47 protein-coding genes and 1 pseudogene (2 of these 48 running past the window's edge) are annotated in these 57,671 nt (G+C 72.8%); 14 read left to right on the top strand and 34 right to left on the bottom strand.

The features are described from left to right. The 3 genes in view from IE245_RS10645 to IE245_RS10635 are tightly spaced (at most 41 nt apart) and all read right to left on the bottom strand, a layout consistent with a single transcriptional unit that may run on beyond the window. Positions 1-307, bottom strand: the 5' portion of a protein-coding gene (locus IE245_RS10645) for a DUF6113 family protein (protein WP_189946546.1). The gene continues 47 nt to the left of window position 1, outside the view; 307 of the gene's 354 nt are visible here — the first part of the coding sequence; the start codon lies at positions 305-307; its stop codon lies off the left edge, out of view. Continuing rightward, positions 304-1,230: an N-acetyl-1-D-myo-inositol-2-amino-2-deoxy-alpha-D-glucopyranoside deacetylase gene (gene mshB / locus IE245_RS10640; protein WP_189946545.1), complete on the bottom strand. Its 927-nt coding sequence runs from the start codon at positions 1,228-1,230 to the stop codon at positions 304-306. Before mshB ends, IE245_RS10645 begins: the two co-directional genes overlap by 4 nt. 41 nt (positions 1,231-1,271) lie before the next feature. Further along, positions 1,272-1,472, bottom strand: a complete 201-nt coding sequence (locus tag IE245_RS10635; RefSeq protein ID WP_169087190.1) for a hypothetical protein — start codon at positions 1,470-1,472, stop codon at positions 1,272-1,274. Between the two features lie 286 nt (positions 1,473-1,758). Here IE245_RS10635 and IE245_RS10630 point away from each other — a divergent pair, with 286 nt between their 5' ends. Beyond that, entirely contained in the window at positions 1,759-3,945 is a 2,187-nt protein-coding gene (locus IE245_RS10630) for a S9 family peptidase (protein ID WP_189946544.1), read from the top strand. Here IE245_RS10630 and IE245_RS10625 read toward each other — a convergent pair. The 14 genes from IE245_RS10625 to IE245_RS10560 form a co-directional block, all read right to left on the bottom strand. Further along, a complete protein-coding gene (locus tag IE245_RS10625) occupies positions 3,921-4,859 on the bottom strand; it encodes a hypothetical protein (RefSeq protein WP_189946543.1) in 939 nt (312 codons plus the stop codon). The genes IE245_RS10630 and IE245_RS10625 overlap by 25 nt on opposite strands. 183 nt (positions 4,860-5,042) lie before the next feature. After that, the gene (locus IE245_RS10620) at positions 5,043-6,230 is read right to left on the bottom strand and encodes an ABC transporter ATP-binding protein (protein WP_189946542.1); all 1,188 of its coding nucleotides are present in this window, start codon (positions 6,228-6,230) and stop codon (positions 5,043-5,045) included. Continuing rightward, on the bottom strand, positions 6,223-7,206 hold the full coding sequence (locus IE245_RS10615; RefSeq protein WP_189946541.1) for an ABC transporter ATP-binding protein: 984 nt from the start codon (positions 7,204-7,206) through the stop codon (positions 6,223-6,225). The genes IE245_RS10620 and IE245_RS10615 overlap by 8 nt, the downstream gene beginning before the upstream one ends. Positions 7,207-7,212: 6 nt before the next feature. Continuing rightward, on the bottom strand, positions 7,213-8,199 hold the full coding sequence (locus tag IE245_RS10610) for an ABC transporter permease (protein WP_189946540.1): 987 nt from the start codon (positions 8,197-8,199) through the stop codon (positions 7,213-7,215). Next, entirely contained in the window at positions 8,192-9,115 is a 924-nt protein-coding gene (locus tag IE245_RS10605) for an ABC transporter permease (protein WP_189946539.1), read from the bottom strand. The genes IE245_RS10610 and IE245_RS10605 overlap by 8 nt, the downstream gene beginning before the upstream one ends. An 84-nt stretch (positions 9,116-9,199) precedes the next feature. After that, positions 9,200-10,825 carry a peptide ABC transporter substrate-binding protein gene (locus tag IE245_RS10600; RefSeq protein ID WP_189946538.1) on the bottom strand — a complete coding sequence of 542 codons (1,626 nt, stop codon included), beginning with the start codon at positions 10,823-10,825 and terminating at the stop codon, positions 9,200-9,202. Between the two features lie 175 nt (positions 10,826-11,000). Next, the gene (locus IE245_RS10595) at positions 11,001-12,089 is read right to left on the bottom strand and encodes an ABC transporter ATP-binding protein (protein ID WP_189946537.1); all 1,089 of its coding nucleotides are present in this window, start codon (positions 12,087-12,089) and stop codon (positions 11,001-11,003) included. Then, on the bottom strand, positions 12,082-13,140 hold the full coding sequence (locus IE245_RS10590; RefSeq protein WP_189946536.1) for an ABC transporter ATP-binding protein: 1,059 nt from the start codon (positions 13,138-13,140) through the stop codon (positions 12,082-12,084). The genes IE245_RS10595 and IE245_RS10590 overlap by 8 nt, the downstream gene beginning before the upstream one ends. Before the next feature lie 14 nt (positions 13,141-13,154). Beyond that, the gene (locus IE245_RS10585; RefSeq protein ID WP_189946535.1) at positions 13,155-14,114 is read right to left on the bottom strand and encodes an ABC transporter permease; all 960 of its coding nucleotides are present in this window, start codon (positions 14,112-14,114) and stop codon (positions 13,155-13,157) included. After that, positions 14,107-15,036 carry an ABC transporter permease gene (locus tag IE245_RS10580; RefSeq protein WP_189946534.1) on the bottom strand — a complete coding sequence of 310 codons (930 nt, stop codon included), beginning with the start codon at positions 15,034-15,036 and terminating at the stop codon, positions 14,107-14,109. Before IE245_RS10580 ends, IE245_RS10585 begins: the two co-directional genes overlap by 8 nt. A 139-nt stretch (positions 15,037-15,175) precedes the next feature. After that, positions 15,176-16,792, bottom strand: a complete 1,617-nt coding sequence (locus tag IE245_RS10575) for a peptide ABC transporter substrate-binding protein (protein ID WP_189946533.1) — start codon at positions 16,790-16,792, stop codon at positions 15,176-15,178. Positions 16,793-17,244: 452 nt separating this feature from the next. Next, on the bottom strand, positions 17,245-19,146 hold the full coding sequence (gene typA / locus IE245_RS10570) for a translational GTPase TypA (RefSeq protein ID WP_189946532.1): 1,902 nt from the start codon (positions 19,144-19,146) through the stop codon (positions 17,245-17,247). A 275-nt stretch (positions 19,147-19,421) separates the two neighbouring features. Beyond that, positions 19,422-21,803, bottom strand: a complete 2,382-nt coding sequence (locus IE245_RS10565) for an ABC transporter family substrate-binding protein (protein ID WP_189946531.1) — start codon at positions 21,801-21,803, stop codon at positions 19,422-19,424. A gap of 130 nt (positions 21,804-21,933) precedes the next feature. Beyond that, positions 21,934-23,076 (bottom strand): glycoside hydrolase family 18 protein, encoded by a 1,143-nt coding sequence (locus IE245_RS10560; RefSeq protein WP_373305303.1) that lies wholly within the window; start codon positions 23,074-23,076, stop codon positions 21,934-21,936. Between the two features lie 45 nt (positions 23,077-23,121). On the opposite strand from IE245_RS10560, the gene IE245_RS10555 reads away from it, so the two are divergent. Then, entirely contained in the window at positions 23,122-25,179 is a 2,058-nt protein-coding gene (locus IE245_RS10555; RefSeq protein ID WP_189946669.1) for a TPM domain-containing protein, read from the top strand. 75 nt (positions 25,180-25,254) lie between these two features. Beyond that, positions 25,255-25,968, top strand: coding sequence for a PspA/IM30 family protein (locus IE245_RS10550; protein WP_189946530.1), 714 nt, complete (start codon positions 25,255-25,257; stop codon positions 25,966-25,968). Positions 25,969-26,012: 44 nt separating this feature from the next. Here the strand turns inward: IE245_RS10550 and IE245_RS10545 are convergent, their stop codons facing one another. The 5 genes from IE245_RS10545 to IE245_RS10525 form a co-directional block, all read right to left on the bottom strand. Next, on the bottom strand, positions 26,013-28,598 hold the full coding sequence (locus IE245_RS10545; RefSeq protein ID WP_189946529.1) for a SpoIIE family protein phosphatase: 2,586 nt from the start codon (positions 28,596-28,598) through the stop codon (positions 26,013-26,015). Between the two features lie 143 nt (positions 28,599-28,741). After that, a complete protein-coding gene (locus tag IE245_RS10540) occupies positions 28,742-29,164 on the bottom strand; it encodes an ATP-binding protein (protein ID WP_189946528.1) in 423 nt (140 codons plus the stop codon). A gap of 160 nt (positions 29,165-29,324) precedes the next feature. Next, a complete protein-coding gene (locus IE245_RS10535) occupies positions 29,325-29,771 on the bottom strand; it encodes a (deoxy)nucleoside triphosphate pyrophosphohydrolase (protein WP_189946527.1) in 447 nt (148 codons plus the stop codon). Positions 29,772-29,793: 22 nt separating this feature from the next. Beyond that, positions 29,794-29,970 (bottom strand): SPOR domain-containing protein, encoded by a 177-nt coding sequence (locus IE245_RS10530; protein WP_189946526.1) that lies wholly within the window; start codon positions 29,968-29,970, stop codon positions 29,794-29,796. A gap of 417 nt (positions 29,971-30,387) precedes the next feature. Then, positions 30,388-31,140: a GntR family transcriptional regulator gene (locus tag IE245_RS10525; RefSeq protein ID WP_189946525.1), complete on the bottom strand. Its 753-nt coding sequence runs from the start codon at positions 31,138-31,140 to the stop codon at positions 30,388-30,390. A gap of 195 nt (positions 31,141-31,335) precedes the next feature. On the opposite strand from IE245_RS10525, the gene IE245_RS10520 reads away from it, so the two are divergent. Then, positions 31,336-32,682 (top strand): glycoside hydrolase family 18 protein, encoded by a 1,347-nt coding sequence (locus tag IE245_RS10520; RefSeq protein WP_189946524.1) that lies wholly within the window; start codon positions 31,336-31,338, stop codon positions 32,680-32,682. A 223-nt stretch (positions 32,683-32,905) separates the two neighbouring features. Here the strand turns inward: IE245_RS10520 and IE245_RS10515 are convergent, their stop codons facing one another. Next, a complete protein-coding gene (locus tag IE245_RS10515; protein WP_189946523.1) occupies positions 32,906-34,123 on the bottom strand; it encodes a DUF4190 domain-containing protein in 1,218 nt (405 codons plus the stop codon). A 78-nt stretch (positions 34,124-34,201) separates the two neighbouring features. Here IE245_RS10515 and IE245_RS10510 point away from each other — a divergent pair, with 78 nt between their 5' ends. Then, the gene (locus IE245_RS10510; protein ID WP_189946522.1) at positions 34,202-35,536 is read left to right on the top strand and encodes a serpin family protein; all 1,335 of its coding nucleotides are present in this window, start codon (positions 34,202-34,204) and stop codon (positions 35,534-35,536) included. 96 nt (positions 35,537-35,632) lie between these two features. Here the strand turns inward: IE245_RS10510 and IE245_RS10505 are convergent, their stop codons facing one another. The 5 genes from IE245_RS10505 to ychF form a co-directional block, all read right to left on the bottom strand. After that, positions 35,633-37,210, bottom strand: coding sequence for a S8 family peptidase (locus IE245_RS10505; RefSeq protein WP_189946521.1), 1,578 nt, complete (start codon positions 37,208-37,210; stop codon positions 35,633-35,635). A gap of 441 nt (positions 37,211-37,651) precedes the next feature. Next, positions 37,652-38,416, bottom strand: coding sequence for a DUF4232 domain-containing protein (locus tag IE245_RS10500; protein ID WP_189946520.1), 765 nt, complete (start codon positions 38,414-38,416; stop codon positions 37,652-37,654). A 100-nt stretch (positions 38,417-38,516) separates the two neighbouring features. Further along, complete coding sequence (locus IE245_RS10495; RefSeq protein ID WP_189946519.1) at positions 38,517-41,195, bottom strand: AfsR/SARP family transcriptional regulator; 2,679 nt, start codon at positions 41,193-41,195, stop codon at positions 38,517-38,519. A gap of 130 nt (positions 41,196-41,325) precedes the next feature. After that, positions 41,326-41,724 (bottom strand): Imm7 family immunity protein, encoded by a 399-nt coding sequence (locus tag IE245_RS10490; RefSeq protein WP_189946518.1) that lies wholly within the window; start codon positions 41,722-41,724, stop codon positions 41,326-41,328. Positions 41,725-41,905: 181 nt separating this feature from the next. Then, the gene (ychF, locus tag IE245_RS10485; RefSeq protein ID WP_189946517.1) at positions 41,906-42,994 is read right to left on the bottom strand and encodes a redox-regulated ATPase YchF; all 1,089 of its coding nucleotides are present in this window, start codon (positions 42,992-42,994) and stop codon (positions 41,906-41,908) included. A 295-nt stretch (positions 42,995-43,289) separates the two neighbouring features. On the opposite strand from ychF, the pseudogene IE245_RS10480 reads away from it, so the two are divergent. Next, positions 43,290-43,886 (top strand): annotated as a pseudogene (locus IE245_RS10480) (DUF6542 domain-containing protein); the annotation flags it as partial. 316 nt (positions 43,887-44,202) lie between these two features. Here the strand turns inward: IE245_RS10480 and ppgK are convergent. Both ppgK and IE245_RS10470 read right to left on the bottom strand, forming a co-directional pair. Further along, the gene (ppgK, locus tag IE245_RS10475; RefSeq protein WP_189946516.1) at positions 44,203-44,970 is read right to left on the bottom strand and encodes a polyphosphate--glucose phosphotransferase; all 768 of its coding nucleotides are present in this window, start codon (positions 44,968-44,970) and stop codon (positions 44,203-44,205) included. A 29-nt stretch (positions 44,971-44,999) separates the two neighbouring features. Beyond that, entirely contained in the window at positions 45,000-46,001 is a 1,002-nt protein-coding gene (locus IE245_RS10470; RefSeq protein WP_189946515.1) for a 4-hydroxy-3-methylbut-2-enyl diphosphate reductase, read from the bottom strand. A 152-nt stretch (positions 46,002-46,153) separates the two neighbouring features. On the opposite strand from IE245_RS10470, the gene IE245_RS10465 reads away from it, so the two are divergent. The 4 genes from IE245_RS10465 to IE245_RS10450 all read left to right on the top strand — a co-directional run bounded on the left by IE245_RS10465 (position 46,154) and on the right by IE245_RS10450 (position 49,935). Next, a complete protein-coding gene (locus IE245_RS10465; RefSeq protein ID WP_189946514.1) occupies positions 46,154-47,539 on the top strand; it encodes an APC family permease in 1,386 nt (461 codons plus the stop codon). A gap of 124 nt (positions 47,540-47,663) precedes the next feature. After that, positions 47,664-48,869 (top strand): exodeoxyribonuclease VII large subunit, encoded by a 1,206-nt coding sequence (xseA, locus tag IE245_RS10460; RefSeq protein ID WP_189946513.1) that lies wholly within the window; start codon positions 47,664-47,666, stop codon positions 48,867-48,869. Positions 48,870-48,919: 50 nt separating this feature from the next. Continuing rightward, entirely contained in the window at positions 48,920-49,153 is a 234-nt protein-coding gene (locus tag IE245_RS10455) for an exodeoxyribonuclease VII small subunit (protein WP_189946512.1), read from the top strand. 191 nt (positions 49,154-49,344) lie between these two features. After that, positions 49,345-49,935: a malonic semialdehyde reductase gene (locus tag IE245_RS10450; protein ID WP_189946511.1), complete on the top strand. Its 591-nt coding sequence runs from the start codon at positions 49,345-49,347 to the stop codon at positions 49,933-49,935. Positions 49,936-50,005: 70 nt separating this feature from the next. Here the strand turns inward: IE245_RS10450 and IE245_RS10445 are convergent, their stop codons facing one another. Then, the gene (locus IE245_RS10445) at positions 50,006-50,530 is read right to left on the bottom strand and encodes a DUF4245 domain-containing protein (RefSeq protein ID WP_189946510.1); all 525 of its coding nucleotides are present in this window, start codon (positions 50,528-50,530) and stop codon (positions 50,006-50,008) included. A gap of 127 nt (positions 50,531-50,657) precedes the next feature. Here IE245_RS10445 and glpX point away from each other — a divergent pair, with 127 nt between their 5' ends. Beyond that, a complete protein-coding gene (glpX, locus tag IE245_RS10440; protein ID WP_189946509.1) occupies positions 50,658-51,689 on the top strand; it encodes a class II fructose-bisphosphatase in 1,032 nt (343 codons plus the stop codon). 140 nt (positions 51,690-51,829) lie between these two features. Here glpX and IE245_RS10435 read toward each other — a convergent pair whose 3' ends face one another. Both IE245_RS10435 and IE245_RS10430 read right to left on the bottom strand, forming a co-directional pair. After that, complete coding sequence (locus IE245_RS10435; protein WP_189946508.1) at positions 51,830-52,201, bottom strand: WhiB family transcriptional regulator; 372 nt, start codon at positions 52,199-52,201, stop codon at positions 51,830-51,832. Positions 52,202-52,975: 774 nt separating this feature from the next. Then, positions 52,976-53,692 (bottom strand): DUF1707 SHOCT-like domain-containing protein, encoded by a 717-nt coding sequence (locus IE245_RS10430; protein ID WP_189946667.1) that lies wholly within the window; start codon positions 53,690-53,692, stop codon positions 52,976-52,978. Between the two features lie 442 nt (positions 53,693-54,134). Here IE245_RS10430 and IE245_RS10425 point away from each other — a divergent pair, with 442 nt between their 5' ends. Next, positions 54,135-55,808, top strand: coding sequence for a fumarate hydratase (locus IE245_RS10425; protein ID WP_189946507.1), 1,674 nt, complete (start codon positions 54,135-54,137; stop codon positions 55,806-55,808). A 166-nt stretch (positions 55,809-55,974) separates the two neighbouring features. After that, on the top strand, positions 55,975-56,619 hold the full coding sequence (locus IE245_RS10420) for an HAD family acid phosphatase (RefSeq protein WP_373305302.1): 645 nt from the start codon (positions 55,975-55,977) through the stop codon (positions 56,617-56,619). Between the two features lie 11 nt (positions 56,620-56,630). On the opposite strand, the gene IE245_RS10415 is transcribed toward IE245_RS10420, so the two are convergent. After that, complete coding sequence (locus IE245_RS10415) at positions 56,631-57,134, bottom strand: dirigent protein (protein ID WP_189946506.1); 504 nt, start codon at positions 57,132-57,134, stop codon at positions 56,631-56,633. A 97-nt stretch (positions 57,135-57,231) separates the two neighbouring features. Here IE245_RS10415 and IE245_RS10410 point away from each other — a divergent pair, with 97 nt between their 5' ends. Continuing rightward, on the top strand, positions 57,232-57,671 hold the 5' portion of the coding sequence (locus IE245_RS10410) for a lipoprotein (protein WP_189946505.1). It continues 187 nt past the right edge of the window; 440 of the gene's 627 nt are visible here — the first part of the coding sequence; its start codon is at positions 57,232-57,234; its stop codon lies beyond the right edge, outside the window.

The raw sequence follows: 57,671 nt of genomic DNA, 5'->3' as shown, positions 1-57,671 counted from the left end.
CGGCGCCCATGCCGCCGAAGAGGAAGACCAGCTCGCCGAGGCCGCCGCCGAAGAGCCCGTCACCCTCGGGGCGGCCGAGGCTGAGCACGATGACGGCGAGGAGCCAGCCGCCGCCCGCCGCGGCGAGACCGGCCTGGTTGCCGGTGGCGCGCATGCCGCCGTAGAAGAGGGCGGCGGTGGCGAGCAGGGCGAGGAGCAGGCCGGCGGGGAGCCAGGCGGCCTGGACGAGGGCGCCGGCGGTGCCGACGAGGGCGCCGAGGACGAGGAGACCGGCGTAGGCGGCGTACCGGGCGACGGGGGTGTTCATCGGCCCGCCACCTCGCCCTCGGCGGGGAGGCCCGCGAAGAGGTCGGTCTCGCGCTCGCCGGCCGGGGCGCCCGGGACGCCGCGGACGAGTTCGTAGTACTCGGTGGTGAGGAGGGGCTGGCCGAGGTCGTTGGAGAGGGCGAACCAGGGGCCGTCGACGGCGACCTGGGTGGCGTGGGCGGCCATGGCGGCGCTCTTGCGGGCCGCGTACGAGCCCCGCTCGGCGGGGTCGCCGCCGGCGATCTCGGCGGTGATCCGGTCCTCGTCGACGACTCCGGGGACGTCGTCGACGGCGGCGTCCTTCGGGAAGGCGGAGCCCTCGGCGGCGAGGCGGGCGAAGCCGGCCTCGGCGACGGGGCGGGGCACCCGGTTCCAGTAGATCTTGGCGATGGCGTGGGCGGGGCCGAGGTCGGGGCGGTACGCGGGGTCCGCGGCGAGGTCGGCGGCGCGCATGGCGACGCGGTGGGCCTGGATGTGGTCCGGGTGGCCGTAGCCGCCGTCGGGGTCGTAGGTGACGAGGACCTGGGGGCGGGTCTCGCGGACCACCTCGACGAGGAAGGCGGCGGCGGTGTCGACGTCGGTGTTCCAGAAGGCGTTCGCGCGCTCGTTCTGGGGGACGCCCATCATGCCGGAGTCGCGGAAGCGGCCCTCGCCGCCGAGGAAGCGGTGGTCGGTGACGCCGAGGGCGGCCATGGCGGCGGCGAGTTCGCCGACGCGGTGGGGGCCGAGGCGGTCCTCGCGGTCGGGGGCCAGGTGGGCGAGCTCGGGCGGGATGACCTCGCCCTCCTCGCCCAGGGTGCAGGTGACCAGGGTGACCAGGGCGCCTTCGGCCGCGTACCTGGCCATGGTGGCGCCGTTGTTGATCGACTCGTCGTCCGGGTGCGCGTGCACGAGGAGCAGACGACGGGCGGGGAGATCGGTCATGGCCCCAGCCTACGAGGCGGGGCCGTCGCCGACCGCCCGGGTCAGAACTTGAGTCCCGCGATCATGCTCGCCACGTTGGTGGTGAGGGTGGTGATCGAGTCGGAGAGGGAGGAGCTGGCGAGGTAGAAGCCCAGGAGCGCACAGACCACCGCGTGTCCGGCTTTGAGTCCGGATTTCCGGATCAGCAGGAAGACGACGATCGCCAGCAGCACCACCACGGAGATCGAGAGCGAGAGTGCCACGGCGGTTCACCTCCACCTTCGGTCGGTTGTTCGAGCGGTTCGTGCGTGCGGTTGTGTGCGGGTGGTGCGTACGGGCGGCGCCCGTGCCTCGTGCGGTCGTGCCCGTGCTTCGTGCGGTCGTGCTTCATGCGGTCGGTGCGGGCCTCGGGCACGTGCCCGGGGACCCCACGCGAGTGCATACCCACGGAGGGGCACCCACCAAGCGCTACGGATCATAACTATCCGTACCCGCGCATTGATCGGCGTACAGGCGCGCGAGGGGGCGTACAGCGCTACTTTCGGCCGTATGACCTTGTCTCAGCAGCACTCTGCCGCCCCACCCGTGGGGCTCTCCTTCCCTCGCCTGCACGCCCGGACCCAGCGGTTCACGCTCGGGGTGCCGCGCGGTTTCTCGGTCTCCCCGGACGGGGAGCGGGTCGTCTTCGTCCGTTCCGGTTCGGGCACGGACCGGACGCACGCGCTGATGGTGCTCGACCTGCCGGCGGACGGCGGCGAGCCGGTGGAACGGGTCGCCGCGGAACCGTCCGCGCTGCTCGCGGGGGCCGAGGAGGAGCTGTCGGCCGAGGAGCAGGCGCGGCGCGAACGCAGCCGCGAGGGGTCGGCGGGGATCGTCGGCTACGCGGTGGACGCGGCGGTGGAGCTGGCGGCGTTCGCCCTGTCCGGGCGGCTGTTCACGGCCGAGCTGCGGACCGGGACGGCACGGGAGCTGCCGGTGCCGGGACCGGTGATCGACCCGCGGCCGTCGCCGGACGGACGCCTGGTGGCGTATGTGTCGGGCGGGGCCCTGCGGGTGGTCGGAGCCGATGGTTCCGGCGATCGGGAACTGGCGGTTCCGGAGGACGGGAACACCACCTACGGATTGGCCGAATTCATCGCCTCGGAGGAAATGGGACGGGACCGCGGATTCTGGTGGTCTCCGGAGTCGGACGCGCTCCTGGTGGCCCGCGCGGACGACCGTGAGGTGCGCCGGTGGTACATCGCGGACCCGGCGCACCCGGACCGGGAACCGCAGCGGGTGGCGTACCCGGCGGCGGGGACGCCCGACGCGGAGGTGCGGCTCTTCCGCCACGGCCTCGACGGCTCCCGCACCGAAGTGGTGTGGGACCGGGAGCGGTTCCCGTACCTCGCGCGCGTGCACTGGTCCTCGGCGGGCGCGCCGCTGCTCCTCGTCCAGGCCCGGGACCAGCGGAGCCAGCGGGTGCTGGCGGTGGACCCCGCCTCGGGCGCGACGACGACCGTGCGGGAGGACACGGACCCGGCCTGGCTGGAGCTGCTGCCGGGGGTGCCGTGCTGGTCGCCGGACGGGAAGCTGGTGCGGATCGGCGACGAGAGCGGGGCGCGGGCGCTGTCCGTGGGCGGGGAGACGCTGACGGACGCCTCGCTGCACGTGCGGGCGGTGCTCGACGTCGGCGAGGACGACGTGCTGGTGTCGGCGTCGGCGGGCGAGGCGGCCGAGGCCCCGGAGACGGGCGAGACGCATGTGTACCGGGTGTCGGCGGCGGGCGCGGAGCGGGTCTCGGAGGGCGCGGGCTGGCACGGGGCGGTGCGCGGCGGCGGGGTGACCGTGCTGGTCTCCTCCCGGCCGGACGCGCCGGGCCCGGTGGCGCGGGTGCTGCGCGCGGGGCGGCCGGTGGCGGTGGTGGGCTCGTACGCGGCCGAACCGCCGCTGCGGGCCGCGCCGGTGTTCACCGAGGCCGGTGAGCGGCGGATCCCCTGCGCGGTGCTGCTGCCGTCCTGGTACGAGGAGGGGCACGGGCCGCTGCCGGTCCTGATGGATCCGTACGGTGGCCCGCACGGGCCCCGGGTGGTGGCCGCGCACAACGCGCACCTGACCTCGCAGTGGTTCGCCGAGCAGGGCTTCGCGGTGGTGGTGGCGGACGGCCGGGGGACGCCGTGGCGCTCCCCCTCGTGGGAGAAGGCGGTGCTGCGGGACTTCGCGGTGACGCTGGAGGACCAGGTGGCGGCGGTGCGGGCGCTCGCGGAGCGGTTCCCGCTGGACCTGGACCGGGTGGCGGTGCGGGGCTGGTCGTTCGGCGGCTACCTGGCGGGGCTCGCGGTGCTGCGGCGGCCCGATGTCTTCCACGCGGCGGTGGTGGGCGCGCCGGTGACGGACTGGCGGCTGTACGACACCCACTACACGGAGCGGTACCTGGGCACCCCGGAGACGGAGCCCGAGGTGTACGCGGCGCAGTCGCTGCTCACCGACGACGGTCTGTCGGCGCCGGAGGAGCCGGCCCGGCCGATGATGATCGTGCACGGTCTCGCGGACGACAACGTGGTGGTGGCGCACGCGCTGCGGCTGTCGTCGGCGCTCCTCGCGGCGGGCCGCCCGCACGAGGTGCTGCCGCTGTCGGGGGTGACGCACATGACCCCGCAGGAGCAGGTGGCGGAGAACCTGCTGCTGCTCCAGGTCGACTTCCTGAAGCGGTCGCTGGGCGGCTTCCGGGATCACCAGCCGGGCGGCCGCGGGTAGGGCGGCGGCGGGGTCGCCGCCGGGCGCGGGGCGGGTGCGGCGTCGGGGGCGCCGCGCCCGGCCAGGAGGGCGAGGACGGCGGCCCCGGCGAGCGCGCAGAAGAGCGCGGTGGCGAGGGCGGGGACGTCGAGTTCGGGGGCCCGGACGTACACGACGCCGTCGTGGTGGAGGTGGAGCCGGGCGAGGCGGGCGAGTTCGGCGAGGCCGGTGCCGAGGAGGAGGCCGCCGGCGAGCAGGCCGAGGGGGCGGGTGTGCCGGGCGGCGGCGAAGGCGGAGACGGCGGCCGTCAGGTGGAGGGCGACGAGGACGGCGGCGAGCCAGCCGGGCGGGACGCCGAGCGCGGGGCCGAGGACGGAGCGGCCGCCGGTGTAGCGGTCGACGGCGAGGCGGAGGCCGAGCCCGGTGGCCCGGTCGATCTCCCGGGCCAGCAGGACGAGGGCGGCGACGGCGAGCAGGACGCCCGCCGCGGCGGCCGGCCCGGGGCGGGGCCGGGTGGGGACCGGTTCGTCGGGGCCGGCCGGCGGGCGGCGGCCGGTGAGGGCGGTGAGGAGGAGTCCGGCGCCCAGGGCGGTCTCGGCGAGGGCGGTGACGAGGGGCCCGGTGCCGTGGGACCAGAGGCCGGGGAGGCGTACGGCGAGGGTGACGGCGCCGGTGGCGGCGAGCGCGGCGGCGGCGTGCCGGGAGCGGAGGGCCGCGAGGGCGGTGCCGGCGGCGGCGAGGCAGAGCAGCGGGTCGAGCAGGGTGGTGGCCGACCGGGCGTGACCGAGCCGGAAGCGGTCGCCGACCCAGTGCCGGAACAGGTCCTCGGGCGAGCCGAGGGCGGCGAGGTCGCGCAGGATCCAGACGAAGGGGACGAGCGCGAGCACGGCGGCGAGCGCCGCGCCGGTGAGACGTGCCGGTCGTGTCACAGTCACGGGGCCGATACTCACGGTCAGGGGCGGCGGAGACAAGCGGTTCCGCGGAACGGTGTCCCGGCGGGGGCTCGGGGAGCCCCCGCCGGTCGACGGCACCCGCACGGGCCGCATGACCGACAGGATCCAGTATTCGTATATCGGATCCGATACTCGGTGATTGCCGAGGCGTTAAAGGGCCCCGCGTCAGAGGGTCTTCGGGCTGCCCGGCTCCTCGGGAGGCCCCTCCGGGCCCTGGCCGTCCGGACCCGGTCTCCCCGGACCCGGACCCTCCGGTGCCTGGGCCTCGCGGGCCGCCTCCACCGGGGCCGGGCCCTCCGCCAGGGGGTCCGGGTGGGTCAGGGAGTCCTCCGGCGGGACGACCTGCTTCTCCTCGGCGAAGTGGCAGGCGGAGGGGTGGTGGGCGGGGCTGTCGGTGAGGCGGAAGACGGCCGGGACGGCGAGCAGCGGGACCTCCAGCTCGCACCGCTCCCGCGCCTTCCAGCAGCGGGTGCGGAAGCGGCAACCGGAGGGGATGTTGGCCGGGGAGGGCACGTCGCCGGTGAGGATGATCCGCTCGCGGTGGGCGCGGGCCTCGGGGTCCGGGACGGGCACCGCGGAGAGCAGCGCCTGCGTGTAGGGGTGGGTGGGGTGGTCGTAGATCTGGGTGTCGGTGCCGATCTCCACGATCCGGCCGAGGTACATGACGCCGACCCGGTCCGAGATGTGCCGCACGATCGACAGGTCGTGGGCGATGAAGACGTAGCTGAGGGAGAACTCGGACTGGAGCCGGTCGAGCAGGTTGACGACCTGGGCCTGGACGGAGACGTCGAGGGCGGAGACCGGCTCGTCGGCGACGATGATCTCGGGCTGGAGGGCGAGGCCGCGGGCGATGCCGATGCGCTGGCGCTGGCCGCCGGAGAACTGGTGCGGGTAGCGGTTGATGTACTCGGGGTTGAGGCCGACGACGTCGAGCAGGTCCTGGACCTTGCGGCGCCGGTCCCCCTTCGGCGCGACCTCGGGGTGGATCTCGTACGGCTCGCCGATGATGTCGCCGACCGTCATGCGCGGGTTGAGCGAGGTGTAGGGGTCCTGGAAGACCATCTGGATGTTGCGGCGGACGGCCTTGAGGGCGCGCGGGGAGAGCTTGGTGAGGTCCTCGCCCTTGTACTTGATCGAGCCGGAGGTCGGCTTCTCCAGGTTGACCAGCATCTTCGCGACGGTCGACTTGCCGCAGCCGGACTCGCCGACGATCCCGAGGGTCTCGCCGGCGGCGAGGTCGAAGTCGACGCCGTCGACCGCCCTGACCGCGCCGACCTGCTTCTTGAAGAGGACGCCCTGGGTCAGCGGGTAGTGCTTGTGCAGGTCCCGGACCTCGAGAATCGCCTCAGCCATGGAGGCACTCCTTCCAGAAGTGGCAGGCGCTGGAGCGCGGGACGGGCGATTCGGTGACCTCGTACAGCGGGGGCACGTCGGTGCGGCAGACGTCCTGCGCCATCGGGCAGCGCGGGTTGAAGGCGCAGCCGGGCGGGATGGCGAGCAGGTTGGGCGGCAGGCCCTTGATCGCGTACAGCTCCTGGCCCTTCTGGTCCAGGCGCGGGATGGAGTCGAGGAGGCCGCGGGTGTAGGGGTGGGCGGGCGCCTTGTAGATCTCGTGGACGGGGGCCTTCTCGACGATCCGGCCGGCGTACATGACGGCGATGTTGTCGGCGACGTCGGCGACGACGCCGAGGTCGTGGGTGATGAGGATGAGCCCCATGTTGTACTCGCGCTGGAGCTCCGCGAGCAGGTCCATGACCTGGGCCTGGACGGTGACGTCGAGGGCGGTGGTGGGCTCGTCGGCGATGATCAGCTCGGGCTCCAGGGCGAGCGCCATGGCGATCATGATGCGCTGGCGCATGCCTCCGGAGAACTGGTGGGGGTACTGGCCGACGCGTTCCTTGGCGGCGGGGATGCGGACCCGGTCCATGAGCTCGACGGCCTGGGCGCGGGCGTCCTTCTTGCTCATCCCCTGGTGGACGACGAACATCTCGCCGAGCTGTTCGCCGACGCTGAGGACGGGGTTGAGGGAGGAGAGCGCGTCCTGGAAGATCATCGCCATCTTGGCGCCGCGGACCTTCCTGCGCTCCTCCTCCTTGAGCTTCAGCAGGTCCTGGCCCTGGAAGAGGATCTCGCCGCTGGTGATCCTCCCGGGGGGCATGTCGAGGATGCCCATGACGGCCTGGGCGGTGACGGACTTGCCGGAGCCGGACTCGCCGAGGACGGCGAGGGTCTCCCCCGAGTCGACGGAGTAGTTCACGCCGTTGACCGCCTTGGCGATCCCGTCGCGGGTGTGGAACTCCACGTGCAGGTCGCGCACTTCGAGCAGCATGGGTGCCTACCTCAGCTTCGGGTCGAGGGCGTCGCGGACGGCGTCGCCGAGCATGATGAAGGCGAGCACCGTGATCGCGAGCGCGCCGGAGGGCCAGAGCAGCATGTGCGGCGCGTTGCGGATGTACGGCGAGGCCGAGGAGATGTCGATGCCCCAGGAGACCGTCGGCGGCTTCAGGCCGACGCCGAGGAAGGACAGGGTCGCCTCCAGGGCGATGTAGGTGCCGAGGGCGATGGTGGCGACGACGATGACGGGCGCGAGGGCGTTGGGCGTGATGTGCCGGAGCAGCATCCGGGAGTTGGAGGCGCCGAGCGCGCGGGCGGCCTGCACGTAGTCGTTCTGTTTGGCGGTGATCACCGAGCCGCGGGCGATGCGGGAGAGCTGCGGCCAGCCGAGCAGCACCATGAAGCCGATGACGGGCCAGACGGTGTTGTTGCTGACGACGGAGAGCAGGACCAGGCCGCCGAGGACGACGGGGATGGCGAAGAAGATGTCGGTGATCCGGGAGAGGATGCCGTCCCAGGTGCCGCCGAAGAAGCCGGCGAGGCCGCCGAGGACGGCGCCGAGGAGGGTCACGCCGAGGGTGGCGAAGACGCCGACCTGGATGGAGGCCCTGGCTCCGTAGACGGTGCGGGTGTAGACGTCGCAGCCCTGCCCGTTGAAGCCGAAGGGGTGGCCGGGCTGGGAACCCTCCTGCGCCTTGGAGAGGTCGCAGTCGAGGGGGTCGCCGGAGGCGATCAGGGACGGCCAGATCGCGATGACCACCAGGAAGAGGATGATCAGGCCGGAGACGATGAAGATCGGGTTGCGGCGCAGGTCGTGCCAGGCGTCGGACCAGAGGGAGCGGGGTTTGCTGTCGGGTCCGGTGCCCCGGGGGCCGTCCGGCGTCTGCTCCAGGGTCTCGGCCTCGGCCATGGCGAGGTCGGTGGCTCCCCCGGCGCCGGTCGCGGCGATCGAGCGACCCTCTTCCAGCGGTTCGAGCGGCTCAGGCATAGCGAATCCTCGGGTCAAGGACGGCGTACAGGAGGTCCACCAGGAGGTTGGCCAGCAGGAAGATCAGGACGAGGATCGTCACGAAGCCGACCACGGTCTGGGTGTTCTGCCGGACGATGCCCTGGTAGAGCTGGTAGCCGACGCCGTGGATGTTGAAGATCCGTTCGGTGACGATGGCGCCGCCCATGAGGGCGCCGACGTCGGCGCCGATGAAGGTGACCACCGGGATGAGGCTGTTGCGCAGCAGGTGGCGGCTGACGACCCGGCGGCGCGGGAGGCCCTTGGCGATGGCGGTGCGGACGTAGTCGGCGCGCTTGTTCTCGGCGATCGAGGTGCGGGTGAGCCGGGTGACGTACGCGAGCGAGACCGAGGCGAGGACCAGGCCGGGGACGATCAGTTCGTCGAAGGTGGCGGCGGGCGAGACGGCCGGGTCGATCCAGCCCCACTTCACGCCGAGCAGCAGCTGGACGAGCAGGCCGGTGACGAAGGTGGGGACGGAGAGGACGACCAGGGTCAGCAGCAGGACGGTGGTGTCGACGGGGCGGCCGCGCTTGAGGCCGGTGACGACGCCGAGGCTGATGCCGATGACGATCTCGAAGAGGATGGCGACGAGGGTGAGCCGGATGGTGACCGGGAAGGCGTTGGCCATCAGTTCGGTGACCGGCTGCCCGTTGAAGGCGGTGCCGAAGTCGCCGGTGAAGACGTTGCCCATGTAGGTCAGGTATTGCTGCCAGACGGGCTTGTCGAGGCCGAACTCCTGCCTCAGCCGGGCGGCGGTCGCCGGGTCGCAGGCGCGGTCGCCGCAGAGTCCGGCGATGGGATCGCCCATCACGTTCACCATCAGGAAGATCAGCAGCGTGGCACCGAAGAAGACCGGGATCATCTGCAGCAGCCGCCGGATCACATATCGACCCACGGGGACCTCCAGGGAGGGGGGAAGGCGTACGGCCCGGCGCGGGGGTCCGCGTGCCGGGCCGTGCGCCACCGGCCTACGACGACGTCACTTGACCTTGATCTGGTCGTAGACCGGGACGCTGAACGGGTTGAGGGCGACGTTCTCGACCCGGTCGGAGTAGCCGGCGCTGCCGTTCTGGTACCAGAGCGGGATGGCGCCCATGTCGTCGCGGAGGACTTCCTCGGCCTGCTGGAAGAGGCCGACCGCCTTCGGGATGTCGGTCTCGGCGTTGGCCTGGTCCACCAGCTTGTCGAACTCGGCGCTGGTGTACTTGCCGTCGTTGGACGAGGCGTTGGTGTAGTACAGCGGCTGCAGGAAGTTCTGGATCAGCGGGTAGTCCATCTGCCAGCCGGCCCGGAAGGGGCCGTCGAGCTTCTGGGTGGTGACCTGGTTGCGGTAGTCGGCGAAGGTGCCGATGGGGTTGCCGACGCAGGCCTTGTTGTCGCCGAGGGCCCGGTTGATGGAGTTGCAGACGGCGTCCACCCACTCCTTGTGGGAGCCGGTGTCGGCGTTGTACGAGATCCTCATCGTGCCGCCGGGGATGCCGCCGCCCTCGGCGACCAGCTTCTTCGCCTCGGCGGCGTCGTACTTGCAGAAGTCGCCGCAGACGTCCTTGAAGCCGCCCTCCTCGCCGAGGACCGGGGAGGTCCAGTCGACGGCGGGCGTGCGGGTCTTCTGGAAGATCGTCTCGGTGATCTGCTCGCGGTCGATGGCCCTCGACAGGCCCTGGCGGAGCTTCTCCTGGCCCGGCTTGTTCCACGCGTCGTCGTAGAACGGGAAGGAGAGGGTCTGGATGATGCCGGCCGGCGTGTTGATGTACCGGTCGCCGAGGTCGGCGGAGACGTTCTTGAGCTGGGCGGCGGGGACGTCGTCGACGAGGTCGAGGTTGCCGGCGATCAGGTCGGTGTACGCGGTGTTGTTGTCCGTGTAGACCTTGAGGGTGATGCCGCCGTTCTGGGCCTTGTCGTCACCGGGGTAGTCGTCCCAGCGCTTGAGCTCCATCTGGGAGCCCTTGGAGTACGAGTCGACGGTGTACGGGCCGTTGCCGACGGGCTTCGACAGCCAGGCGTCCCGGTCGTCGAAGAAGGCCTTCGGGAGCGGGGCGAAGGCCGCGTAGCCGAGGGTGTCGGGGAAGGTCGAGAACTTCTGGGTGAGCTTCACCGTGAAGGTCCGCGGGCCGGTGACCTTGAGGCCGGACATCGTGTCGGCGGTGGCCTCGCCCTTCTCGGGGTGGACCTTGTCGTAGCCCTCGATGTAGCCGAAGAAGTAGGCGTTCTTCTGGTTGTTCTTCAGAGCGGCGCCGTAGTTCCAGGCGTCGACGAAGGACTGGGCGGTGACCTTCTCGCCGTTGGAGAAGGTCCAGCCGTCCTTGACGGTGATGGTGAAGTTGGTCGAGTCGGTCGTCTCGATCTTCTCGGCGAGCATGTCCTTGGCCTCGCCGGTCTTCGGGTCGTACCGCTTGAGCCCGCGGAAGATCATGTCGAGGACCTTGCCGCCCTGGACCTCGTTGGTGTTCGCCGGCTCCAGTGGGTTCTGCGGGTCGCCCCAGGAGGAGCTCACGATGCCGTCGGCCCCTCCGCCGCCACTGTCGTCACCGCCGCCGCAGGCGGTCGCCGCGAGGGCGACGGCGGTGGCCAGTGCGGCCCACTTGGCGTGCGTGGCTCCGCGCATGGAGTGCCTCCCGATTGTCCTGAGCGTGACTTAGGCCCCAATATCACTCGATATTGACGGAAGTGCACTTCTACGGCGTCCGAGCGGGTACGCGAGCGGGCGCGCGGACGCGGAAGGGCCCCCCGCACCCGGCGGGGGTGCGAGGGGCCCTGGTCCTTCGGGCGGTCACGGTCCGTCAGCCCGCGTGGACCACGTCCCGCTCCTCGGCGAAGTGGCACGCCGACTCGTGGGCCGCGGGGGTGTCCTGGCCGCGGAAGCGCTCCGGGATCGCCAGCAGCGGCTGCTCCTCGGCGCACTTGTCCTGGGCCTTCCAGCACCGGGTGCGGAAGCGGCAGCCCGACGGCGGGTTGGCCGGCGAGGGCACGTCACCCGTGAGGATGATGCGGTCGCGGTCGGCACGGGCCTGCGGGTCCGGCACCGGCACGGCGGAGAGCAGCGCCTGGGTGTACGGGTGCGTCGGGTGGTCGTAGATCTCCGCGTCCGTACCGATCTCGGCCATCTTGCCGAGGTACATGACGCCGACGCGGTCCGAGATGTGCCGGACGATCGACAGGTCGTGCGCGATGAAGATGTAGGACAGGTTGAACTCGTCCTGGAGCTTCTCCATCAGGTTGATCACCTGCGCCTGGACGGAGACGTCCAGGGCCGAGACGGGCTCGTCGCAGATGATGATCTCCGGGTTGAGCGCGAGGCCGCGGGCGATGCCGATGCGCTGGCGCTGACCGCCGGAGAACTGGTGCGGGTACCGGTTGATGTACTCCGGGTTCAGACCGACGACGTCGAGCAGGTCCTGCACCTTGCGGCGCCGCTCGCCCTTCGGGGCCACCTCGGGGTGGATGTCGAAGGTCTCGCCGATGATGTCGCCGACCGTCATGCGCGGGTTCAGCGAGGTGTACGGGTCCTGGAACACCATCTGGATGTTGCGGCGCACGGCCTTCAGCGCGCGCCCCGACAGCTTGGTGATGTCCTGGCCCTTGTAGAAGACCTCGCCCGCGGTGGCCCGCTCCAGGTTCATCAGGAGCTTGGCGACCGTGGACTTGCCGCAGCCGGACTCGCCCACGATGCCGAGGGTCTCGCCCTGGTAGAGATCGAAGGAGACCCCGTCCACGGCCTTGACCGCGCCGACCTGCTTCTTGAAGAGGATGCCCTGCGTCAGCGGGAAGTGCTTCTGCAGGTTGCGCACCTGGAGGATGGGCTCCCCCCGCTGGACGGGGACGTCCAGCGCGGCGGCCACGGCCTCGTCGTTCTTGCTGAGCTCAGCCATGGATCGTCTCCTTCCAGAAGTGGCAGGCGCTCTTCCGGCCCGGGAGATCCGCGCCGTCCTGCTCGGTGACCGGCGCCAGGGCCGGGACCTCCGTACGGCAGAGGTCGGTGGCCTTGGGGCAGCGCGGGTTGAAGGCGCAGCCCGTCGGGACCTTGAGCAGGTTCGGCGGCAGGCCCTTGATCGCGTAGAGCTCCTGGCCCTTCTGGTCCAGGCGCGGGATCGAGTCGAGCAGACCGCGGGTGTACGGGTGCGCGGGGCGCGCGTACAGCTCGTGCACGGGCGCCTGCTCGACGATCCGACCGGCGTACATGACGGCGATCTTGTCCGCGACGTCGGCGACGACGCCGAGGTCGTGGGTGATCAGGATCAGACCCATGTTGTACTCGCGCTGGAGCTCCGCCAGGAGGTCCATGACCTGGGCCTGGACCGTCACGTCGAGAGCCGTGGTCGGCTCGTCGGCGATGATCAGGTCGGGCTCCAGGGCGAGCGCCATGGCGATCATGATGCGCTGGCGCATACCGCCGGAGAACATGTGCGGGTAGTCGCCGACCCGCGCCTTGGCGGCGGGAATCTTGACCTTGTCCATCAGCTCGATGGCCTTGAGCTTGGCGTCCTTCTTGGACAGGCCCTGGTGGACGCGGAACATCTCGCCGAGCTGGTAGCCGACGGAGAGGACCGGGTTCAGCGACGAGAGCGCGTCCTGGAAGATCATCGCGATCTTCCGGCCGCGGATCTTGCGGCGCTCCTCGTCGGACATCTTCAGCATGTCCTCGCCGCGGAACAGGATCTCGCCCTGCGGGATCCTGCCGGGCGGCATGTCGAGGATGCCCATGATGGCCTGGGCGGTGACGGACTTGCCGGAGCCGGACTCGCCGAGGACGGCGAGGGTCTCGCCGGCGTCCACCGAGTAGTTGACTCCGTTGACCGCCTTGGCCACACCGTCACGGGTGTGGAACTCGACGTGCAGGTTCTTGACTTCGAGCAGCGGGCCGTTGTGGTGCCCGCTCTCGCGCGGCGCCGGGACGGTCGCGGTCTTGTTGATGGTGCTCACGATTTACGCCCTCCTCAGCGCAGCTTGGGGTCGAGGGCGTTGCGCACCGCATCGCCGAACATGAGGAACGAGAGCACGGTGATCGAGACCATCACCGACGGGACGATCAGGACGTACGGCGCGTTGCGCAGCTGCTCTCGTCCGGTGGACACGTCGCCGCCCCACGACACCGTCGGCTCGGCCAGGCCCACGCCGAGGAACGACAGGGTGGCTTCGGCCGCGATGTAACCGCCGAGGGCGATGGTGGCGACGACGATGATCGGCGCCAGGGCGTTCGGCAGGATGTGCTTCAGCAGGATGCGCGAGGTGGAGGCGCCGAGCGCCTTGGCCGCGACGACGTAGTCCGCCTGCTTGATGGTGATCACCGCGCCGCGGGCGACACGGGCGATCTGGGTCCAGCCGAGGAAGGCGAGGGCCAGGATCACGACCCAGACGGTGCGCTCCTCGAAGGTGGTGAGGACGACGAGCGCGCCGAGCAGGAACGGGATGCCGAAGAAGATGTCGGTGACCCGGGACAGGATGGTGTCCGCCCAGCCGCCGAAGTAGCCGGCGAGCATGCCGACCAGGGTGCCGAGCAGGGTGACCAGGACCGTGACGCCGATGCCGACGGTGAGCGAGGCTCGGGCACCGTAGACGATGCGGGCGTAGATGGACCGGCCCTGACCGTCGTAGCCGAGCCAGTCGGGGGCGAAGAAGTTGCCCCAGTTCGGCGGCTGGAGGTAGTGGTTGGCCAGGTCCGCGTGGCGCGGCGAGGCGCTGGTGAAGAGTCCGGGCGCGAAGGAGATCACCAGCAGCAGCACGATCAGCGCGGCGGAGACCAGGAACATCGGCTGGCGGCGCAGGTCGTGCCAGGCGTCGGACCAGAGGGAGCGCGCCTTCGCGGGCGCGGGACCGGACTCCGGGCCCGGTGCGACGGTCTCGGTGACGGCAGGACCGGGAGCGGTCAGCATCTTTCCGTCAGTCGTGTCAGGCATACCGAATCCTCGGGTCCAGGACCGCGTAGAGCAGGTCGACGAGCAGGCTGGTGAGGAGGTAGACCAGGATGATCAGCGAGGCGATGCCGACGACGGTCGCTCCCTCACGGCGGAACAGCGCCTCGTAGATGGCGCCACCGACACCCTTGACGTTGAAGATGCCCTCGGTCACGATCGCGCCGGTCATCAGGGTGCCGATGTCGGTGCCCAGGAAGGTGACGACCGGGATCATCGAGTTGCGCATCAGGTGGACGCCGACGATCCGGCGGCGCGGCAGGCCCTTGGCCACCGCGGTGCGCATGTAGTCGGCGCGCAGGTTCTCCGCCATCGACGTACGGGTCAGCCGGGCCACGTACGCGAGCGAGAGCGAGCCGAGCACGATGGCCGGCAGCATCATGTCCGTGATCGCCGGGTCCTCCGGCACGGTTGCCGTGGTGAGCTCGAACTGGAAGGCGAAGAGGTACTGCATCAGGAAGCCCAGCACGAAGGAGGGCATGGAGATCAGGACCAGCGTCAGGGTGAGCAGTCCGCGGTCGCGGATGCTGTTCGGACGCAGACCGGCGACGACACCGAGACCGACGCCCACGAGCACCGTGAAGGTGAACGCGAAGATCGTCAGCTGGATCGTGACCGGGAAGGCGGCGGCGATGATGTCGGCGACGGGTCGGCCGCTGACGATCTCGGTACCGAAGTCGCCCTGCAGCAGGTTGCCGAGGTAGCTCGCGTACTGGAGCAGCAGCGGCTTGTCGAGGCCGAGTTCCGCCCGGATGCTGGCGAGTCTTTCGGGGTCGAACGACTGATCACCCATGAGCGCTCTGACGGGGTCGCCGGGCAGCGCGTACATCATGGAGAAGATCAAAAAGGTGGACCCGATGAAGACCGGGATCATCTGGAGCAGTCGTCGTACGACATAGCGCCCCATGGGTGCCTCCGTGAGGGGTTTACAGCAGCGGCGGGGGCCGCCCGGTTCGAGAGGGGGCGGCCCCCGCAGCCTCCCGCCGTCGCCGGTTCAGGCTGTGGCGGGCGATGGCCGAGTAGAGGGGGTGAGTGGCGCGAACCCGTTACTTGGGGGTGACGGCGTTCAGCACGATCTCGCCATGGAAGTCGACGGTCACGTTGGTGACGGCCTTTCCGTGACCGGCGTTGGTGCGGTAGTACCAGAGCGGGATGGCCGGCATCTTCTGCGCCAGCTTCTTCTCCACCTCCTGGTACGCCTTCACCGACTCCTCGATCGAGTTGGCGTTGTCACCCTTGGCCATCAGCTCGTCGATCTCCTTGTCGGAGAAGCGGCCGCTGTTGGACTCCGCCTTGGAGTGGTACAGCTCCTTCAGGAAGTTCACGTTGACCGGGTAGTCGGCGATCCAGCCACCGCGGTACATGCCCTTGACCTGGTTGGCGTCGCGGGCCTCGAGGTCGGTCGGGAAGTCCGGCTTCGGGTCGCCGACGCAGTCGACGCCGGTGGCGTTGCGGATCGACTCGCAGACCGCGGTCACCCACTCCTTGTGGCCGCCGTCGCTGTTGTACTGGATGGTGAACTTGTTGCCGGGGACGCCGCCGCCCTCGGTGATGAGCTGCTTGGCCTTGGCCGGGTTGTACTCGGTGATCTCACCGAGCTCCTGGAAGCCCTTGACCTGCGGCGGGGTGAAGCCCTTCGCCGGGGTACGGGTGTTGTTCAGGACGGTCTTGGTGATCGTGTCGCGGTCGATCGCCATGGACAGACCCTGGACGACCTTCGGGTCGATGTCCTTGAAGGTATCCGAGTACCAGGCCGGGACGAGCGACTGGACGCCGGCGAAGGACACCTCGAGCGCACCCTCGCCGAGGTCCTGCTTGTACTTCGGCAGGTCGGTCGGGCCGACGGTCTTGACGATGTCGAGGTTGCCGGAGAGGAGGTCCTTGTAGGCCGCCTCGACCGTCGTGTAGCTCTTGAACTGGAGGCCCTTGTTCAGGGCACGGTTCGGGCCCTTGTAGTCGTCGAAGGCCTTCATCTGGATGAGCTTCTTGCGGTCCCACTTCTCAAACTGGTAGGGACCGTTGCCGACCGGCTTCAGGCCGAAGGCCTTCGGGTCGTCGTAGAAGACCTTGGGAAGCGGGGCGAAGGTGGTGTAGCCCAGCTTGTAGTTGAAGTACGGGACCTTGGTCTTCAGCTCGATGGTGAAGGAGCTGTCGTCCAGGACCTTCAGACCGGACATGGCCTGGGCCTTCGGCTCACCCTTCTCGGGGTTGAGGTCGTCGTAGCCCTTGATGTCCGAGAACCAGTACGCGTTCTTCTGCTTGTTCTTGGCGTTGGCGTACCAGTTCCACGCGTCGACGTACGACTTGGCCGTCACGGCCTCGCCGTTGTGGAACTTCCAGCCGTCCTTGAGCTTGACGGTCCACAGCTTCGAGTCCTTGGTCTCCACGGACTCGGCGTTGGTGAGGACGATCTCGCCCTTGTCGTCGAACGTCAGCAGCTGCGTGAAGAGCGCACGGATCGCGTAGCCACCGTTGGACTCGTTCGTGTCGGCCGGGATGAGCGGGTTCTGCGGCTCGCCGACGTCGATGGAGACGTAGCCCTCGGGCTTGCCCGCGGCCTTGCTGTCCTTCTTGGTCCCGCCGTCACTGCCGCCACAGGCAGTCGCAGCCAGGGCGACGATGATCGCGCCCGTTACCCACTTGGCGCTCTTGGCACCGCGCATGGGTTTCCTCCTCATGAGTCCACTTGTCACTACGAGAAGGGCACTTCGAGACCTGCCGACACCCCTGACGGCGCTGATCCCCCGGTACCCCGAGTGTGCTCGTGAGTCGGCACTCCCCACAGTGCGTGACCCATTGACCCGAGCTCAATGCAGCCAACTATTAAGTACGTCCGGGCTGTAAACCACACTTAAGTGGTCTCGTTTTGACAACATCACCAAGGCCCCAGATACCGAAATCCGGACAAACTGAGCACAGACAGACACCCGCGAAACGGACCGTTAACACACGTACCGGAGAGCGATGACCGGAATCCGGACACCTCGCCCGGGCAATGCGTTTGACGAAAAAGGCCTGGCCACTCGCACAGTGTGCGAGTGGCCAGGCCCTTCGTGTGAGATGCGGCTCAGCCGTTCTCCGCGCGGCTGCTCCCGGTTGCGGCGCCGGGCGCGGCTCAGGCGTTCTTGGCGCGCGAGGCGGAGCGGGCGCGCTCCTTCTGGTCCAGGACGACCTTGCGGATGCGGACGGCCTCCGGGGTCACCTCGACGCACTCGTCGTCGCGGCAGAACTCCAGGGACTGCTCCAGGGAGAGCTTGCGCGGCGGGACGATCGCCTCGAACGAGTCGGCCGACGAGGACCGCATGTTCGTGAGCTTCTTCTCCTTGGTGATGTTCACGTCCATGTCGTCGGAGCGCGAGTTCTCGCCGACGATCATGCCCTCGTACACCTCGGTGCCGGGGTCGGTGAACAGGACGCCGCGCTCCTGGAGGTTGGTCATCGCGAAGGCGGTGACGGCGCCCGCGCGGTCGGCGACCAGCGAGCCGTTGTTACGGGTCTGGAGCGGGCCGAACCACGGCTCGTGGCCCTCGTGGATCGAGTGGGCGATGCCGGTGCCGCGGGTCTGGGTCAGGAACTCCGTACGGAAGCCGATCAGGCCGCGGGACGGGACGACGAACTCCATGCGGACCCAGCCGGAGCCGTGGTTCGACATGTTGTCCATGCGGCCCTTGCGGACGCCCATGAGCTGCGTGACGGCGCCCATGTGCTCCTCGGGCACGTCGACCGTGAGGCGCTCGACGGGCTCGTGGATCTTGCCGTCGACCTCCTTGGTGACGACCTGCGGCTTGCCGATGGTGAGCTCGAATCCCTCGCGGCGCATCTGCTCGACCAGGATGGCGAGCGCGAGCTCACCGCGGCCCTGGACCTCCCAGGCGTCCGGGCGCTCGGTCTCCAGGACGCGGAGCGAGACGTTGCCGATGAGCTCGCGGTCGAGGCGGTCCTTCACCTGGCGGGCGGTGACCTTGCGGTCCTTGACCGCGGACTTGGCGTCCGCGCCCTTGCCGGTGCCGCCGCGGCCGACGAGCGGCGAGGTGTTCGTGCCGATGGTCATGGAGATGGCCGGCTGGTCGACCGTGATCAGCGGGAGCGCGACCGGGTTCTCCGGGTCGGCCAGGGTCTCGCCGATCATGATGTCGGGGATGCCGGCGACGGCGCAGATGTCACCGGGGCCGGCGACCTCGGCCGGCTTGCGGGTGAGCGCCTCGGTCATCATCAGCTCGGTGATGCGGACGTTGGAGATCGTGCCGTCGCGCTTGATCCACGCGACCGTCTGGCCCTTGCGCAGCTCGCCCTGCTCGACGCGGAGCAGCGCGATGCGGCCGAGGAAGTTGTCGGCGTCGAGGTTGGTGACGTGGGCCTGGAGCGGCGCGTCCTCCTCGTACGACGGGGCCGGGACGTGCTCCAGGATGGTGGAGAAGAAGGGCTCCAGGTTCTCGGAGTCCTGCGGGACCGTGCCGTCCTCGGGCTTGGTCAGCGAGGCGATGCCGTCGCGGCCGCAGGCGTAGACGATCGGGAACTCGATCTGGTCCTCGTCGGCGTCCAGGTCCAGGAAGAGGTCGTAGGTCTCGTTGACGACCTCGTCGATCCGGGAGTCGGGGCGGTCCGTCTTGTTGATGCAGAGGATGACGGGCTTGCGCTGCTGGAGCGCCTTGCGCAGCACGAAGCGGGTCTGCGGGAGCGGGCCCTCGGAGGCGTCCACCAGGAGGACGACGGCGTCGACCATCGACAGACCGCGCTCGACCTCGCCGCCGAAGTCGGCGTGGCCGGGGGTGTCGATGATGTTGATCGTGATCGGGGCCCCGCCGTCCTTGGGGTGGTACTTCACCGCCGTGTTCTTGGCGAGGATCGTGATGCCCTTCTCACGCTCCAGGTCGTTCGAGTCCATCATGCGGTCGTCGAGCTGCTGGTGGGCGGCGAAGGCACCGGCCTGCTTGAGCATGGCGTCGACGATGGTCGTCTTGCCGTGGTCGACGTGGGCGACGATGGCGACGTTACGGATGTCGTGGCGCGTGGGCATGGGTGGCTTGCGCTTCTCTCGGATCGTGGGAATCGGCGTCAGTTCCTCTTACGCCCGCCGGGCGGACGCGCCACGGCTATGTCCTATGGTACGGGGCTGGCGTGCAAGGGGCTTCCCCGGATCGATCCGAGAGGGTCTACTGGGACGTTTCAGGGCGGGTCACAGGGTGTGGGGAAGATCATGCGGTCCGGGTCAAGGGGCCGACGCGATCCTGCCCGCCGGGGCCGCCGGCGGGCAAGGAACTTGAGCTGCTTCAGAGGTTGTGGCCTGCGCTTTCAGTCTTTCGACGGGCTACCCTTGGTCGTTTCGCTCTTCTTGAAACCGATGTCCTGGTACCGGGGGGCGGCGAAGCCCCAGGCGCCGGCGTTCACCACGTCCTGCCGGGCCGCGACCAGCTGGGGGCGCTGGTACAGGGGGATGGATCCGGCCGCGGCCCAGATCCGGGCGTCGGCCTGGCGGATCAGATCGCCCGCCTCCTCCTCGTCGAGGGTGCCGGCCGCCTGGTCGAAGAGCTGGTCGATGCGGTCCGTGCCGACGCGCGAGTAGTTCTGCTCGACCAGCAGGGAGCCGTCCGAGGCGGGCTCGGGCTTGGCGAAGATCGGCCGGGCGTCGGTCGCCGGGTAGGCGGAGGCGGGCCACGAGTAGAGGGCCAGGTCGTAGTCGCCCGAGGCGACGTGGTCCTTGAAGAAGCTCTCGTCGGACACCTTGGTCACCTCGGTGCGGATCCCCACCGCGTCCAGCATCCGGACGATCCGGTCGCCGACCGCCCGCAGCGTCTCCGAGCCGGGGCCCGAGGGCAGGACGAAGCGGAGGCTGAGGGCCTTGCCGTCCTTGCCGAGGGCCTGGGAGGCGGCGGGGACGGCGGCCGGGGCGGCGCTGCCCAGGGGGGCGTAGGCGCCGGCGACGCCCTTGTCCGGCTTGGCGTTCGCGGGCGCGGCCGCCGCCGCGGCGCGGGCGCCGGTGTCGAGTGCCTCGGCGCGGGCGAGGAGGGCGGCGCTCTCGCGGGCGGCGGCGGGGGCCGGGGCGAGGACCCGGGTGCCGGCCTCGGGGCCGCCGGGGCCGATGCGGGGGGCGGCGCGGAGCTCACCGGGCTTGTCGTCGCCGACGATGTAGAGGCCGTCGTCGGAGGCGGTGTCGCTCTGCTCGGCCTTCTTCCCGGAGTCGGCCTCCTCGGCCTTCTTCCCGGTCGTCCCCGCCGCCTTCTTCTCCGCCTCGGCACCGGCCTTGGTGCCGGCCGGCTTCTTCTGGGCGCCGCCCGGGACCCAGCCGGCGTCGGCGAGGAGGGCGCGTGCCTCCTTGGTGTCCTGGTCGCCGAGGGCGTCGCTGCTGTCGGCGTAGGCGGGCTGTCCGGCCAGGGCCAGGTGGCTGCCGGGCGGCTCGGCGGGGAGGCCGAGCGGCTTGAGCACGGATTCGGCGATCTCCCGGCGGTCGATGGCGCGGGCGACCGCGCGGCGGACCCGCTCGTCGGCGAGCGGCCCGGACTCGCCGTTGAGGGAGAGCTGGGTGTAGGCGGGCTCCAGGGACTTGCGGACGACGTAGCCGGCGAGGGTGTCCTGGGCGGCGGCGTAGCGGGCGACGGCCGCCTCGTTCTGGGCGCGGGCGGCCCTGACCTCCGCGGCCAGCTCCTCGTCCTCGCCGTGGGCGAGGGCCCAGGACCTGAGGGCCTTGCCGGGGGTGACGGCGGAGCCGGGGCCGTGCAGCCGGGCGGCCTCGGCGCCGCCGCGGCCCGCGTCGGCGTCCTTGAGGGCGAGGGCGATCCGCTCGGCGGTGGAGCGGTCGATCTCGGCGAGGTCGAGCTTCCCGCCGGCGAGGGCGGCCTCCCGGTCGGCCCGCGGGACGGCGCGCAGGACGAGGCTGTCGAGCTTGGCGGCCGTCCCCCACCAGCGGGGGTTGCGGGTGAGGGTGAGGTCTCCGGTCTTCCGGTCCACCTCGCTCAGGAGAAACGGTCCCGCAGTGGCCTTGAGGGTGGTGCGGGCGCCGTCGTTGAAGGAGTTCGGGGAGCCCATCACCTGCTTCGGGTAGAGCGGGGTGAACAGGGCGCGCCAGTCGGCGTAGGGCTTGGCGAAGGTGACCCGCACCTCCAGGTCGTTCTTGCCCTTCTCGATCTTCTCGATGCGCTCGTAGCCGGCGTTGCGGGCGGTCCAGTAGGCGGTGTCGCGGCCGCTGAGGGCGCGCCACTGGGCGACGAAGTCGGCGGCGCCGATCTCGCGGCCGTCGCTCCACACGGCCTGCTGGTTGAGCTTGTAGAGGACGACCTGGCGGGGCTCGGTCTCGACGACCTCGGCGGTCTCCAGGTAGTCGGGGTTGAGCCGGGGCCGGCCGCGTTCGTCCAGGGTGTGCAGGGCGGGCAGGACGGCGCCGGCGACCCGGCTGGTGGCCGCGTCGGCGTCGGCCTGGAAGGCGTTGAAGGTGGCGGGGAGGGCGTCCACCGCCCAGCGCAGGGTGCCGCCGTCGTCGACGAGGGCGCGCGCGGTGGGCGCGTTGTCCTGGGCGGCGGCGGGGCCGGTACCGGCGTCCTCGTCGGAGCTGCAGCCGGCGAGGACGGTCACGGCGAGCGCCGCGGTGGTGAGGGCGGCGACGGAGCGGAGGGTCCGGGAGCGCGGGCTCCTGGCCGGACCGGGCCATGTCCTTCCCTGGGGGGCACCGACCTGGGACATGCTTTTACCCCTTCGTCCGTTTTTATGCCATTTGGAGATGATCAGACCTATTGGTCATCCCACTGAACGGCACGCGCGGAACGGGGCCCGGCCGACACGGCGACGCCCCCGCCGAACCCACCCGTGCGGCTCAACCCGCCGCGGGGCGGGACCAGCCCTCGCGGTAGGCGGCCCAGTCCTCGGGGCGTTCGGCGAAGTCGACGTAGAGGGCCACGCCGAAGCGTTCGCGCGAGGGGTCGGTGCGGCCCAGACCGAGCCGCACCCCCCGCACCCCCGCCGCCACCGTCTCCGCGTTCTCGTGGTGCCCGAGGTCGTCCTCGTGGAAGAAGGGCAGCCCCATCAGCAGGTCGGTGCTCTCCGGCGTCACCTCCAGGGCCAGCGAGGTCTGCTGGGCGACGTACCCGCCGTACAGGCTCTCCAGCGGCATCCAGGTGTCGTACGACATCACCGCGATCTGGTCGACCCGTCGCGCCACCTCCCCGAAGTACTCCTGCGACCACCACTTGCCCTGGTCGGAGAAGACGCGGAGCGCGGAGTGCGCGCCGGGCAGCGGGTCGATCTGGTGCGCGGCGACGGAGAGCGGCGCCTTCCGGGCCCGGGTCAGGCGTCCCAGGTCGTCGAGGAGCGTCAGGTAGTCGGGGTCGCCGGACTGGAGGGGCTCCAGGTCGAAGTGGACGCCGTCGAAGCCCGCGTCCAGGACCTGCCGGGCGGAGGCCGTGACGGCCGCCCGGGACGCGGGGTCGGAGAGCCGCAGGCCGACCGGCCCGTCATTGGCGAGGATGTCGCCGAGCCAGGCCTGGACGCGGATCCCGGGCAGCACCCGGTGGATCCCGTCGGTCAGCCACCGCGCCCGCGGGTGCCGGGCGGCCGGCAGCGTGCCGTCGTGTTCGAGCGGCCCCGCGTGCACGTACAGGTCCTTGATCCCGGTGCCCTTCAGCCGCTCGGCCAGCGCCAGCAGGTCGGCGTCCTGCTTCCGGCCGTCCACCCACGCGTGCCCGATCCAGTACGCGTCCCTCCCCCGCGTGCGCGCGTCGTCGCGCAGGTCGCCCGCGTAACTGACCCGCAGCGCGAGCGCGCCGAAGAGCGGCGGCACGACGAGGACGAGGACGAGCCCCAAGACCCACCAGCGCCCCTTGCGCCACATCCGTTTCAGTCGTCCGTCCATATGAGCCCCCAGAGCGTCACGGCGATGATCGACTCTCCCGGGGACGCCCCTCCCCCACCGGTCGGTTTCCGGGCGGCCGTCCGGTCGCGGCGGCGCAATACCGCCCATAACCTCCCTCCTGTGACCCGAACAGCCACCCGAGCCCTGCTCGCGATGCTGGTGGCGGCGTGGTGGCTGGTCGCGCCCGCCGCGGCCGGCGCCCGCGCCGACGACCCCGTCGTCCTCCCCTCCGACGGGCAGGTCCTCGACCGGGTGGGCGCGCTGCGCGACCGGCGCCCGGAGGTCGCCGAGGCCCTCGACCGGCTCTACGACGACCGCCGGCTCCAGCTCTTCGTGGTCTACGTCCGGGACTTCTCCGGCCGCTCCGGCCAGGACTGGGCCGACGCCACCGCCGCGCGCAACGGCCTCGGCCTCGACGACGTGCTGCTCGCCGTCGCCACCCACGAACGGCGGTACGGCTACTCGGCCGACCCCGACTCCCGGCTCACCCAGGACCAGCTCGACGACGTGGCCAGGACCGCGATCGAGCCGGCACTGCGGCAGAACGACTGGGCGGGCGCCGCGATCGGCGCGGCGGACGGCTACTCCGCCGTCCTCGCCGGCCGGCCCGTGCCCTCCCCCGAGATCACCCCCGGTCCCGCCGACCCCGGCGGTTCCGGGGCCGGCTCGCCCTCCGGCAGCGATCTGGTCCTCCCGATCGCGCTGGTCGGCGGCGCCGGCGCGGTGGCGGCGTACGCGTACTCCCGCAGGCGCCGGCGGAGCACCACCCGCACCACCCCCGGTGGCGGCGGGCAGGGCTGGGGACAGCCCGCGCCGCCCTCCCTGGAGGAGCTGGACGGCGAGGCGCGGCGGACGCTGGTCGCCACCGACGACGCCGTCCGCACCAGCCAGGAGGAACTCGGCTTCGCCACCGCCCAGTTCGGCGAGGAGGCCACCCGGCCCTTCGAGGAGGCCGTGGCCTTCGCCAAGGACCGGCTGACCGCTTCCTTCCGGCTGCGGCAGAAGCTCGACGACTCCTTCCCCGAGGACGACGCCACCCGGCGCTCCCTGCTCGACGAGATCCTGCGCCGCTGCGCCGAGGCGAATGCCCGGCTCGACGCGGAGACCGAGGACTTCGACCGGCTGCGGGCCCTGGAGCGGACCGCGCCGGAGGCGCTGGCCGAGGTCGAGGCGGCCTTCCGGGAGCAGACCGGCCGGGTCGGCGGCGCCGAGGCCGCCCTCGCGACGATGCGGGAGCGGTACACGGAGTCGGCGGCCGCGCCGGTCGCCGGCGGCGTCGAGCAGGCCAAGGACCGGCTGGTCTTCGCCACCGCCCGCGTCAACCAGGCCCGCCAGGCCGTCGACGACGGCGACAACGGCTCGGCGGCGGTGCACGTGCGGGCCGCCGAGGGCGCGGTCGACCAGGCGGCCCGGCTGATCGAGGCCGTGGACCGGCGGGCGCGGGAGCTGGCCGAGGCGGCCGGCCGGCTGCCGGGCGCGCTCACCGAGACGGACGCCGACCTCGCCGAGGCCCGGGGTCTCCTCGAAGGGGCCGCCGAGGGCGCCTCGACGGGCGATCTGCGGAGCCGGATCGCCCGCGCGGAGGCGGTGGCGGCGGAGGTGCGGCGGGCGGTGGAATCGGGGCGGTACGACCCCCTGGACGCGCTGCGCCGGGTCGAGGAGGCGGACGCGGCCCTGGACGGCGCGCTCGCCGGGGCGCGGGAGCGCGAGTCCGGGGACGCGCGGGCCCGGACGCTCCTGGAGCAGGCGCTGCTGACGGCCCGGGCGGAGCTGGGGGCGGCCTCGGACTACGTCCAGACGCACCGGGGCGCGGTGGGCAGCGAGGCCAGGACCCGGCTCGCGGAGGCCCAGCGGCGCCTGGAGGGGGCGCGGGCGCTGGCGGCGGACGAGCCGCAGGCGGCGCTGGCGGAGGCGCAGCGGGCGGACGCGCTGGCCCGGCGGGCGCAGGAGCTGGCGGAGCAGGACGTGCGCCGGTACGGGAACCCGAACGGCCTGGGCGGAGTGGCGGGGACGGGCGGGAGCGGGGGCGGCGGCCTCGGCGGGGCCGTGCTCGGCGGCATCATCCTCGGCGGCCTGTTCGGCGGTGGTTCCGGCAGAGGGGGCGGAGGCTTCGGCGGCGGAGGCTTCGGCGGCGGGGGCCTCGGCGGCGGGCCGGGCAGTTTCGGCGGCGGCGGCACGCGCGGCCGGCGGGGCGGCGGCGGCCGCTTCTGACTCCCCGTCCGCGCGGCCCCGCCCCGTACGTCTCCTCACGTCCTTCACCCCGTACGACTCTTCAAGGAGCAGCGCATGAGCAGCAAGCAGACCGTCCTCGGCCGGGTCACCCAGCTGGCGAAGGCGAACATCCACGCCCTCCTGGACCAGGCGGAGGATCCGCAGAAGATGCTGGACCAGCTGATCCGCGACTACACGGCGAACATCGCGGAGGCGGAGGAGGCGGTGGCGACGACCATCGGCAACCTGCGGCTGATGGAGCAGGACCACGCGGAGGACGTGGCGGCGGCGGCCGAGTGGGGCGGGAAGGCGCTGGCGGCGAGCCGGAAGGCGGACGAGCTGCGGACCGGCGGGCGGGCGGCGGAGGCGGACCGCTTCGACAACCTCGCCAAGGTGGCGCTGGGCCGGCAGCTCCAGTCGGAGAAGGAGGCGCGGACGGCCGAGCCGACGATCGCCGCGCAGACGGAGGTCGTGGCCAAGCTGACCTCGGGGCTCGACCGGATGAGGGCGAAGCTGTCCGAGCTCCGGGCGAAGCGGGACGAGCTGGTCGCCCGCGCGAAGTCGGCGCAGGCACAGAACACGATGATGGACGCGGTGAAGAGCATCGACGTGCTGGACCCGACGAGCGAGCTGAGCCGCTTCGAGGACAAGGTGCGCCGGGAGGAGGCGCGGGCCCTGGGCAAGCAGGAGCTGGCCGCGTCCTCGCTCGACGCGCAGTTCGAGCAGCTGGACGCGGTGGGCGACGAGGCGGAGATCGCGGCCCGGCTGGCCGCGCTCAAGGCCGCCTGACCGGGGCGTGTCCTCCGGATCCGGCACGATCCGGAAGGCGCGCCCTAGAACATGCTGAGGAGCTGGTCCACGGTGGGTTCCGCCGTGGACCCGCCGTCGGGCAGCGCCAGCTCGAACCAGACGGTCTTGCCGCGCGGGGTGCGGCGCGAGCCCCAGGAGGCGGAGAGCAGGCCGACGAGCTGGAGACCGCGGCCGCCCTCGTCGGTGTCCTTGGCACGGCGGCGGCGCGGCTGGACGAGGCCGGCGTCCCAGACCTCGCAGACCAGGGTGCGGTCGCGCAGCAGCCGGAGCCGTATCTCGCCCTCGCCGTACCGGAGCGCGTTGGTGACGAGCTCGCTGACGAGGAGTTCGACGGTGTCCACGAGCGCGTCGAGTCCCCAGGCGGTGAGCTGGGCGCGGGCGAGTTCCCGGGCGCGGCCGACGGAACGGGGCTCGCGGGGCAGCCGCCAGTCCCCGACCGCCTCGGCGGGCAGTCCCTGGATACGGGCCATCAGGAGGGCGATGTCGTCCTCGCCGTGGCCGGTGTCGAGGGTGCCGAGGACCCGGTCGCAGACGTCCTCCAGGGGGCGGGCCCGGTCGGCGAGGGCCCGCCGGAAGGCGCTGAGGCCCTCCTCCAGGGGGTGGTCGCGGGATTCGACGAGTCCGTCGGTGTAGAGCGCGAGGAGGGAGCCCTCGGGGAGTTCGACCTCGACCTCCTCGAAGGGTTCGCCGCCGACGCCCAGCGGCATCCCCGGGGGCACGTCGAGGAGGACGGCCTCCTCGCCGGGGGTGACGAGGAGGGGCGGCAGGTGACCGGCGCTGGCGAAGGCACAGCGTCTGGTCACCGGGTCGTAGACGGCGTAGACGCAGGTGGCGAGGTAGACCTCGGAGAGTTCGGGGCCGCGGTTCTTGTTCGCCCGGGACTGCTGGGCGCCGATGGGGGCGCCGAGGCCGCGGGCGATCTCGTCGAGGTGGGAGAGGACCTCGGCGGGTTCCAGGTCGAGCTGGGCGAGGGTGCGGACGGCGGTGCGCAGTTCGCCCATGGCGACGGCGGCGCGCAGGCCGCGGCCCATGACGTCGCCGATGACGAGGGCGGTGCGGTGGCCGGGCAGTTCGATGACGTCGAACCAGTCGCCGCCGACCTCGGTGGCGTCGGTGCCGGGGAGGTAGCGGCAGGCGATGTCGAGTCCGGCGGCCTCGGGGTCGCCGGGCGGGAGCAGGCTGCGCTGGAGGATGAGGGCGCGCTCGTGTTCGCGGCGGTAGAGGCGGGCGTTGTCGATGCAGACGGCGGCGCGGGCGGCGAGCTCGACGGCGAGGGCCCGGTCGCGGTCCCCGAAGGGTTCGCTGCCCTTGGCGCGGGAGAACTGCACGAGGCCGACGACGGTGTCGTGGGCGACCATCGGGACGGCGAGGGTGGAGTGGACGAGGTCGCCCTCGCCGCCGGGCACGGTGCGGACCCGGCCGGTGCGCAGGGCTCCGGCGGTGGGCGAGTCGAAGGGGTAGCGGTGGACGGCGCCGACCTCGATGGGGAGGGGCGCGCCGCCGTCGCCGGCCGGTCCGTGGCCCTCGTCGGTCCTGAGGGGGGTGTCGGAGACGGCGGAGGCGAAGGCGACCCGGCGCAGTTCGGCGCTGCCCGCGCCGTAGCCGACGTCGTGGGAGCTGCCCCAGCGGCCGGGCGGGGCCTCTTCGCCGGTGAGGAGTCCCTGGTAGAGGTCGACGGAGGCGAGGTCGCAGAAGCCGGGGACGGCGACGTCGAGGAGTTCGCGGGCGGTGGCCTCCAGGTCGAGGGAGTTCCCTATGCGGGCTCCGGCCTCGTTGAGGAGGGCGAGGTTGCGACGGGCGCTGGCGGCCTCGCGGGCGGCGTTCTGCCGGCGGGTGACGTCGATGCCGAGGCCGGCGACGCCGATCGGACGGCCGGAGCCGCTGTGCACCCGGTAGAGGTTGACGGACCAGTGGCGGCGGATCCGGGCGCCGGGGGCGGCGCCGGTGATGCGGAGGTCGGTGACGGAGTCGCCGGTCTCCAGGACGCGGCGGAGGGCGGCGGTCATCCGGTCGGCCTCGGGCTTGGCGAGGTAGTCGTGGACGCTGCGGCCGCGGTGGTCGTCGGCGTCGCCGCCGAAGACGGACGCGAAGCGCTGGTTGGCGCGCTTGACGGTGAGGTCGGTGCCGAAGAGGAGGAAGCCGAAGGGCGATTGGCCGAAAATGGCCTGGGAGGCGGCGAGGTCGGTCTCGATCCTCCGCAGGGCGCGGACGTCGACGACGATGCAGAGCGCGGCCCGCTCGCCGGTGTCGGTCTCGCTGGGCATCACGTACAGCTCGGCGACGCCGTGCGGCCGGTCCTGTCCGGGGGGCCCGGCCTGGCCGGGGATGCGGAACGGGACGAGGCCGGTCCACTCGCGCCCGTCGAGGACCTCCTTGACCTGCCGGTGACCGCGATCGCGCAGCTCGGCGGGCATGAAGACCTCGACCGGGTCCTTGCCGCGGGCGTCCCGGGCGTCCACGCCGAAGAGGTCCGCCGCCCGGCGGCTCCACTGGTCGACGCGTCCGTCGGGCCCGAGGGAGAAGGAGGCGACCCGGATGTAGTCGTAGATCGAACCGGACGGGCTGCTCTGCCACACGACGCCGCCCGCCGTCTCGGATATCTCGCTCACGCGACCGTCCCCTCCAGCTCACCGCACCGGACCGGCCATGCCCGCAGTATTCAGCACGCGGGCCCCGGCGGCACGACGTCCACGATCACAGGGTGGTCTCGGTCGGCTCGCGACCCGCTCCGGTGATCGTCGTCCCTCTCTCTTTACTCACCAGGGAGAGCCAGCTCGAACCATACGGTTTTCCCGGTGTCGCCCTGCCGGGTCCCCCAGCGTCGTGCGGAGCAGGCGACGAGACCGAGCCCGCGGCCCCCTTCGTCGTCGGGCCCCACGGGCCGTTCGACGGGCGGATCCGGAAGCGGATCGGAGACCTCCACAAGGAGCGCGGAGTGCCGGGGCGGGTCGGTGGCGGCGCCCTCGGCCCGCAGGATCCGCACCCCGATGGGCCCGGAGGCGTACCGCAGGGAATTGGTGACCAGCTCGCTGACCAGCAGGACGGCGGTGTCCCCCACGGCCGCGTCGACCTCCCAGGAGCGGAGCGTCTCGCGTACGGCGTGGCGGGCGCTGCGCACCGCGTCGGCCTCCGCCGGGAAGTTCCACTCGGCGCGGGCGCCGTCGGTGTCGATCACACGCGATCACTTCCCCAGGCACGGTGCAGCAGGAAGAGGATCACCCTCTCCCGAGGGATCAAAGGGGACATACCCGTAATTACTCGCGAAATATCCCACTGGGGGCGGCCATGGGCGCACAGGGGCACGAACGGCGTAGGCGGCCGGGCGCGCACCCGGATCAGGGGCGCGCGGCGGGGAGTCTGCGCGCCGCCTCCGCGACCGCCGGGCGGTCCTGGTCGAGCCAGTCCACGGTGTCGAGTTCGTCGCGGGCGAGCCAGCGAAGGGCGTCGTGGTCCTCCAACGGCCGGGGGTCGCCGGAGAGCAGGCGGGCGGTCCAGACCCGGAGGACGTAGCCGGGCTTGAGGGGCCATTCGCCGGGGATCCGCTCGCCGGTCTCGGCCTCGACGCCGAGCTCCTCGCGCAGTTCGCGGACGAGGGCGTCCTCGGGGCGCTCGCCGGGCTCGACCTTGCCGCCCGGGAGTTCCCAGCGGCCGGCGAGGTCGGCGGGGGCGCTGCGGCGGGCGGCGAGCAGGCGGCCGCCGTCGAGGAGGGCGGCCGCGACGACGACCACGACACCGGTCCCGAGGTCGGTTCCGGTGCCGTGGTGCGGGGTGCGTGAGGTCATGCCCGCGAGGGTATCGGGGACGTCAGGGGGTGGGAGCGACGCGCTCCACCCAGTAGAGCTGCTTGTGGCCGCGGGAGTCGAGCGTGTCCGCGACCTTCTGCGCTTCGTCCTGGGTCGCGTACCGGCCCACCCGGTAGCGGTTGCCGTTGTCGTCCTGCCGTATCACGAGCCACGGATGGACGGGGCCGCTGTCGGTCATCAGGCTTCTCCCTCCGCCGGGCCAGGCGTCACCAAGGATCTCCGGGAAACCGCAATCCGCATATGCCTGAGCCTACGCCTGACCTTCACACAGCGGATACGGGTTTTCACCAAGAGATACGGATCGGCCGGGAACCGACGGAAGGCGGCCGAACCACACATGCCGGGCGCCGCCCCGGGGACGGCCGGCACCGGCATGAGGACGGCCGGACGGACCGGACGACGCGGGCGGACCGGACGGCGTGGGCGACGCGGGGGCGGGCCCGGCCCGTACGGCGCTCGGGGTGCCGGGAAAGCACCGGCTCGGAGGGCGTGCCGGGGACGGCTCGGGACGGAGGTCGGCGGCGGCCCGGCACGGAGGGGCCGCGGGCGCGGGGGCGGGCCCGGTGGGCGTACGGAAACCGGGGCGGCCCCTCGGTCAGCGGACCGGGAGGTGGTAGGAGAGGCGGTAGCGGTCGGCGGGGACGACGACGTCGGCGGTCTCGACGGCGAGGCCGGAGGCGTAGAAGGTGCGCTCGACGACCATGACGACGTGACCGGGGACGCCGCCGAGGACGAGGAGCTCCTCGGCGAGACCGGGGCGGGCGCCGACCTCCTCCACCACGTTGTCCACGACGACGTCGATCGCCGCCATCCGCTCGACCACGCCGCAGCCGCCGAGCGGGCCCTCCTCGGGGAGCATCACGGGGGTGCGGCCGGTGACGGCGAGCGGCTCCCAGGAGGTGGCGACCATCATGGCCTCGCCGCCGTCCCGGTAGACGTACCGCGTGCGCATCACGCGGTCGCCGGGCTCGATGCCGAGGCGCGCGGCGACCGGGGCGCTCGCCGCCTCCTGCTCGCTGCTCGCCTCCCAGGTGCCGCGCGCGCCCTCCGCCGCCTGCTCCTGACGGAAGGAGGTGGCGCCGGTGGCGGGCCGGTAGCCGGAGCGGGCGACGCGGCGGGGCACCGGCCGCTCCCGCACGTACGTCCCCGAACCCGAGCGGCCCTCGACGAGCCCCTCGGCCATGAGCACCTTGCGGGCCTCCAGCGCGACCGTGTCCGACACCCCGTACTCCTCGCGGATGCGTGCCTGCGAGGGGAGGCGGGTATGCGGGGGGAGCGAGCCGTTCGCGATCTTCTCCCGCAGATCGCTCGCCACGCGCAAATAGGCGGGCTGCTCACCGAACGTCACTGGACACTCCCCTCAGGTTGACAGACAGCTACAGACTGACAACCGAGTGTGGCCGACTGCAAGCATGGGCCAGAGTTTCACTCGAAGTGATGAAGGTGAATCGCCACCATCCGACCCCTTGACCCTATTGGTCTGGACCAATACCTTCCTGCCTGCGCGCCCACGCTCCAACCCGCCTCGCACAGGAACGAGCCCATGCGTCCCAGAGCCCTGACCAAGCTGACCTTCGGCACCGCCGCGGCCGCCGCCCTCGGCCTCCTCGCCACCCTGGCCCCCGCCGCCGACGCCCATCCGCGCCCCGACCACCGCCCACCCGCCGCCGAACACGCCCTCAAGCGGATCGGCTACTTCACCCAATGGGGCGTCTATGGGCGGAACTTCCAGGTCAAGGACCTGGACACGAGCGGCTCCGCGGCCAAGCTGAGCCACATCAACTACGCCTTCGGCATCGTCGACAAGGCCGGCAAGTGCGTCATCGGCCCCGTCCCCGGCTCCGACCCCTGGGCCGACTACGTCCGCCCGGTCGACGCCGCCACCTCCGTGGACGGCACGGCCGACACCGCCGAGCAGCCGCTGGCCGGCAACTTCAACCAGCTGCGCGAGCTGAAGGCCAAGCACCCGAACCTCAAGGTCATGATATCGCTGGGCGGTTGGAGCGGATCGGCGTACTTCTCCGACGCCGTGCGCACCCCGGCGTCCCGCAAGGCCCTGGTCTCCTCCTGCATCGACCTGTACATCAAGGGCGACCTGCCGCAGGACGGCGCCCGGGGCGGCGCCGGAGCGGCCGCCGGCCTCTTCGACGGCATCGACCTCGACTGGGAGTGGCCCGGCTCCGAGGGCAACCCGGGCAACGTCATCCGCCCCGAGGACAAGGTCAACTTCACCGCCCTGGTCAGGGAGTTCCGCACCCAGCTGGACGCCTACGGGCGTTCGCTGCCGCAGCGGAAGCACTACGAGCTCAGCGCGTACGTGCCCACCGCCCCCGCCAAGATCGACGCGGGCTTCGAAGTCGCCAAGATCATGCGCGACTTCGACTTCGTGAACCTCCAGGGCTACGACTTCCACGTCTCCGGCGAGGCCACCGCCGACCAGCAGTCCGCGCTCTTCGCGAAGAACGACTGGAGCGTCGAGGGGACCGTCAAGTCCTGGCTGCGCCGCGGCGCCCCCGCCCACAAGCTCGTCGTCGGCATGCCGTTCTACGGCCAGGGCTGGACCGGCGTCACCGGCGGCGGCGACGGCCTCGGCCAGCCCGCCGCGGGCCCCGCCCCGGCCACCTGGGCGCCCGGCTCCGAGGACTACAAGAACCTCAAGGAACTCGCCGCGTCGGGCACGTACAAGCTCTACCGGGGCCACCGGAACGGGCACGCCTGGCTCTTCGACGGCACCACCCTGTGGACCTACGACGACCCGACCGTGCTGCGCACCAAGGCGAACTGGGTCCGCACCCACGGGCTCGGCGGCGCCATGGTCTGGTCGCTCGACGGCGACACCGCCGACGGCGAGCTGATCGGCGCGATCGACCGCGGCCTCACCCGCCGCTGAACCACCCGCTCCCCCGGAGCCGCCCCGCGGCGGCCGCCGCGGGGCGCGGACCGGGCCGCCGGCGACGGCGCGCCCGGGGCGCGGGACGGCGGCTGGTCACGGGCCGCCGTCCCCGCCCCGCCGGCCGCCCGCCGGCCCGGTGCCGGTCCGCACACGACGGGGCCGGGCCTCCCTCGCGGAGACCTGGCCCCGTCCGCGTGGCGCGCGACCGTCCGCCCGGAGCTCAGACGGAGCCGTGCTCGCCCGCGCCGTCCGGAGGCGTGTGGGTGAGGCCGAGGGCCTTGCGGACCTCGATGCTCGCGTCGTCCGGCACCAGCTCCCAGGCCCGGTCGTACGCCGCCCAGAACGCCGCCGCGTCCTCGGCGCGCGCCAGCTTCGCCCACTGCTTCGAGGCGGCGTCCAGGCTCTTCCGGTAGCCGTCCACGGCCGTGCGCCGGGACGGCTCCCAGCTCCGCCCGCCCAGCCCCGTGCGGGCCGAGTCGATGGCGGAGTGCACCTCGGCGGCCCAGGCGAGGTTGGCCTGGAGGTCGTCCTCCGGGTCCTCCTCGGGCTCCGCGTAGAGGGCGTCCTCGATGGGGTTGACGTGGCCGAGGAAGGCCAGCTGGCCCGCGTCGAGGGTGGTCTCGTCGGAGCGCAGCGAGCCGGTGAGCCGCTCCGAGCCGCCGACGGCGCAGGCGATGCGGTGCTCGCCGGCGCGCCAGGCCCGCCGGTCCGGCGTGTAGTACAGGCTGAGGGTGTCGGCGGTCAGCGCCCAGGTGTCGCGCGTGTAGGCGGCGGCCATGGTCTCGCAGCGCTTCTCGCCGAGCGCGGTGAGCTCGCTCTCGCCGGGCCAGCCGTCGAAGCCGGTGGCCTCGAACCGTCCGGTGATCTCGCCGTCGTGGGGCCGGTCGCAGTCGACGACCCGGACGCCGAGGGTGTAGTCGCCCTGCCCGGCCTCGTCGACGAAGCACTCGCCGGTGCGCAGCTCCATCGGCATGCGGGCGGAGGCCGCCTCCCGCATGCCCTCGTTGAACGCCCTGAAGCCCTCCTGGATCTGACCGGTGATCAGTCCGACGAGGACGAGGAGCGTGCTGAGCGCGGAGAGCGCGATGCCGGCGATCGCCATGCCCTTGCCGCCCTGGCCGCGCTTCTTGATCTGCCGCAGCGAGAAGATCCCGAGGACGAGTCCGAGCGGCGGCAGGCAGCAGACGAGGCCGCTGACGAGCGAGCCGACGGCGAGCCCGTTGGTGGTCGCCCGCGGCGGCGCGTACGGCCCGTAGGGGCCCGGCACGCCCGCGTACGGCATCCCGGGCGAGGTGTACGGCCCCGGCGCCGCGTACGGACCGGGCGCCCCGTACGGACCGGCTCCCGGCTGCGGACCGGGCGAGGGGTACGCGGCCGGCGCGCCCGGCGCGGCGGGCGTCCCCGGCTCGGGCGGCTGGGGCGGCTGGGTCGGCTCCACGGGTACGGTGCTCCTGTCGGGGCGGGACGAACAGACGATCGGGCGCGCATCGTACGCGGTCCGGGGGCGGGGGCGGCCATGCGGGGCACGGGGGCGGCGGACGGCACGGTCGCGGAGGCGGGGGCGACGGCGGCGGGGCCGGCGAGCCGGACGCCGTCGGTTCCCGGCGGGACGGTCCGCGCGGTGAACCGGCTCACCGCGCGCTGGGCCGCCGCGCTCCCCGCCGCCCCGCGCGGCACCGTCCTCTCCGCCGCCACCGTCTGGCCCCTGCTCGCCTTCCTCGCGGAGGGCGCGGCGGGCCCGGCCCGCGCCGAGCTGGAGGACGCCGTCGGCATGCCCGCGGACCGGGCCGCGGAGGCGGCGCGGGGACTGCTGGGGGCGTTGGGCCGGATCCGCGGCTCGTCGGCCGCGATCGGCCTGTGGGCCCGGGCCGGGCTGCCGCTGCGCGAGCGGTGGGTGGCCGGACTTCCGGGCGCCGCGTTCGGCCGGTTCACCGGGGACGACGCGGCGGACGAGGCGGCGCTGGACGCCTGGGCGGCGGAGCGGACCGGCGGGCTGGTCCCGGCGATGCCGGTGAGGCTGGACGAGGACGCCCTGCTGGTGCTCGCGGCGGCCCAGACGCTGCGGACCCGCTGGCTGCAGCCCTTCGGGGAGTACGAGCTGGCCCCGGAGAGCGGCCCCTGGGCGGGCCGTCACCTGTCGGGGCTGAGACGCCTGACCGCCCTCCTGGACCGGGTCGGCGTCGCGGAGACCCCCGCCGGACCGCTGACGGTGCTCCGGGTGCTGGGCGACACCGGCGTCGACGTCCACCTCCTGCTCGGCGAGGCGGGGGTCGCGCCCGGCGCGGTGCTCGCCGCCGGGGTCGGGGTGGCGGGCGGGGCGCACCCCGTCGTGACCGGGGACGTGCTGCCGCTCGGCGAGGCGGGGCCGGGTCTGCGCGTGGGCCGGACGCCCAGTACGGTGCGCGACGCCCAACTGGCGATCACCACCTCGCCGTTCGACCTGGCGTCCGAGCACGACCTGCTGGCGACTCCCGGGGTGTTCGGCCTGGCCGCCGCGGCCGACGACGACGCCGGTCACTTCCCCGGGGTCAGCGACAGCCCCCTGGCCGTCGGCCGGGCGGCGCAGGCGGGGACGGCCCGCTTCACCCGCGACGGTTTCGAGGCGGCGTCGGTGACCGCGTTCGTCGGGATCGCGGGCGGCGCGGCCGCGCCGCGCCCGCGGTACCGGGTCCGCCGGGTGGAGCTGGACGTGGACCGGCCGTTCGGCTTCCTCGCCGTGCACCGCACCTCCCGCCTCGTGCTGTCGGCGGGCTGGGTCGCAGAGCCGGTGGAGTACGCCTACGAGCCGCACTCCGACGAGGACGGGGACGAGGAGTGGGACGAGGACGAGGCCGAGGACGGCGACCGGTAGGAGGCACGCGGAAGGGGCGGCCACCCGCCGGTGGCCGCCCCTGACCCGCTCAGGGCCTCACGTTCGGATCAGAACCATCCGATCAGAACCGTCGGATCAGAACTGGAGGGCCCAGGAGTCGATCTTGCCGGTGTCGTACCTTGCGTTGTCCGTGACGCGGAGCTTCCAGGTGCCGTTGGCCACCTCGGAGGAGGCGTTCACGGTGTAGGTGGTGTTGATGTTGTCGGCGCTGCCGCCGGTGCCGAAGGCCTTCAGCGTGTACGCGCTGCCGTCGGGGGCGATCAGCTGGACCTGGAGGTCACCGATGTAGGTGTGGGCGATGTTCACGGGGACCTGGAGGGCCGAGGGGGCGTTGCCGGAGACGCCGCTGACGGTGACCGGGGACTCGACGGTCGCGTTGTCGGCGATGGCGTAGTCGGCGGTGTTCTCGAACTTGTCGCCGGTGGGCGGCGGGGTGGTGCCGCCCCCGCCGACGAAGAGGAGCTTGTTCGGGGAGCCGGTGCCGGGGCTGGTGACGACGTTCGGCGTGGCGGCGGTGGTGAGGGCCGTGGAGACCTGCGCCGGGGTGGCGGTCGGGTTGTCGGCCAGGTAGACGGCGGCGGCTCCGGCCACGTGCGGGGCGGCCATCGAGGTGCCGGAGATGGTGTTGGTGGCGGTGTCGCTGGTGTTCCAGGACGACTTGATGGAGGAGCCCGGCGCGAAGATGTCCAGGACGCTTCCGTAGTTGGAGAAGCTGGAGCGGGCATCGGTGCTGGTCGTGGAGCCGACCGTGATCGCCTCGCCGACGCGCGCCGGGGAGTAGTTGGAGGCGTTGGAGCTGTCGTTGCCGGCCGCGACCGCGTAGGTGATGCCGGCCGCGATGGAGTTGCGGACGGCCTGGTCGAGGACGGAGTCGACGCCGCCGCCGAGGCTCATGTTGGCGACGGCCGGCTTCACGGCGTTCCGGGTCACCCAGTCGATGCCGGCGACGACCTGGTCGGTGGTGCCGGAGCCGTTGTTGTCGAGGACGCGGACGCCGACGATCTTCGCCTTCTTGGCGACGCCGTGGGCGGAGCCGCCGACCGTGCCGGCGACGTGGGTGCCGTGGCCGTGGCCGTCCTGGGCGGTGTTGTCGTTGTCGATGGCGTCGTAGCCGTTGACGGCGCGGCCGCCGAAGTCGCTGTGGCTGATGCGGACGCCGGTGTCGATGATGTACGCCGTGACGCCCTGGCCCGCGCTGTCCGGGTAGGTGTAGCTCTGGTTCAGCGGGAGGGCCCTCTGGTCGACGCGGTCCAGGCCCCAGGACGGCGGGGAGGGCTGGGTGCCGTCGATGGTGAAGACGCGGTTCTGGACGACGGACTTCACGGCCGGGTCGGCGGCGAGCTTCTTCGCCTGCGCCTCGGAGACCTCGATGGCGTAGCCGTTCACCGCGGAGGTGTACGTGCGCTTGATCTTGGCACCGAACTTGCCGGGGACCGCACGGCCCTCGGCGGTCTCGGCCTGGGCGGACTCTTCGAGGGTGACGATGTAGCTGCCCGGGATGGTGCCTTCGGCCCCGGCGTTCTCGATGACGCCCTCCGCGGCGGCCGGCGCGGCCGTGGCGGGGAGGGCGGAGAGCGAACCGAGGGCCAGCGCCGTGACGGCTATGGCCGCGGCGGTGCTGATCCGGCGACGCGATGCGCGCATCACTGCCATGTGAGGTGTCCTCCTGGTGGGGGGTGCTCCCGTGGGGAGGGAGCCCGGCTGTCCTTCATTAACGGCAGGGACATGACAAGACACCGTGCGGTCCGACGCGGAACCTCACGACCCCGGCCGCCCTGCCGTCGCCGAAAGATTGACCGATCCATAGGAATCCCGCAAGAGGCCCCGCGCCTCCGCAACTCCCCTGCCACAGCCAGGACATGACCGATCAGTAGCTTCCCGGACGAGCGCTTCCCCGCCCCCACCTGCGAACCTCCCCCACCCGGCCGTCACCCGCCGACCGCCCTCAGGAGACCGGGAATTCACAGTGCCGACACAGCCGGGACGCGCGGAACGGGCCCGTCCCCGATCCCCCGGGAGACGGGCCCGTCGCCCGCGGCGAGCCGCGAGCCGTCCGAACGCGTCGGCTCGTCGGCTCGTCGGCTCGCGAGACGATCAGAAGTCGTCGGCGCCGTTGCGGAGTTCGGGCGTCCAGTACCCCGTCTTCGCCACGGCCTCGTCGACGGCGATCCCGCCCGCCGGGGCGGTCACCACGACGCTGCCCTCGGCCGGGCCGTCGGCCGCGAAGAGGTTCACGTTGAACTCCTTCACCACCTTGTTGTCCTCGTGGACCCCGCCGTTGGAGACCCGCACGTTGGCGTACGCGGGCGCGCCCGGCACCAGGACCACCGGGGCGGCCGGCTTGCTCGCGGGGACCGCCGGGACGTCCTTGGCCGTCTGGATCTCGCCGAAGGCGATGAGCGGGTGGCCCAGGAGGCGGCAGGCGCGGCCCGAGGTGTTGGTGGCGGTGAGGACGATGTGCTCGGTGGGCACCTCGTCGGCCTTCTTCGCGGTGATCCTGACGTCGCCGCGGGCGCAGACCGGCGCCTTGGCCTCGGGAGCGGAGCCGGCGGCGGCCGGGGTGCCCTGCGCGGCGGCGCCCGCCGTGCCCTTCCCGGCCGCGGGAGCGGCCGAGGAGCCGGCGGAGGAACCGGCGGAGGAGCCGGCGGAGGAGCCGGCCGCGGCGGCGGGCGCCGCGCTCTCCGTCGCCCCGGCCGCCCCCGCGGCCCCGGTGGTCGCCGTCGCCGCCGGTGCCCCGGCCGTGGTCTTCGCGCTGCCGGCGTCCTTCACGCCCTCGTCCGCGCCGCAGGCCGTCAGGCCGAGCGAGACGGCCGCGACGGCCGCGACGAGAAGGGCGGTCCTGCTGGTGGTGGTACGCATGTCGGTGTTTCCCCCGTGGTCGGTGAAGCGTGGTGCGTCAAGCGGTCGGTGGTGCGGTGTCCACCCTCCCGCCGCGCACTGCCGTCCCGCTTGCGTACCGCTAACGCCCCGCCGCGAGGCGCGCGAGCCGCTCCGCCGCCCGTGCCGAACCCGCCGTGAAGCCGGCCGCCTCGGCGTCGGCGGCGGCGCGTTCCAGCTGGTGGGCGGCCTCCTCGACCCGTCCGATGCCGGCCAGCGCCTCGCCCCGTACGATCCGCAGCTCGGCCTGGACGACGACGGCGTCGGGCGCGACGAGTTCCCCCGCGCGAAGCACGTGCGCGAGCGCCTCCTCGTACTCCCCCGCCCGCAGGCAGTGCCCGGCGAGGTGCTGGAGGGCCAGCACCTGGGTCGACGGGTGCCCGGTCCGGTCGGCGAGCGCGACCGCCCGCGCCATCAGCTCCCGCGCCCTGCCGCACTCCCCGGTGGCGTCCAGGACGGCCGCGTGGTTGACGACGGCGATGGCCTCGCTGATCGGATCGCCGGCCAGGGCGGCGAGCCCGGGCGCCCGCTCCAGGTGGACCAGCGCCTCCTCGTCCCGCCCCTCCTCGTGCAGGATCCAGCCGAGCAGCGCCCGCGTCCGGGACTGCGCGTCGGGGTCGCCGGCCGCCTCGGCGGAGGCGAGCCCGGCCTCCAGGAGCGGGGTCCAGCCGTCCTGGAGCCGCATCAGCATCAGCGGCCACGCGACGAGCGCGAGCCGCCAGGCCCGGTCGTGCAGCCCGAGGGCGGCGGAGGCGGCCACGGCCCCCTCCAGGGCGGGGCGTTCGGCGACGTACCAGTCGAGGGCGGCGGCACGGCCCTCGAACTCCGGGATCGCGGCGGGCCTGCGCGCGTCGACGGGCAGGGCGTAGCAGGGCTGCGAGCCGGGTTCGGCGGCGGCGTCGGCGGCGAGGCCCGCGTACAGGTAGTGGTCGAGGAGGCGGCGCAGCCCCTCCTGGTCGGCCTGCGGGGCGAGGCCGCGGGCGTAGAGGCGCACGAGGTCGTGCGGGGTCCAGCGGCCGGGCACCGCCTCGGTGAGGAGGTGGGCGGCGGCGAGCCGTTCGAGGTCGGCGGCGGCCCGGGCGGGGGTGGTGCCGGTGAGCGCGGCGGCGGCGAAGTGGTCCAGGTCGGAGCCGGTGTGCAGGCCGAGGGCGCGGAAGGCGCGGGCGGCGGACTCGGGGAGCTGCTGCACGGTGAGGCGCAGCGCGGCGGAGACGCCGACGTCCTCGACGTCGAGGAGCGCGAGGCGTCCCTGCTCGCAGGCGAGTTCGCCGACCATCTCGCCGAGGAGGCGGCCGGGGCGTTCGGCGAGCCGGGCGGCCGTCACCCGCAGCGCGAGCGGCAGTCCGTCGCAGAGCCCGGCGAGCCGCTCGGCGGCGTCCGGCTCGGCGGCGACCCGGTCCTCCCCGAGCACGGTCGCGAGGAGCGCGGTCGCGGCGGCGGGCGGCAGCTGCCGGAGCGGCACGGGCCGGGCCGCGTCGGAGGCGATGAGCCCGCCGAGCCGGTCCCGGCTGGTCACCACGGTCACGCAGCCGTCGCCGCCCGGCAGCAGCGGCCTGACCTGCTCGGAGGAGCGGGCGTTGTCGAGGACGACGAGCATCCGGCGGCCGGCGGTGAGGCTGCGGAAGAGCGCCCCGCGCCCCACCGCCGTCTCCGGCACCCGCTGCTGCGGCACGCCGAGCGCGAGCAGGAACTCACGGAGCACGACGCCGGTCTCGGGCGCCGGCGTGTCGCTGAAGCCGCGCAGGTCGGCGAAGAGCCGCCCGTCGGGAAAGGCGGCCCGTCGCCGGTGCGCCCAGTCCACGGCGAAGGCGGTCTTGCCGACCCCGGCGGGCCCGGTGACCAGGCAGACCGGCCCGTCGCCGCCACCGGCCGCCCGGTCGAGCAGCGCGGCCTCGGCCTCCCGCCCGGTGAAGCCGCGCGGCGCCCGGGGCAGCAGTTCCGGTACGAGGACGGGCTCGGGCACCGGCGGGTCGGCCGGCGGCGGGCCGGGGGCCGGGGCGGGCGCCGGGACGAGGACCGCCCCCGCGTCCCGCAGCAGCTCCGCGTACGTGTCGGCGAGCGCGGCGCCCGGGTCGACGCCCAGCTCCTCGGCGAGCAGCCGGCGGGTGCGGTGGTACCAGTCGAGGGCGTCCGAGCGGCGCCCGGCGCGGGCGAGGGCCGTCATGAGCGCGGCGGCCAGCGACTCGCGCAGCGGGTGCGCGACGGCCTCGGTGCGCAGGACTGCGGCGGCCCGGGCGTGCTCGCCCAGCTTCCCGTACGCCTCCGCCAGCGCCTCCACGGAGGAGAGCCGCAGCTCCTCCAGGGCGGTGGCGGCGGCCTCCAGGGGACCGCTCGGGACGGTGCCGGTGAGCGCGGGCCCCTGCCAGTACGACAGCGCCTCGCGCAGCATGCGTACGGTGTCGGCGGCGTTCCGCTGGGCGCCCGCGAGCCCCACCAGCTCCTCGAACCGGTGGGCATCGACCAGCGATTCGGGCATCCGCAGCAGATAGGCGGAACCCTGCGTGGTGAGCTCCACGCCGTACGCCTCGGCGCCGTGCGCGGCGAGCAGCGCCCGCAGCCGGGAGACGTGCCCCTGGAGCACCGTCTTGGCGTGCGTCGGAGGCTCGTCCTCCCACAGCGCGTCCATCAGCCCCGTCACGTTCACGGCCGTGTTGGGGCGCAGCAGCAGCGCGGCCAGCAGGCTGGTGCGCTTGGCCGGTCCCGGGGCGACGTCGCCGCCCTCCGTCACGACCGCGACGGATCCGAGCAGCCGGAACTCCACCCGTACCTCCGCGTCCGATTCTCCCGCTGCCCCCGGCAGCCGAGGATACGCGGCTCCGCACCCCCGACCTGCACCGATCCCCTCACGAAGCCGGTATTCGGCCGAAACCGGCGGGCGGGGGGCCGGGGGTTCAGTCCTCGATCACCGGATTGCACGGCGAGAGGAACGGGTCCAGGCGCTCCTCGACGAGCCCCCGGCGCAGGACGCGCACTCGGAAGGCGTTGTCGGCGTCGGGGATGTCGCCCTCGTCGGAGCGGTCGTGGAGCAGGCCCCACGAGCCGGGGAAGCGGCGGGCGATGTACGCCACCAGCGCGTCCAGCTCGGCGGCCTCCCGGCCGAGGTGGTTGGTCTGCCCGGCGGCGGTGACGACGGGCAGGCCGTTGAGGACGTCGAGGGTGACCCGGCAGCTGGAGGACCAGTCGACGGCGTCGATCCGGGCGCGCAGTTCCTCGACGCCGGCCCGCAGCGAGGGCGGGTCGTCCTCGTACGGGTCCTCGGAGATGCCGAACCAGCCATGGAACTCGTACATGCCCTCGCTCCGGCGGAGTCGTGTCGATCGATGACGGGGATGGACGTCGCGCCCTCGGAATGCGGAAGCACATTCGACGGTCGGCACCGACACGCACTGATCGCAGCACGCGCGGACTGTTGCGGACAGCAAGACCCCCTGACTTGCGTCGCCGCAGGTCAGGGGGTCTCTGAAGGCTCGCTCAGACGTTGAAGCGGAACTCCACGACGTCGCCGTCCTGCATGACGTACTCCTTGCCCTCCATGCGGGCCTTGCCCTTGGCGCGGGCCTCGGCGACCGAGCCGGTTTCCACCAGGTCGGCGAAGGAGATGACCTCGGCCTTGATGAAGCCCTTCTGGAAGTCGGTGTGGATGACACCGGCCGCCTCGGGGGCCGTGGCGCCCTTCTTGATCGTCCAGGCGCGGGACTCCTTGGGGCCGGCCGTCAGGTAGGTCTGGAGGCCGAGGGTGTCGAAGCCGACGCGGGCGAGGGTGGCGAGGCCGGGCTCCTCGGCGCCGACGGACTGGAGGAGCTCCATGGCGTCCTCCTCGTCGAGCTCGGCGAGGTCCGCCTCCAGCTTGGCGTTGAGGAAGATCGCCTCGGCGGGGGCGACCAGGGCGCGCTGCTCGTCCTTGAAGGCCTCGTCCGTCAGCTCGTCCTCGTCGACGTTGAAGACGTAGAGGAAGGGCTTGGTGGTGAGGAGGTGGAGGTCGTGGAGGAGCTCCGCCTTCTCCGAGCCCTGGACGACGCCCTGGGAGAAGAGGGTGTCGCCCTTCTCCAGGATCGCCTGGGCGGCCTCGACGGCGGCGACCTTGGGCGCCGTGTCCTTCTTGATCCGCATCTCCTTCTGGAGGCGCGGGAGGACCTTCTCGATGGTCTGGAGGTCGGCGAGGATCAGCTCGGTGTTGATCGTCTCGATGTCGTCCTTCGGCGAGACCTTGCCGTCGACGTGCACGACGTTCTCGTCCTTGAAGGCGCGGATGACCTGGCAGATCGCGTCGGACTCGCGGATGTTCGCCAGGAACTTGTTGCCCAGGCCCTCGCCCTCGCTCGCGCCGCGCACGATGCCGGCGATGTCGACGAAGTCGACGGTGGCGGGGAGTACGCGCTGCGAGGCGAAGATCTCGGCGAGCTTCGTCAGGCGGGGGTCGGGGACGCCGACCACGCCGACGTTCGGCTCGATCGTGGCGAACGGGTAGTTGGCCGCCAGCACGTCGTTCTTGGTCAGGGCGTTGAACAGGGTCGACTTGCCGACATTCGGCAGGCCGACGATTCCGATCGTGAGCGACACGGTGGCGACTTCCCTAGATACGGATGGGGGGCGGACGGTGGGTCGATCCCCCCAGTTTACGGGCGCCCGGCGCGGGCCCTCGCCGTCCGCCGGGGGCACGGCCCGGACCGCCTCCCGGCCACGTACGGTCGGGATCGGTCGAACTGTGGCCCCAAGGTCACCCGAAGGGCGTGTCCCGGGCCCCTCCCGCCGTGTCCCGACCTACGTTGGTGAGGTGGAGCAGCACAGGACAAGTCAGCCGCAAGGCCGCCGACGGCCGCAGACGCCCCTCACGCCGCCCGGCCCGCTCGTGGAGGTGGAAGGGGCCGGAGCCGGGGCGGCCACCGTCTACCGGGTCGGCGCCCCGGCGGCGCGGCGGCCCGCGCCTCCCGTGGTGCAGGCCCTGCGGCGGCTGCCCTCGCCCCGGCTCACCGGGCTCGGCGCGGGGCTCTTCGCCTCGGCGGCGATGCTGGTCGTCGGGTTCCTGGACTGGCTGGTCCTGGACGGTTCGCCGCTGGCGTTCGGCCTGCTGTTCCTGCCGGTGAGCGCGCTCACCGCGCTGTGGGTGCGCCCCGCGGACCTGGTCACCGCGCCGATCGCCGTCCCGATCGCCTTCGCCGTCGGCGTCGTGCCGATCTCCGGCGGCAGCGGCGGCTTCGGGGGCCAGGCCATGGCCGTGATCACCGCGCTCGCGGTGCACGCCGGCTGGCTGTACGGGGGCACGCTGATCGCCGGCCTGATCGCGAGCGTCCGGAAGGTGCGCGACATGGGCCGACGCCGGGGCCGCCCGGCCCCGGCGGGCCCGGAGAACCCCGAGCGAGGAGAGCGGGCGCCCCGCGTCGCGGCCGCCGCCGGGCCCGTACGGGGTGCCCGGGCTCCCGGGCGGGGAGCAGCCGGTCAGGCCCCCGCGCGGGAAGGCGGCCAGGCCTCGGCGCGGGAAGCCGGCCAGGCCTCGGCGCGGGAAGCCGGCCAGGCGTCCGGCCGGGAAGACGGCCCGGCCTCCGCGCGGGGCGCTCGGTCCCCGGGGCGGGGCCGACGTCCGGCCCCGTAGCCGTCCCCCTGTCGGGCGGGGCGGGGCGGCCGGGCCGGAGCCCGTACCTCTGCGCGGGGGGCGGGCCCGGCCCCCGTACCTCTGCGTGGGGCGGCCTGCCTCGGAGCCAGTACCTCTGCGCGGGGGCCCGTGACGGGCCGCACCTCTGCCTCGGGCGGCCCGTCGCGGAGGCGTACCGCTACCGGGCGGCCCGTCGGGCCGGGGGCGTCGCGCTCGCGGCCATCGCCGCGCCGACGATGCCCGCGTCGTTCCTCAGCTCGGCCGGGACGATCTCGGCGCGGATGCCGTCCAGGTACGGGAGGAACTTGTCGGCCTTGCGGCTCACTCCGCCGCCGAGGATGAACAGCTCCGGGGAGAAGAGCATCTCCACGTGGGCCAGGTACTTGAGGAGCCGCTTGCCGGCCCAGTGCTCCCAGGTCAGCTGCTCGTCCTCGCGCGCCTTGGAGGAGGCGCGCTTCTCGGCGTCGTGGCCCTTGAGCTCCAGGTGGCCGAGCTCGGTGTTGGGGACGAGCCGGCCGTCGGTGAAGACGGCGGAGCCGATGCCGGTGCCGAGGGTCAGCATGATGACGGTGCCGGTGCGGCCCCGGCCGGCGCCGAAGGTCATCTCGGCGAGGCCGGCCGCGTCGGCGTCGTTGAGGACGGTGACGGGGAGGCCGCCGACGGCCTCCCCGATGAGCGCGCCGGCGTCGGTGCCGATCCAGGACGTGTCGACGTTCGCGGCGGTACGGATGGTGCTGCCGGTGACGACGCCCGGGAAGGTGACGCCGATGGGGCCGGTCCAGCCGAAGTGCGCCACGACCTCCGCGACGCGGCCCGCGACATCGCTCGGTGTCGCGGGCTGCGGGGTGAGGAGCTTGTACCGCTCCTCGGTGAGGGCGCCCCGTTCCAGATCCACGGGGGCGCCCTTGATGCCCGAGCCGCCGATGTCCACTCCGAAGACGTTCATGGAATCAAGCTAACCGGGCGGGCCGGGTCCTACTCCTCGACGAGTGCGGCGGCCTCGGCGCGCAGGTCGCGGCGGAGCTCCTTGGGGAGCGAGAAGGTGAGGTGCTCGTCGGCGGTCTTGACCAGCTCCACGTCGGCGTAGCCGCGCTGCGACAGCCACTCCAGGACCTCCTGGACCAGCACGTCGGGGACGGAGGCGCCGGAGGAGAGGCCGACCGAGGTGACGCCCTCCAGCCAGGCCTCGTCGATCTCGCTCGCGAAGTCGACGAGGTACGCGGCGGGGACGCCGGCCTGCTTGGCGACCTCGACCATGCGGATCGAGTTCGAGGAGTTCTTGGAGCCGACGACGATGACGAGCTCGGCCTGGCCGGCCAGCTCCTTGATCGCGGTCTGGCGGTTCTGCGTGGCGTAGCAGATGTCGTCCGACGGCGGGGAGACCAGCTGCGGGAACTTGTCCTTGAGCGCGTCGACCGTCTCCATCGTCTCGTCGACGGAGAGCGTGGTCTGGGAGAGCCAGACGACCCGGGAGGGGTCGCGGACCTCGACGTTGGCGACGTCCTCGGGGCCGTCGACGAGCTGGATGTGGTCGGGGGCCTCGCCGGAGGTGCCGATGACCTCCTCGTGGCCCTCGTGGCCGATGAGGAGGATGTCGAAGTCCTCCTTGGCGTACCGGATGGCCTCCTTGTGGACCTTGGTGACCAGCGGGCAGGTCGCGTCGATCGTCGCGAGCCGGCCCTGGCGGGCCTCCTCGTGGACGGTCGGGGCGACGCCGTGCGCGGAGAACATCACGATGTTGCCCGGCGGGACCTCGGTGGCCTGGTCGACGAAGATCGCGCCCTTCCGCTCCAGGGTCTGGACGACGTACTTGTTGTGGACGATCTCGTGGCGCACGTAGACGGGGGCCCCGTACTGCTCCAGGGCCTTCTCGACGGCGATCACGGCACGGTCCACGCCCGCGCAGTAGCCGCGGGGAGCGGCGAGCAGGACACGCTTCGGGCGGTTGGTCGCGGGCGTTGCAGTCATGCGTCCCATCGTAAGGCCGGGCCGGTGGGCGGCCGTCGCGCGCCGGTGGGCGGGAGCGGCGCGTCGGTGGCGGGCGGGGCCTCCGGTGGTGCGCGGGGGCGTTCGGCGGACGGGGCGCGTCGGTGAGCGGTCCGGGGGCGGCCGTGGCCGAAACTGACGCCATGGCGGAGAACGCGCGGGTGGCGGACGGGGAGACGGGCGGGCGGCCGGACCACACGGGGCTACGGCGGACGCTCGGCTTCCGCGACCTGGTCGTGTACGGGCTGCTGTTCATCGCGCCGATGGCGCCGGTGGGCGTCTTCGGCACGCTCGACGCGAAGTCGCACGGCGCCGTCGCACTGGTGTACGTCGTGGCGACGGTGGCCATGGCGTTCACGGCCTTCAGCTACGCGCAGATGGTCCGGGTCGCGCCGCAGGCCGGCTCGGTCTTCGCGTACGCCCGCAAGGGGCTCGGCGAGGGGCCCGGTTTCGTCGCCGGCTGGATGGCGATGCTGGACTACCTGCTGATCCCGGCCGTCGCGTACCTCTTCGCGGGGATCGCGATGGAGGCGCTGGTGCCGGAGGTGCACCGGTGGGTGTGGACCGGGATCGCGGTGGTGGTGACCACCCTGCTCAACCTGTGGGGGGTGCGGGCCGCCGCCCGGGTCGGCTTCGCGGTGCTCGCGATGGAGATCGTGGTGCTGCTGGTGTTCGTGGTGTCGGCGCTCGTCGTGCTCGTACGGGACGGGGCGCAGCGCGACTGGTGGTCGCCGCTCACCGGCGACGGGACCTTCTCGCTCGCGGCGGTGGTCGGCGCGGTGTCGGTGGCGGTCCTGTCGTACCTGGGCTTCGACGCGATCGCGGCCTTCGCGGAGGAGGTCACCGGCGGCTCGGCGAAGGTGGCGCGGGCGCTGCTCTTCTGCCTGGTGCTCGCCGGTGTCCTGTTCGTCGCCCAGACCTGGCTGGTGGCGCTCCTCGAACCGGTCTCCTCGGCGGAGCTCGCGGCCGATCCGGGGAAGCAGGGCTCGGCCTTCTACGACGCCGTCGACGTCTCGGTCGGCGGCTGGCTGCACGATCTGGTCGCGGTGTCGAAGGCGGTCGGCGCGGCGTTCGCGGCGCTGGCCGGGCAGGCGGCGGGCGGGCGGCTGCTCTTCGCGATGGGCCGCGAGGGGCGGCTGCCGCACGCGCTGGCGCGCACCGACTCGGGGGTGCCGCGGGTGGCGCTCCTGGTGTCGGCGACCGTGACGATGATCGCGGCGCTGTGGGCGGCCCGCCGGGACGACGGCCTCGACCACCTGGTGTCGGTGGTCGACGTCGGCGCGCTGACCGCCTTCGTGCTGCTGCACGCGAGCGTGATCGGCTGGTTCGCGGTCCGGCGCGCGGAGGGCCCGCCGCACTGGCTGCGCCACGTGGTCCTGCCCGTCCTCGGCGCGTTGATCCTGATCGCCGTGATCGTGGAGGCCTCGGTGGCCGCCCAGGTGGTGGGCGTGGTCTGGCTGGGCGTCGGCCTCGTCGTCCTGGCGGTCCAGGGGGCGGGACGCGGCCCGGCCGGGGGGACGCGGCGGTGAGGCGGGCGGGCGCGGGGAGCCGGGCCGGTGAGGCGGGTACACAGGCGCCCGCCCGGGACGGCCGGGCAGGGGGCGGGGGCGGTGCGGCGGTGACGTTGTCGGAGGGCGCCGTTACGCTCGGTGCATGGGTCTGACTACGTCCGCCGAAGCACCGCTTCCCGTCGGTGAGGTCTCCCGGATGATCGGGGGGTGGATCGACCGGCTGGGGGCGATCTGGGTCGAGGGGCAGATCACGCAGCTCTCGCGACGCCCCGGTGCCGGGGTCGTCTTCCTGACGCTGCGGGATCCCTCGTACGACGTCTCCATCGGGGTGACCTGCTACCGGCAGGTCTTCGACGCGGTGGCCGACGTCGTGTCGGAGGGCGCGCGCGTCGTCGTGCACGCGAAGCCGGAGTGGTACGCGCCGCGCGGGCAGCTGTCGCTGCGGGCGGTGGAGATCAAGCCGGTCGGGATCGGGGAGCTGCTGGCCCGGCTGGAGCAGCTGAAGCGGGGGCTCGCGGCCGAGGGGCTCTTCGCGCTCGACCGGAAGAAGCCGCTGCCGTTCCTGCCGCGGCTGATCGGCCTGGTCTGCGGCCGGGCGTCGGCGGCCGAGCGGGACGTGCTGGAGAACGCGCGGCGCAGATGGCCCGCCGTCCGCTTCGAGGTGCGGAACGTCCCGGTGCAGGGCGTGAAGGCGGTGCCGCAGGTGATCCAGGCGGTCCGGGAGCTGGACGCGCACGAGGACGTGGACGTGATCGTGGTGGCGCGGGGCGGCGGCAGCGTCGAGGACCTGCTGCCCTTCTCGGACGAGCAGCTGGTCCGCGCGGTGGCCGCGTGCCGGACGCCGGTGGTGTCCGCGATCGGGCACGAGCCGGACTCCCCGCTGCTCGACCTGGTGGCGGACCTGCGCGCCTCCACGCCCACGGACGCGGCGAAGAAGGTCGTCCCGGACGTGGGCGAGGAGCTGGAGCGGGTACGGGGGCTCCGCGACCGCGCGCTGCGGACGGTACGGGGGCTCCTGGAGCGCGAGGAGCGGGGGCTGGCGCACGCGCTGGCCCGGCCGGTGATGGAACACCCGCGGCGGATGGTGGAGGTCAGGGAGGACGAGCTGGACGCCCTCCTGGCGCGGAGCCGGCGGGTCTTCGGGCACCTCCTGGACCGGGCGGAGTCGGAGCTGGCGCACACCCGCGCCCGGGTCCGGGCCCTCTCCCCCGCCGCGACCCTGGAGCGCGGCTACGCGGTGCTCCAGCGGACGGACGGGGCGGTGGTGCGCGCGGCCGGCGAGATCGCGGAGGGCGAGGAGCTGCGGGCCCGGGTGGCCGAGGGCGAGTTCACGGTGCGGCGGGCGTGACGGACCCGCGCGGCACGACGAGACGAGAAGGCACGGAGGACGGAGAAGACATGGCAAGCGGTACGGAGACGGGTGCGGCGCTCGGGTACGAGGAGGCGCGCGACGAGCTGATCGAGGTCGTCCGGCGCCTGGAGGCGGGCGGGACGACCCTGGAGGAGTCGCTGGCGCTGTGGGAGCGCGGCGAGGAGCTCGCGAAGGTCTGCCGGCACTGGCTGGAGGGCGCCCGCGCCCGGCTCGACGCCTCGCTGGCGGCCGAGGAGGGGTCGGAGGAGCCCGAGGACTGAGCGGAGGGAGGGGAAAGCGGGCAGGGAGGGAAAGCGGAGCGGGGCCGACGGGGTCCGGCTACACTGGCGAAGTGAAACGGATCACTATCCGGATTGGATAGTTGAATTTTCACCAATCACGGGCGTACTGTCGGGACATCGCCCGCATTCCCCGCCGGGCGGTCCCCTTTGCAGTCCGGAAGGTACGCAGCATGTCCCTCGTTCTCGACACCGCCGCCCAGGACCTCCTCTTCCGCGAGGCCCGCACCGCCAACACGTTCACCGACGAGCCGGTGACCGACGAGCAGGTCCAGGCGATCTACGACCTGGTGAAGTACGGCCCCACCGCCTTCAACCAGACCCCGCTGCGCATCACCCTGGTCCGCTCCGAGGAGGCCCGCGAGCGCCTCGTGAAGCACATGGCCGAGGGCAACCAGGCCAAGACCAAGGCCGCCCCGCTGGTCGCGATCCTCTCCGCCGACAACGAGTTCCACGAGGAGCTCCCGGCCCTGCTCCCGCACTTCCCGCAGGCCAAGGACATGTTCTTCTCGGAGCGCCCGGTCCGCGAGGGCTCCGCGCTGCTGAACGCCGCCCTCCAGGCCGCGTACTTCATCGTCGGCATCCGCGCCGCCGGCCTGGCCGCCGGCCCGATGACCGGCCTGGACTTCGGCGGCGTGCAGAAGGAGTTCCTGGACGCCGACCACACCCCGCTGATGGTCATCAACATCGGCAAGCCGGGCGAGGACGCCTGGTTCCCCCGCTCCCCGCGCCTGGCCTACGAGGACGTCATCACCACCGTCTGAGCCGGACCGCCGCGCACGACGAAGCCCCCGGTGCCGAGGCACCGGGGGCTTCGTCGTGTCCGGAGACGGGTCAGGCCTGCTGCGACCGGAGCGCGGCGGCCATCTCCGCGAGCGTGTCGAAGGACGCCGTCCCCGTCACGACCGTGGTCGCCCCGCCCTCGGTGCGCACCAGCGCGTCGTACTTGGGGCCCTCCCAGCGCTGCCACTCCTGCCCGGCCACCGTCTGCGTCCTGCCCGTGTCCTTGGCCGAGTGCGTGACCTTCGGCACGAACTTCTTCGGCTCGGTGGTCGACTGGTTGACCGAGACGTACTGGGTGTCCGGGGAGAGGAAGCCGAGCTGCCAGGCGTTGCCCTGCTCGCGCTTGTACGAGACCACCGTCGCCTTCCAGTCCTCGCCGAGGCCCTCGGGCGCGAGCACCGGGTAGGGCGCCGCACGCTGGGCCGTGACCAGCTCGACGCGGTAGTCCTTGGCCTTGACCGGCTCCGCGTCCTCGTCGTGCGGGATGAAGAGATACATGACCCCCGCGGCGACCATGATCACCCCGAGGGACTGGAACATCCCGCGTACCGTCTGCCTGCCTCGCTTAGCTGCCACGCCCCATATGGTCGCATCCGGGTCCCGCGCTCATACGTGGGCCCCTCTGCTCAATTTGTCGACCTGGCGATAGAGTCACAGCACCCTCCTTATTTCCGGCCGTCGTCGTACAGAAAGGTGCGCTCCGATGACCGAGCACCACCTGCCCCCCGAGCTCGAGGTCTCTCCCGAGGCCCCCGACCGCAACCTGGCGCTCGAACTGGTCCGCGTGACCGAGGCCGCCGCCATGGCCGCCGGCCGCTGGGTCGGCCGCGGCGACAAGATCGGCGCGGACGGCGCCGCGGTCAACGCGATGCGGACCCTCATCTCGACCGTGTCGATGAACGGCGTCGTCGTCATCGGCGAGGGCGAGAAGGACGAGGCGCCGATGCTCTTCAACGGCGAGCGGGTCGGCGACGGCACCGGCGCCGAGGTCGACATCGCCGTGGACCCGATCGACGGCACGACCCTGAACGCCAAGGGCATGCCGAACGCCATCGCCGTGCTGGCCGCCGCCGACCGCGGCGCCATGTTCGACCCGTCCGCGGTCTTCTACATGGACAAGCTGGTCACCGGCCCCGAGGCCGCCGACTTCGTCGACATCAACGCGCCCGTGTCGGTCAACATCCGCCGGGTCGCCAAGGCGAAGGGCATGAACGCCGAGGACGTCACCGTGGTCATCCTGGACCGCCCCCGCCACGAGGGCATCGTCAAGGAGATCCGCGAGACCGGCGCCCGCATCAAGTTCATCTCCGACGGCGACGTGGCCGGCTCGATCATGGCCGCCCGCGAGGGCACCGGCGTCGACCTGCTCATGGGCATCGGCGGCACCCCCGAGGGCATCATCTCGGCCTGCGCCATCAAGTGCCTGGGCGGCGTGATCCAGGGCAAGCTGTGGCCGAAGGACGAGGCCGAGCGCCAGAAGGCCCTCGACGCGGGCCACGACCTGGACCGGGTCCTCACCACGACCGACCTGGTCGCCGGCGACAACGTCTTCTTCGTCGCCACCGGCATCACCGACGGCGAGCTGCTGCGCGGGGTGCGCTACCGCTCCGAGACCGCGACCACCCAGTCGCTCGTCATGCGCTCGAAGTCCGGCACGATCCGCCAGATCGACTCCACGCACCGGCTCGCGAAGCTGCGCGCCTACAGCAAGATCGACTTCGACCGGGCGAACTGACCCCGGCCCGGCGACGGCAGCGAAGAGGGGCGCCCCCATGTGCGGTGGGGGCGCCCCTTCCCGTTCCGTACGGGCCCGGGTCGCGGAGTACGGGTCAGGGTGCGGGCGGCCGGGAGCGGCCGGCGCCGGCGGTCCGCCCGTCAGCCGGCCTGGGCGACGCGCTCGGCCGCGGCGGCCTTGCGGAGCTCGACCTCGCGGCGGCGGCGCCGGGCCAGCACCACGCGGCGCTCGGCGGCGGTAAGCCCGCCCCAGACGCCGTACGGCTCCGGCTGCAGCAGCGCGTGCTCGCGGCAGTCGACCATCACGGGGCAGCGCGCGCAGACCCGCTTGGCCGCCTCCTCGCGGGCCAGCCGCGCGGCGGTCGGCTCCTTGGAGGGGGCGAAGAAGAGTCCTGCCTCGTCCCGGCGGCACACCGCCTCCGCGTGCCAGGGGCCGTCCTCGTCCTGCCGCGCCGGAGCACGCTGGGGCGGCACGGGGGCTACCTGGAGGGGCTGATGCGGCAGTTCCAGCACGGTCTACTCCTGACGACGGCTTCGCGAGCGAGCAGCGATGCAGCAGCCCTACCCGCTGTGCGCGCGCCTATGCACTGCGTGCGGTCCCCATCCGGAGTCCGGAGCCCCGGCGACGCATTCCGGTCAGTTCCTGGCCGATACCCGGCGGTTGATCGGCCGGGTGGTCGCGGATCGGTCCCACCCGGCTCGCGGACCGGTCGCGGCCGGACGGCCGGGCGGGGTCGGCGGCCGGGCGGGGTCGGCGGTCGGGCGGGGCCGGCCGATCATCGGCCCGTCGGACGTGGACCGGTCGGTCGGCCGTGGGCCCGCCGGCCGTGAACCGGTCCGTCGCGGGCCGGGCGATCGCGGACCGGGCGCGCCCTCCTCGCGGACCGGTCGCGGCCGGGCTGCCGGGCTGCCGGACTGCCGGGCTGCCGGGCTGCCGGGCTGCCGATCATCGGTCCGTCGGTCGCAAGCCGGTTGGCCGTGGACCGGTCGGCCGTGGGCCCGCCGGTCGCGGGCCGGTCGGTCGCGGGCCGGTCGGTCGTGGGCCCGCCGGTCGCGGGCCGGGCGGCCGTGGACCGGTCGGCCGTGGGCCCGCCGGTCGCGGGCCGGTCGGTCGCGGGCCGGTCGGCCGTGGGCCCGCCGGTCGCGGGCCGGGCGGCCGTGGACCGGTCGGCCGTGGGCCCGCCGGTCGCGGGCCGGGCGGCCGTGGACCGGTCGGCCGTGGGTCCGCCAGTCGCGGGCCGGTCGGTCATAGGCCGGGCGGCCGTGGGCCCGGCCGTCGTGGGTCCGTCAGTGCCCGAGGTGCTTGCGGACCTTGCTCTGCAGGTCGGTGACCCACTTGCCGCGCTTGGGTCTCGCCTCCACGTTCCCGAGCACCGCGTAGCCGTTGACGACGACCAGCGGCGCCTGCGGGTCGACCCCTTCCAGGGTCGTGACCTCGAAGTTCCCGAGAATGCCCGCGCCGGAGCCGCGCAGGCTGATGTTCTCCGGGACGCGGACCTCGATGTTCCCGAAGATCGAGGTGGCGTTGATGGTGGTGAGGGGCTGGGTGAAGATCGCCTCGGTCAGGTCGATCTCCACGTTCCCGAAGATCGCGAAGGCGTTGGTGCGGCGGGCGACCCGCCAGCGGCCCTTGCGGGTGGTGCTGGAGAAGACGGCGAACAGCTGGTCCGCGTTCCCCTCCGCGTCCTCCGGGCCGTAGGCGGCCGGGGCCGGCTCCGGCCGTGCGCCGGCCGGTCCGCCGCCGGCGGCCGGCAGGTCCCGCACGATCGGCTCCAACTCGCCCACCGTCTTGGCCCGGTAGACCGCGTCGATCCGCTCCGCGTGCTCCTCCGCGTCGAGCCGGCCCTGCGCGAGCGCCTCGGCGAGGATGTCCGCGACCCGGTCCCGGTCGGCGTCGGAGGCCCGGAGGGAACCCTGCGGGTCGGCGTACGCCGGCGGCGCGGGAGCCGCCGGCGCGGCGGGCGGAGCGGGAGCGGCCGGAGCAGCAGGCGGGACGGGCGCCACGGGGGCTTCCGGCGCGGTCGGCGCGGCGGGAGGGGCCGGGGAGGCGGGGGCTTCCGGCGCGGCGGGCGGCTGCGCGGGGTCGGACGGCCGCGCGGGGTCGGGCTGCTTTTCGAGGTCCACGCATCCACCCTGGCACACGCGATAGATCGCGACCAGGGATCCGACCCCCCATCTCTCCCCTAGGGGACGCGACGTCCCGCGACCCGCCGGGTCCCGCCGCGACGGACCGGCGCCGGCCGGGACTTGCCGAGAACGGACCGCTCCTCCCCGGAAGCCTGTCGGCGCGCCTCTCCGGCACGGAAGACTCCACTTCGGCGCGGTCCCGGTCCCGGGTGAGCCTTACCTCACAGGATCGGTGCCGCGCCCGCGTTCTACGCTGGAGGGCGCGACCGCCAACGGAGGCGGCGCGCTGCTGTCTGCCGAGTGAGGAATGGCTGCCGTCATGCCAGAGTTTGCGTACTCCGATCTGCTCCCCGTCGGAGAGGACACCACGCCCTACCGCCTGGTGACCGCCGAGGGCGTCTCCACCTTCGAGGCCGACGGCCGTACGTTCCTCAAGGTCGAGCCGGAGGCGCTGCGCAAGCTGGCCGCCGAGGCCATCCACGACATCCAGCACTTCCTGCGCCCGGCCCACCTGGCCCAGCTGCGGAAGATCATCGACGACCCGGAGGCCTCGGCCAACGACAAGTTCGTCGCGCTCGACCTCCTGAAGAACGCGAACATCGCCGCCGCCGGCGTGCTCCCCATGTGCCAGGACACCGGCACCGCGATCGTCATGGGCAAGCGCGGTCAGAACGTGCTGACCCGGGGCCGCGACGAGGAGGCCCTGTCGAAGGGCATCTACGACGCGTACACCAAGCTCAACCTCCGCTACTCGCAGATGGCCCCGGTCACCATGTGGGAGGAGAAGAACACCGGCTCGAACCTGCCCGCGCAGATCGAGCTGTACGCGACGGACGGCGGCGCGTACAAGTTCCTCTTCATGGCCAAGGGCGGCGGCTCGGCCAACAAGTCCTTCCTCTACCAGGAGACGAAGGCCGTCCTCAACGAGGCGTCCATGATGAAGTTCCTGGAGGAGAAGATCCGTTCGCTGGGTACGGCGGCCTGCCCGCCGTACCACCTGGCGATCGTGGTCGGCGGCACCTCCGCCGAGTTCGCGCTGAAGACCGCGAAGTACGCCTCCGCGCACTACCTGGACGAGCTGCCGACCGAGGGCGACGCCGCCACCGGCCACGGCTTCCGGGACAAGGAGCTGGAGGAGAAGGTCTTCGAGCTGACGCAGAAGATCGGCATCGGCGCGCAGTTCGGCGGCAAGTACTTCTGCCACGACGTGCGCGTGGTCCGCCTCCCCCGCCACGGTGCCTCGCTGCCCGTCGCGATCGCCGTCTCCTGCTCGGCCGACCGTCAGGCCGTCGCGAAGATCACCGCCGAGGGCGTCTTCCTGGAGCAGCTGGAGACCGACCCGGCGCGCTTCCTGCCGGACACCACGGACGAGCACCTCGCCGAGGACGGCGACGTGGTGAAGATCGACCTGAACCAGCCGATGGACCAGGTCCTGGCCGAGCTGACCAAGTACCCGGTCAAGACGCGCCTCTCGCTCACCGGACCGCTGGTCGTCGCCCGTGACATCGCGCACGCCAAGATCAAGGCGCGGCTCGACGCGGGCGAGGACATGCCGCAGTACATGAAGGACCACCCGGTCTACTACGCGGGCCCGGCGAAGACCCCCGAGGGGTACGCCTCCGGTTCCTTCGGCCCGACGACGGCCGGCCGCATGGACAGCTACGTGGAGCAGTTCCAGGCGGCGGGCGGCTCGATGGTGATGCTCGCCAAGGGCAACCGCTCCCAGCAGGTCACGGACGCGTGCGGCACGCACGGCGGTTTCTACCTCGGATCCATCGGCGGCCCGGCCGCCCGCCTCGCCCAGGACTGCATCAAGAAGATCGAGGTCCTGGACAACGAGGAGGACGGCATGGAGGCCGTCTGGAAGATCGAGGTCGAGGACTTCCCGGCGTTCGTCGTCGTCGACGACAAGGGCAACGACTTCTTCCAGAACCCGGCGCCGGAGCCGACGTTCACCCACATCCCGGTGCGCCAGGGCTCCCAGCTGTCGTAACCCCGGGTGGCACCTCGGCGCCCCCGGTCCGCGCGGACGGACCGGGGGCGCCGTCACGTCCCGCTCCGAAAGTCGCTACCGACCGGTAGTCAGCCGGCCACTTACTGGTCAGTATGGGTCGCGAGCATGTCAACCACTGAGACGGTCGACCACTCGGGAGCCCCCCATGCCCTCCATGCCCGCCATGCCCTCCGCCCGGTCCGCGGCCACCGCCACCGGCCTGCTCGGCCTCACCGCCCTCCTCGTCGTCGGGCCCGCGCCCGCCGCCTCCGCCGCCGATCCCGACACCCACCTCACCTCCGCCGCCGCGATCGAGGGCGTGGACTACGCGACCTGGCGCCGGGACGTGGCCGCGGTGGTCGCCGAGGCCCGCCCGTACGTCGAGGAGCGCGCCGAGGACGCCGGCACGGAGAAGCAGGCGATCGTCCTCGACATCGACAACAGCTCCCTGGAGACGGACTTCCACCCGTTCTGGGAGCTGCCGACCCCGGCCATCCCCGAGGTCCGCTCCCTCGTCCGGGACGCGCACGCGCGCGGGGTGAAGGTCTTCTTCGTGACCGCGCGGCCGGGGATCATCCACTCCCTCACCGAGTGGAACCTCAAGCAGGTCGGCTACCCGGTCGACGGCCTGTACGTGCGCTCGCTGCCCGACCTGTTCGCCGAGGTGAGCGCCTACAAGACGGAGAAGCGCGCCGAGATCGAGGCCAAGGGCTACACGATCATCGCGAACATCGGGAACAACACGACCGACATCGTCGGCGGTCACGCCGAGCGCGCCTTCAAGCTGCCGGACTACGGCAAGCTGTCGTAGGGAGCCCGTCCCTACCGGGTGAGGTGGAACTCCAGCTTCGAGTAGTCCCCGTCCGGGGTCGAGCGGATCCAGCCGCGGGCGTCCTTGAAGTCGCCGGTGCCGCCGGTGACCGCGATGTCGAACGCGGCCGGAGCCTGGTCCGAGGGGTCGACGGAGAGCAGGGTCTGCCCGGTGAGCTGGCCGCCGGGGCCGCCGTTCAGGACGAAGGTGCCGACGCAGAGCACGTCCATCGGGTCGCCGGTGCGCACCACGGTGCAGCCGACGCCGTCGCGGCCGACCTTCTCGCCGCCCTTGGCGCGGGAGAGGTCGTCGGCGAAGGCGAAGGAGTCGCCGACCTCCGGTGACGCGCCGGGGCTCTCGTCCCCGCCGACCGGGACCTCCTTGGCGTAGAGGGTGAACTCGTACCCGTCGGCGGGCACGGCGGGTGCGGCGGCGACCGGCGCGGCGGCCGTGAAGGCGACGGCCGCGACCGTCGCGGCGCCGAGGGCGCCGATCCTCCTGAAACTCCGGATCATGGACTGCCTCCCTGGCGGGTGCGGGTCCCCCTTCGGGCCGTCCTCACATTGTGCTGCCGCCGTCCGGGTGACGCACCCGGTCAGGGATGATGGGGCCATGCCAGGTAAAGCCCCTCTCCTCCGTACCGCCCTGCTCGCGGCGGTCCTGCTGACCGCCTGCGGTACGACCCCGGAACCGGACGCCCCGGCGGCCGCCCCGCCGACCGCGACGAAGGCGCCGACGGCGGTGCCCTCCCCTGAGGCCGTGGTGTCCGTCGGCGGTCCCGGCTCCTCCTGCGCGCTGCCCGTCTCCTTCTCCCTCACGGAGGGCTGGGAGCCGGAGGCGGTCGAGAAGCCCGCGGACCCCGACTTCGCCGCGCTGGTGGAGCAGGGGCCGGCCACGATCGTGTGCGAGGCGGAGTCGGAGGGGACCTCGGACATCGGCTTCCTGCGGGTGTGGACCGCGCCGGAGGGACCGGCCCGGTCCGCCCTGAAGGCCTTCGTCGAGGACGACAAGAGCAAGGAGCTCGTCCTCACCGACGTGAAGGCGGGCGCGGT

This window comes from Streptomyces roseolus, from assembly GCF_014649855.1.
GTDB lineage: Bacteria > Actinomycetota > Actinomycetes > Streptomycetales > Streptomycetaceae > Streptomyces > Streptomyces roseolus.
The sequence above is the reverse complement of the archived record's forward strand: the minus strand, read 5'-3'. Positions and strand labels throughout refer to the sequence as shown.

Bases quoted from the DNA above. Each gene is read 5' to 3' on its own strand.
- IE245_RS10630 (WP_189946544.1), top strand. From the start codon at position 1,759: ATGACCTTGTCTCAGCAGCACTCTGCCGCCCCACCCGTGGGGCTCTCC.
- IE245_RS10610 (WP_189946540.1), bottom strand. From the start codon at position 8,199: ATGCCTGAGCCGCTCGAACCGCTGGAAGAGGGTCGCTCGATCGCCGCG.
- IE245_RS10425 (WP_189946507.1), top strand. From the start codon at position 54,135: ATGCCAGAGTTTGCGTACTCCGATCTGCTCCCCGTCGGAGAGGACACC.
- IE245_RS10520 (WP_189946524.1), top strand. From the start codon at position 31,336: ATGCGTCCCAGAGCCCTGACCAAGCTGACCTTCGGCACCGCCGCGGCC.
- IE245_RS10505 (WP_189946521.1), bottom strand. From the start codon at position 37,210: ATGGCAGTGATGCGCGCATCGCGTCGCCGGATCAGCACCGCCGCGGCC.
- ppgK (WP_189946516.1), bottom strand. From the start codon at position 44,970: ATGAACGTCTTCGGAGTGGACATCGGCGGCTCGGGCATCAAGGGCGCC.
- IE245_RS10470 (WP_189946515.1), bottom strand. From the start codon at position 46,001: ATGGGACGCATGACTGCAACGCCCGCGACCAACCGCCCGAAGCGTGTC.
- IE245_RS10455 (WP_189946512.1), top strand. From the start codon at position 48,920: ATGGCAAGCGGTACGGAGACGGGTGCGGCGCTCGGGTACGAGGAGGCG.
- IE245_RS10465 (WP_189946514.1), top strand. From the start codon at position 46,154: ATGGCGGAGAACGCGCGGGTGGCGGACGGGGAGACGGGCGGGCGGCCG.
- IE245_RS10535 (WP_189946527.1), bottom strand. From the start codon at position 29,771: ATGACCTCACGCACCCCGCACCACGGCACCGGAACCGACCTCGGGACC.
- typA (WP_189946532.1), bottom strand. From the start codon at position 19,146: ATGCCCACGCGCCACGACATCCGTAACGTCGCCATCGTCGCCCACGTC.
- IE245_RS10450 (WP_189946511.1), top strand. From the start codon at position 49,345: ATGTCCCTCGTTCTCGACACCGCCGCCCAGGACCTCCTCTTCCGCGAG.
- glpX (WP_189946509.1), top strand. From the start codon at position 50,658: ATGACCGAGCACCACCTGCCCCCCGAGCTCGAGGTCTCTCCCGAGGCC.
- IE245_RS10615 (WP_189946541.1), bottom strand. From the start codon at position 7,206: ATGCTGCTCGAAGTGCGCGACCTGCACGTGGAGTTCCACACCCGCGAC.
- IE245_RS10600 (WP_189946538.1), bottom strand. From the start codon at position 10,825: ATGCGCGGAGCCACGCACGCCAAGTGGGCCGCACTGGCCACCGCCGTC.
- IE245_RS10580 (WP_189946534.1), bottom strand. From the start codon at position 15,036: ATGGGGCGCTATGTCGTACGACGACTGCTCCAGATGATCCCGGTCTTC.
- IE245_RS10420 (WP_373305302.1), top strand. From the start codon at position 55,975: ATGCCCTCCATGCCCGCCATGCCCTCCGCCCGGTCCGCGGCCACCGCC.
- IE245_RS10595 (WP_189946537.1), bottom strand. From the start codon at position 12,089: ATGGCTGAGCTCAGCAAGAACGACGAGGCCGTGGCCGCCGCGCTGGAC.
- IE245_RS10585 (WP_189946535.1), bottom strand. From the start codon at position 14,114: ATGCCTGACACGACTGACGGAAAGATGCTGACCGCTCCCGGTCCTGCC.
- IE245_RS10415 (WP_189946506.1), bottom strand. From the start codon at position 57,134: ATGATCCGGAGTTTCAGGAGGATCGGCGCCCTCGGCGCCGCGACGGTC.
- IE245_RS10500 (WP_189946520.1), bottom strand. From the start codon at position 38,416: ATGCGTACCACCACCAGCAGGACCGCCCTTCTCGTCGCGGCCGTCGCG.
- IE245_RS10510 (WP_189946522.1), top strand. From the start codon at position 34,202: ATGCGGGGCACGGGGGCGGCGGACGGCACGGTCGCGGAGGCGGGGGCG.
- IE245_RS10560 (WP_373305303.1), bottom strand. From the start codon at position 23,076: ATGGGCGGTATTGCGCCGCCGCGACCGGACGGCCGCCCGGAAACCGAC.
- IE245_RS10550 (WP_189946530.1), top strand. From the start codon at position 25,255: ATGAGCAGCAAGCAGACCGTCCTCGGCCGGGTCACCCAGCTGGCGAAG.
- IE245_RS10530 (WP_189946526.1), bottom strand. From the start codon at position 29,970: ATGACCGACAGCGGCCCCGTCCATCCGTGGCTCGTGATACGGCAGGAC.
- IE245_RS10620 (WP_189946542.1), bottom strand. From the start codon at position 6,230: ATGGCTGAGGCGATTCTCGAGGTCCGGGACCTGCACAAGCACTACCCG.
- IE245_RS10490 (WP_189946518.1), bottom strand. From the start codon at position 41,724: ATGTACGAGTTCCATGGCTGGTTCGGCATCTCCGAGGACCCGTACGAG.
- IE245_RS10555 (WP_189946669.1), top strand. From the start codon at position 23,122: ATGCTGGTGGCGGCGTGGTGGCTGGTCGCGCCCGCCGCGGCCGGCGCC.
- IE245_RS10575 (WP_189946533.1), bottom strand. From the start codon at position 16,792: ATGCGCGGTGCCAAGAGCGCCAAGTGGGTAACGGGCGCGATCATCGTC.
- IE245_RS10565 (WP_189946531.1), bottom strand. From the start codon at position 21,803: ATGTCCCAGGTCGGTGCCCCCCAGGGAAGGACATGGCCCGGTCCGGCC.
- xseA (WP_189946513.1), top strand. From the start codon at position 47,664: ATGGGTCTGACTACGTCCGCCGAAGCACCGCTTCCCGTCGGTGAGGTC.
- mshB (WP_189946545.1), bottom strand. From the start codon at position 1,230: ATGACCGATCTCCCCGCCCGTCGTCTGCTCCTCGTGCACGCGCACCCG.